Origin of the sequence: Pseudomonas sp. Pse79, assembly GCF_024519615.1 — a bacterium.
In the GTDB taxonomy this organism is placed as follows: domain Bacteria; phylum Pseudomonadota; class Gammaproteobacteria; order Pseudomonadales; family Pseudomonadaceae; genus Aquipseudomonas; species Aquipseudomonas veronii.
The window spans coordinates 56,480-114,150 of record NZ_JALJRR010000020.1; the positions used below are offsets into that span (position 1 = coordinate 56,480).

The following is a 57,671-nucleotide window of genomic DNA, read 5'->3' on the forward strand; positions in this document are numbered from 1 at the left end:
GCGAAATCGGCCCCACGTACAGTGGCGTGTTCATGAACGGAATCTGCACCGCGATCCCCACCGCATAGGCCAGCAGCGCCTGGGGGTTGTAGCGCCCGTAGATCCCGCCGTCCACGCGGAAGATCGATGCAATGTCGTACTTGCCTTTATGGATCGCGTAGAAGTCGATCAGGTTGATCGCCGTCCACGGCACCAGTACCACCAGCAGCACCAGGACCATGTCGACGAAGTGGCCGATAAAGTCTTTCGAGGCGAATACCGCGGCCACCGAACAGGTCGCGAGTACGATGATCGAGATCACGGCGCGGCTTTTCGCGGTGGGGATCCAGCGGTAGGCGAAGGTCTGCACCAGGGTGATGATCGACAGCACCGCGCCGTACAGGTTGAGGGCGTTGTGGCTGATCACGCTGAGCAAGAACAGCACCAGCATCAACGGGCCGATGGCGCCGGTGGCGAGTTTGACCGCGTCCATGGTGTCCATGCCCATCGGGGTGGCGAGCACCGCGACGGCGCCGAAGATGAACGACAGGCTCGAACCCAGCGCCGAGCCCAGGTAGGTGGTCCAGAAGGTCGACGCGACGGGTACGTCGGCCGGCAGGTAGCGCGAATAGTCGGAGACGTAGGGCGCGAATGCGATCTGCCACAGCGCCGCCAGGGACACGGTGGCCAGCCAGCCGGAGAGGTTGAAGCTGCCGCGGGTCAGAAAGTCGCTGGTCTGTATATGGCTGAAGATGTAGCCGAAACCCAGCACGATCCCCGCGCCCAGTACCCAGGTGCCGATGCGGTTGAGTACGTGGATGAAGCGGTAGCCGATGATGCCGATGATCCCGGAACCGATGGCGCCGATCACGATGCCCACCGGCACGGGCACGCTGTCGACCACGCCATGCAGGGATTTACCGGCCAGCACGATGTTGGAGGCGAAGAAACCGATGTACATCACCCCGGCGATCACCACCACCAGCAACGCGCCGAGGGAGCCGAATTGTGCGCGGCTCTGGATCATTTGCGGGATGCCCATCTGCGGGCCCTGGGCCGAGTGCAATGCCATCAGCACGCCGCCGACCAGGTGGCCGACGAGGATGGCGACGATGCCCCAGATCAGGTTGAGGTGGAACAGTTGCACGCCCAGCGCACCCGTGACGATCGGCAACGGCGCGATGTTGCCGCCGAACCACAGGGTGAACAGGTCTCTTACCTTTCCGTGGCGATCTTCCGGGGGCACGTATCCAATCGTGTGTTTTTCGATAAGCGGGGCGCTGGATGTTGCAGTGGTAACCATGACGAGCTCCAAGGCAAGGTGAGTACGTTGACGTACTTCGCTGTGCGCCGCTCAGCGGCGCTTTGTTGTTGGAGCGATCATCTGCAATGGGGGCGGGGAGGTAAATTAGTAAGTTTGTTGCTATAGACCTTAAAAAAAGTATCTCGCGTGGCCACGCGCTCCGGTATGTTGCCCGCTTGTGTCCTGGGGCGAAGTCCCACATTTGCGGAGGGCCCGATGGCTGCCTATAACCTGCGCCAGCTCAGATATTTCGTCACCACGGCCGAGTGCGGCAGCGTCGCCGAGGCGTCGCGCAAGCTGTATATCGCGCAACCGTCGGTGTCCACCGCGATCAAGCAACTGGAAGACAGCTTTGGCGTGCAGTTGTTTATCCGCCATCACGCCCAGGGCGTGTCGCTCACCCCCAGCGGCGCGCGCTTTTATCGCAAGGCGCTGGAGCTGCTGCGGGTGGCCCACGAGTTCGAGCAGAACGCGCTGGCCGACAATGACGTGGTGGCGGGGCAGATCGATATCGGCTGCTTTGAAACCGTCGCGCCGCTGTACCTGCCGCGTTTGATCGCCGGTTTCAAGGCGCGCTGGCCGGGGGTGGAAATCCGCATGCGCGATGGCGAGCAGCAGGAGTTGGTGCAGGCGCTGACGGCCGGCAGTATCGACGTGGCGATGCTGTTCGAGCATGACCTGGGCGCGACCATCGAGACCACGCCGTTGATGCCGCCGCAGCAGCCGTATGCGCTGTTGCCGGCCGATCACCGCTTTGCGCAGCAGGCCAAGGTGTCGCTCGCGGACCTGGTGCTGGAGCCGATGATCCTGCTGGATGTACTGCCGAGCCGCACGTACTTCGTGAGCATCTTTGAAGAGCGCGGCTTGACGCCGAACATCGTGTTCAGCTCGCCGTCGATCGAGATGGTGCGGGGCATGGTGGGGCGCGGGTTTGGCTTTTCGATCCTGGTGACCAGGCCGTTTACCGAGTACACCTATGACGGCCAGAAAGTCGTGTGCCTGCCGCTGGCGGAAACCGTCACCGGCTCGGGCTTGTCGGCCGTGTGGTTGCGCCGCGCACCGTTGACCAAGCCGGTGCAGTTGTTCGTCGATTACTGCCGCGAGGAGCTGGCGCGTTTGCTCGCCTGATCGGCGCGCTCAAGCCTGGGCCAACAACGCATCGGCCCGGCTGTCCTGGGTCACGCAGGCGTCAACTCGGATCGGCGCTGGGATTACTCCTCGGGCCCGACATTCCGGATGTTCAGTTGCTTCAACCGTGCGTCGAGTTGTGTGCCGAAGTTGTTGACCGCCTTCAAGTGCCCCGGGCTGTAAGTGTCATCCGGACGGTCCGGGCGGAAGTGGACGGACAGCGGCACCACGTTGCCCGGCGGGTTCAAGTTGTTATCGAGGTAGGGCCTGCCGTGGCTCGGGTTCAGATCCTTGATGCCGTTAGCTTCTGCCACGTCAAAAAAGACATCCAGCGTGCGGTATGCATCCTCTTCTCTTACGCCCATGCGTATGCTTTCCCTGTCAGGTACACCCGCTTCGGGGCGCTGACGCAACTCTTCAGGCGGCGCAGCGTTGAGCGGGTTGTTCAACGGCGAGTGCGGTGGAATTCCTATCATGGTCAATACTCAAAGGCTGTTGAAGTGAAAACGGCTATTAGCCGTTTTCCTATGTGGGCCGCCTTCAAGTAAGGTTCCATCAGCTGCGGGTAGCGATTGATGCAGGGTATGTCGCCGGCACAGCCGAGGGCCGTCAACGCAGCGCGTTCAGCATGCTGTGCAACATCTGATCGCACTGTGCCAACTGCGCCACACTCACAAACTCGTCCGGCTTATGCCCCTGGTCCATGCTGCCGGGCCCGCACACCACCGTGGGAATGCCCACCGCGTCGAACAACCCGCCCTCGGTGCCGAACGCTACCGTGCCGAACGCCCGCGAGCCGCAAAATGCCGCGATCAACTCGGCCGCCTCGCTCTGCTGATCGGTCATCAGCCCCGGATACGCCGACAGCTCGGTAAAGCGAATCGCACTCTGCGCGCTCACCGCCTGCATGCGCGGCAATACCTGCTGCTCGGCGTAGGCGCGCAATTCATCCGCCACCGCTTGCGGGGCCTGGCCCGGCAGCGCGCGGACCTCAAAATCAAACCGGCAGTCGGCGGGCACGATGTTCAGCGCCTTGCCCCCGCCAATCACCCCGGTTTGCAGCGTACTGAACGGCGGATCAAAGCGCGCATCCTGCTTATCGCGCAGCCGTTGGCCGATGCGTCCCAGTTCGCCGATCAATTCGGCGGCATGCTCGATCGCATTCACGCCATGGGGCGCATACGCCGAATGACAGGCCGCGCCATGCACATCGCAGCGCATCGCCAGCTTGCCTTTATGGCCGAGCACCGGCTTGAGTTCGGTCGGTTCGCCGATGATGCACAGCATCGGCTTCACCGGCCGTTGCGCCAGCACGCTGAGCAACGAGCGCACGCCCAGGCAACCGACTTCCTCGTCGTAGGAGAGGGCGATATGCACCGGCCGGCGCAGCGTCGCCGCGACCAGCGCCGGCACCAGGGCCAGCACACAGGCGATGTAGCCCTTCATGTCCGCAGTGCCCCGGCCGAACAGCCGGCCGTCGCGTTCGGTCAGTTCAAACGGCGGCATGCTCCACGGCTGCCCATCCACCGGCACGACATCGGTATGCCCGGACAGCACAATCCCGGGCACCTCCACCGGGCCGATGCTGGCAAACAGGTTGGCCTTGGTGCGGGCTTCGTTGTAGATCAGTTCGCTGGCCACGCCGTGACTCGCCAGGTAATCGCGCACAAAGGCGATCAACTGCAGGTTGGACTCGCGGCTGGTGGTATCGAACCCCACCAGCGTCTGCAGCAACGCGCGGCTGCGGCTCATCGCTCGTCCCCGGCGACGCCATAGCCGGGCGCGTGGTCGGGGGCCAGGGCGCGGTCGATGTAGGCCTGCACTTGTGGGCGATAGGCATCCCACAGCGTGTGCAGTTGGCCGATCGGGTTGGCGTCGGCCCAATCCACCCGCAGGTCGATGATCGGCCAGGTCAGCTCGCCCACCACCTGCAACGCGGCCGAATGCACCGGGCCGGCTTCGCCACCGGCGGCGATGGCGGCATGCATCGCGGCCAAGAGTCGCTCGGCCAGTTGGCCTTCGCCTTGCTCGAAGGCCTGGACCATCGCCTCGATCACTGCGCGGTCGGCGAGCATATTGCCGGCCGCGACGCACTGTTCGCCCGACACCGCGTGGTGCTTGCCGAGGGTTTGGCTGCCGCTGAAATGCACGCTGCGGCCCAGGTGATCGATCGCGGTCAGTTGGCGGTATTGGCTGTAGCCGTTGCGGGTCAGCGCCTCATCGATGGCGGCGGCGGGGGCCAGGCCTTGTTGCAGCAGGTCGAGCACGTCCGGGCCGAGGGCCGGCAGCGTGATGTTCTGGGTCGCGACCGCACCGACACCCGGCCGCAGCCAGGGGCAGCGTGCGCCGACGGCGATGCTCGAAGAGCTGATGGCGATGCCCAGTTGGCCGGTGTCGGCGCAACGGCCGACGATTGAAAAGGTCATGTACGGCTCCTTACTCGGGAATCACGGCGATCACATCGATTTCCATCAGCCACTGCGGCTGGCCCAGGGCCGATACCACCAGCCCGGTGGAAATCGGGAACACGCCCTTGAGCCATTTGCCGACTTCCTGGTACACCGGCTCGCGGTAGCGCGGGTCGATCAGGTAGGTGGTGGTCTTGACGATATGGCTGAGGTCGCTGCCGGCTTCTTCCAGCAGTTGCTTGACGTTGCGCATGGCCTGCTCGGCCTGGGCACGCGGGTCGCCGAGGCCGACCAGGTTGCCGTCGAAATCGCTGCCGACCTGGCCGCGCACATACACGGTGTTGCCGGCGCGCACGGCCTGGCACAGGTCGTTGTCCAGGCTCTGGTTGGGGTAGGTTTGTTTAGTGTTGAACATGCGGATGCGCGTGTGGGTAGGCATCAAAAAACTCCGGGAAAAATGATCAGGCGCTGACAGGAGACGGGCGCACGAGCGGGGCCGCGACGCGATATTCGAGGTACTGACGCTGGGTGGCGATATGGTCGGCGAGGTATTTGGCGTCGTGCCACACGCCCCAGATAAACGACGAGCCACGGCGCGACTGCCAGGGCAAACCGAGGAAGTAGATGCCGGCTTCGCTGGACACGCCGCGCTGGTGCTGCGGCTTGCCGGCGGCGTCGAACGCATCGACCTTCAGCCAGCGGTAATCCACGGCAAAGCCGGTGGCCCAGATGATCGAGGTGATGCCGGCGCGGGCCAGGTCCAGTTGCAGGATCGGCTGTTTCACGCACTCGGCATCGGCGAAGATGCGCCGGGCTTCGGGCTCCACGGGCAGGTCGAGGCCGTTGCGTTCGATATACGCATCCGCCGCGTCCAGCAGGGCCAGGTAGTTTTCGTCGCCGCGTGCGAGGTTCTCCAGCAGGGTGGGTTGGAAGGTGGCCACGCCGCCATGGAAAGACTCGGTGGGCCCGACCAGGGTCATGCCGCGCAGGGCCAACTCACGGAAGTCGATGGTCTTGCCGCCGTGGGCGCCGCTCACGGCAATGGTCACGTGTTCGCGGCCGGGCTTGATCGCGGCCTGGTCCCATTCGCCCAGCACACCGAGCCACCAGCAGAAATCACGCTGGCGATAGGCACGCGGCGGGCGGTCGTGGGCGCCGACCGACAGGTACACCTGGCGGCCGCTGCGCTGCAGTTCATCGGCGATCTGCACCCCCGACGAGCCGGCGCCCACCACCAGCACCGCGCCTTGGGGCAGTTGGCCGGGGTTGCGATAGTCGGCGGAATGGATCTGATGCAGCGCCGTGTCTGTCGGCGCGATCGCCGGGATCACCGGCGTCTGGAACGGCCCGGTCGCCGCCACCACGCGGTTGGCTTCGATCACGCCGTCGCTGGTGTGTACGGTAAAACCGGGGCGGCCGACATTGCGCAGCACCGAGGTGACTTCCACGCCGGTGCGGATCGGCGCATTGAACTGGCGTGCATAGGCTTCGAAGTAATCCGCCACGCGCTCTTTCGGCGCGAAGGCATCCGGGGCGAGCCCTTCGAAGGCCAGGCCGGGAAAACGGTCGTGCCAGGCCGGCCCGTTGGCCACCAACGAATCCCAGCGGCCGCTGCGCCAGCGCTCGGCGATCCGGCTGCGTTCCAGCACCAGGTGCGGCACGCCGTGCTTGCTCAAATGCTCGCTCATGGCCACGCCGGCCTGGCCGGCGCCTACCACCAGGGTGTCTGTTTGGGTGATTGCTTGCGTCATGTGTCTGTCCTTGCGTAATGCAGTTGGATTCAGCTTGGGCATGACTTCAAGGTAGGGGCCGGGCGGTTTTTAATAAAATATTATTAAGCTGGGAAGTGAGCATAAATATCGGATGCAAAGGGCCTCGGCAGGCGATGGCAAGGCGATGCTGGATCACCTCGAAGCGCTGGCGAGGACGCTCAGGATCGAGGAGTTGGTGCTGGATGCGAGGTTGAATGCGGCCACCCGTTACCGGCGGTGCGGGTAGGTGGGGCACGATGAGGCGATTCACCACTCGCCGTCGGGGTTGCAGTGGGCGTGTATCCCAAAAAAGCCGGCGATCTGTGTCTGTCGCGCAGCACTCCAGGTGGTTAGGGTCGGTTCACGTTAACTGACGACCGAGCCCACCATGGAACTCACTGCTGTCCCGTTTGGCATCACCGACTGGTCCACCCTCGAACCCGAGCTTCATCCAGGCATCACCGGCAGTGCCTGGTGGCGCACTGGCCACTTCGGCACCACCCGTGTACGCATGGTCGAATACACCCCCGGCTACCTGGCCGATCACTGGTGCTGGCGTGGGCATGTGCTGCTGTGCCTCGAAGGCGAGCTGCACACGGAACTGGAAGATGGCCGCCAATTCACGCTGACGGCCGGAATGAGTTATCAGGTGGGAAACAACATGGAAGGGCATCGCTCCTCGACGCAGGTTGGCGCCAAGCTGTTCATCGTGGATTGAACCGGCGCCAGCCCATCAATGCATCTTGCCATGGGCCATGCCATCCAACCCGCGGGCAGCGGCCTTGACCTCGACGGTCTGCCGCTCGCCCTTGGCGTTTTCCACGGTCAAGGTCAGCGGCACCTGGTCGCCTTCCTTGATCTGCCCGGTCAGGCCCATCAGCATCACATGATAACCGTCCGGGTCGAGCTTGACCGGGGTGCCTGCGGGCAGGGTGATCGAGTCCACCGGGCCCATTCGCATCACGTCGTCCTTCATGCTCATTTCATGGATCTGCACGTCCTTGGCCACCGGCGAGGCGACGCGCAGCAGTTTGCTGTCGCTGTCGGCCGTCACGGTCATGAACGCGCCACTGGATGGCTGGCCCGGCACCGTGGCGCGCACCCACGCGTCGCTGACCTGGACCTGGGCGCTGGCGTGCGCGGCGAGGCCCAGCAGGGACAGGCCGATCAGGGTGCGCTTGAGGTGTTGAACGGCAGTCATTAGCAGACCTCCATGACGGTGAGCAGGTCTTCTGCACACTCTTTAGCGTTAAGGGATGCCGACAGGCCCAGGCGCAGGTTGCCGCGGGTGTCGAACACGAAACTGGTGGCGGTGTGGGACAGGGTGTAGGTGTCGCCGGCGGGGACCTTTTCATAAAAGATCCCGAATTCCTTGGCGGCCACGGCGATCTCTTCCGGGGTGCCGTACAGCGCTTCGAAGCTGGGGTCGAAGGCCTTGACGTAGCGGTCGAGGATCTCTGGCGTGTCGCGCTCGGGGTCGAGGGTGATAAAGATCACCTGCATGATCTCGCCGTCGCGGCCCATCAGTTTCTTGGCCTGGGCGGCGCGGGCGAGGGTGGTCGGGCACACGGCCGGGCACTGGGTGAAGCCGAAAAACACCACCGGCATCAGGCCACGGTACGAACTCAAGGTGACGGTTTCACCCTGGGTATTCTTGAGCTTGAAGGTGCGGCCCATGATCTTGTCGCTCAAGTCCTTGCCGTACTTGAAATTCAACTTGGGGCTGTTGTCACAACCGGCCAGCAGGCCCAGACCCAACAGGCCCATGCCGGTCAGGACCTTGCGGCGGGTGAATAACGTACTCATCAACTGTGCATCCTGTGAAGCGCCTGCCTTGCTCTGGATCTATACGCCAGGCGTTGAAAAGGAGTAAACGCGGAGGGCGTCAAGTCTACCAACCCTGGCCGATGCGCGTAATCTGCGACGTTCTGCCACAGGGGCGCGCCGCGCTTCATCCCTGTGGGGCTTCGATGGTAGAGTCGCCGCCATGAAACTGCGCCGCTCGGACCGTTCGCTGATCGCCTGGACCCTGTACTTCTGTGTCCTGCTGAACCTGTTCGTGTGCGGTTTGGGTCATGGCCAGATGCTCGGCCAGCAGCTCAACGGTGTCGGTGGCGCGTTCTGTTCGGTGGACAGCAACCAGGCGCCACTTTCCGACAAAGGGTTGGGTAGCCCGGCTTCCAGCGATATCTCGAACTACTTTGCCTGCCCGCTGTGCGCTGCCGCGAGCGTGGCCATCGTGTTCCTGATCGGCCTGGCCTGGCTGCTGGGCCTCGGCCAGACCCCGCGGCCGGCCCATGAACGGCGCAACAAGGCGCCGCCGCGTTATTCCTGGCCCTCGGCCAACCCCCGCGCATCCCCCGCATTCTGACGTGTGCCTTGGGCTTCCTGTGATCAGGAGGCGTTTTATCGTCACGACTGTGAGTGCGTTTTATGAAGCCTCTATTGCCTGCCGGCGCCAGCCGCCTGGTCAGCAAGGCGGCGCGCCGCCTGCACACGGAGCCGGCGCGGCCGGAATACCCGAGCAATTCGCGTAGCTTCGTGCATCTGGATGCACGCCTGTTGCCCTATTGGCACACCTTGTTCGACATCTGCCCGGCGCTGCTCAAGCTCGACCCGCCCGAAGGCTTGAACCTGTTTCGCAGCTTCATGACCTGGGCCTACCACAACCAGTTGGCGCAGGACTGGACCTGGCACCTGAACATCGGCCGTTGGCTGCTGGTCTCGCCGTACCGCGCGCAGATCGACGATGAACCGATCGACGCGTTCATGGCCGCGGCGGCGGCGCGGTGGGTCGATACCGATGACAGCCAGGCCCAGGGTGTGGTCCTGGCCTGGCAGGGTTCGGAAGTCTTCGATTGGAAGGGCAGCGCGTTTGCGCTTGATGAACAGCCGCCGTTGCCGCCTCCCGCCTGGGACTTCGCCTGGTGCCCGCTGACCCGGCGTGGCGGTTTCAGCGCTTGGTTGCCGGTGCCGTGAAGTGCCCGCCGCCGGCGCCCCGTGGAGGCTTGCACGCCCCGGCGAGGCTCGCGGGCTCCGGCGATTGTTACAAAAAGTGAAAAACTGAATGACGGTTTTAGCGACTATTTCCCGGCCGCCCAACGCTATACCGTGCGCGCACCCGTTAGATGCAGCACCACCCGACTGACAAAGAACAGGGTTGGGCTGTGACGGGTCGCCTCAATTACTTTCAGGAGCCTTCATGAACCACAAGACTTGCATGGCGCTCGCCGTCTCCCTGGGCGCCGCGCAGCAGGTGGCTGCGTCGGGTTTTATCGACGACAGCAAAGCCAGCCTCGACCTGCGCAATTTCTACTACAACCAGGACACCCGAAACGCCAAAGCCCCTACGGATAAGGAGTGGGGCCAGGCGTTCATGTTCAACTACCAGTCCGGTTTCACCGAGGGACTGGTCGGTTTTGGTCTGGACCTGCAAGCCATGTATGGCCTGCGCCTGGACGCCTCGGGGCGCGCGGGCAAGGCTGGTGAAGACAACACCCCCGGCAGTGTTTTCCCGTTGTCCGATGGCAAGGCCGCCAACGACTTCAGCAAGACCGGCGCCACCGGCAAGATGCGTATCTCCCAGACTCAGTTCAAAGCCGGCACGCTGATGCCCAAGCTGCCCGTGCTGACGACTGAAGACGGCCGGCTGTTGCCGCAGACGTTCCGTGGCTATCAAGTGGACTCCAAGGACCTGCAGGGCTTCAACCTGATCGCCGGTAAAATCGAGCAGGTACTGGACCGTAACTCCAGTAACGGCCAGGGCATGTCCATTGTCGGTGCGAATGATCCGGTCAAGGGCAAGTCCAGCAACCAGTTCTACTACGGTGGGGTGGATTACGCCGTCAGCAAGCAACTGCAACTGCAGTACTACTACGCCAACCTGGAGAACTTTTACCAGCAGCACTTCTTGGGCCTGATCCACAACTGGCAGTTGCCGGTGGGCCAGTTCAAGACTGACCTGCGCTATTTCTACAGCACCGCCGACGGCAAGAACGCCAGCGCCGCCGGGCGTGGCGAAGGCTATGTCAGCTCGGGGTATTACGGTGCGGGCGTCAACGCCGGCAAGGTCGACAACCGCCTGTGGAGTGCGCTGTTCACTTACGGGCTGTACGGGCATTCGCTGAGTCTCGGTTATCAGAAGACCACCGGTGAAAGTGACTTTCCGCATATCAACCAGGGGCAGGGCCGTTCGCTGTACCTGATCACCAACTCCCAGTCGCTGAAGTTCGTCAATGCCGGGGAACAGGCCACGGTAGGCAGCTACGCCTACGACTTCAGCAGCCTTGGCCTTCCGGGCCTGCGCTCGAGCGTGACCTACATCCGCGGCAGCCACATCCAGACGGCAGGTCGCGACAACAGCGAGTGGGAGCGCGACCTGCGTGTCGATTACGTGATCCCCTCGGGCACGTTCAAGGGCCTGGGCCTGACCTGGCGCGGTGCGGTGTGGCGCGGTAACGACTCGGCCGACAAGGACGAGACGCGACTGATCGTCAGCTACAGCATCCCACTGTTGTAAGCCGCACTCTCGCAACGCTTGATCGGTATCAAGGCCACGCGTTGCGCCAGGCCGCACACTGAAGTCCCAACGGCCGGTCCCCTTGAGAGGCCACCATGCTTTACCCCGTGTTTTTAGTGGCTCACCTGTTCGCCGCGCTGATCTTCATCGGCACGGTGTTTTTCGAGGTGCTGATCCTGGGGCACCTGCACCGGCAATTGCCGGCGCGGGTGATGGTGTTGGTGGAGCAGGGCGTCGGCCAGCGTGCCCGGGTATTGATGCCGTGGGTGTTGCTGGTGCTGTTCGGCGCGGGCCTGGGCATGGTCTGGCTGCGTTACCTGCCGGTGCTGGCTGCGCCGTCGGCGTCGGCTTTCGGCACCTTGCTGACCCTCAAGCTGATCCTGGCGGCCAGCGTGCTCCTGCATTTTCTGCTGACCATGGCGCGCATGCGCTGGGGCTCGGTGAGTGCGCGTTATGTCCGCTGGGTGCATCTGAGCCTGTTCGCGCACATGGTCGCCATTGTGCTGCTGGCCAAGGGCATGTTTTACCTGAACTGGTAGACGGGCGGGGCTGCGACCTTGATGCACATCAAGGCGTGTGGCCCAAGCGCACCGGACAATGCACCACCGCCGCCCGAACCGGAGTCCGTCATGCGTACCCTTCTTCATCCCGCTCGCTTTCGTCACGATCAAGGCGTGTTGGACTTGGCTTGCCAAACGGACACCCGTCGCTTCCATGCCGGTGTCGGCTCCCTTGACCTGTTGCGCGCCTTGCGCAACAGCCGCCAGTGCCAGCGGCCCCTGGCATTGAACCTGCACTGGCCGGCGGGCGACGTTGGCGCTGAGTATTTGCACAGCCTCACCCAGGAAATCCAACTGATCGGCTGCCAACTCGGCGGCCGCCAGCCGGTCGATCACTTTCACCTGCGCGGCACCACACCGGCGTTCGCCCAGGTGCAGCAGTTGATGGCGCAGTTGCACGAGCGCTTCAATTTTCTCGACCACGACCGGGGTGACTACTGCGTCGACCTCGACCCCGGGCACACGGACTGGGCCACCATGGGCCTGCTGCGCGAACAAGGCTTCAACCATGCAAGCATCGGCGTGCCGGACGCCAACCGCGAGGGGCCGCTGTGCCAGGCGCGGTATCAGGACCCGGCGCCGATCGAATCGCTGGTGGATGCGGCCCGCACCTTCGGGTTTCGCTCGGTGAACATCGACCTCGGCTACGGCCATGCCTGGCAGACCCCGGCCAGTATCGAGCTGAAACTGGCCAGCCTGATCGCCCTGGAGCCGGATCGCTTGCAGGTATTCGATTACGCCCATGCGCCTGTGCGCTATCAATCCCAACAACCCCAGGCGTTCAGCAGCGAGGCGGATAAGAGCGCGATGCGCCGTATTTGCTTCCAGCTCCTGGCCGCGGCGGGCTATCACTACATCGGCCTGGGGCAGTTCGCCCGGGCCGACGACGACCTCAAGCAAGCCCAGGAACGCGGGCGCCTGAGCCGTAACTGCGAAGGCTTCACCCTGCACGGTTACTGCGACCACATCGGTTTCGGCGTGGGCGCCATCAGCCAGATCGACACGTTGTGCGCGCAGAACACGGCCGATGCCCGCGAGTACCGTGAGCAACTGGGCAATGGTCAGCTCGCCACATGCCGGGGCTGGTTCCGCGAAACCTCTGACCCGGTGCGCCTGCACGTGGCCGAACGCCTGGCCTGTGACCTGGAGCTGGATGTGCAGGCGGTGGAACGGCGCTACGGCCTGGTGTTCGCACGCTATTTCGCCTACCTCTGGCCGTTGCTGGAAGCGCTGCACCGCGACGGTCTGATCGAGCTGTCCCCGACGTTCATCTGGTTGCTGCCCGCCGGCCTGCCGCAGGTGGACGGTATTTGCGCATTGTTTGAACGTGCCGTGCTCGCCACCCCGGTCAGCGCCAACGACGAGGTGATCGACACATGAGTGCTTTTGAATTCGACCGTGCCCTGGTCCACAAATACGACCGACCGGGGCCACGCTATACCTCGTACCCGACCGCGCCGCAGTTCAACAGCGCCTTTGCCCTGGATGACTATCACCAGGCGGTCCGCGCCAGCCATGAGGTGGCCGCGCCCAAGGCGTTGTCGGTGTACATCCACATCCCGTTTTGCCAGAGCCTTTGCTATTACTGCGGTTGCCACAAGATCATCACCCGCAAGACCCATCGGGCCGTGGAGTACCTGGCGTATCTCAAGCGTGAGATCCAGATGCAGGCGGCGCTGTTCGAGCGTTCCCGGCGCCTGACCCAGTTGCACCTGGGCGGCGGTACGCCGACCTATCTGGACGACGCGCAATTGGCCGAGCTGATGGCCTGCCTGGCCGAACACTTCACCCTGGATGACAGCGACGCCCATGAGTTCTCCATCGAGGTCGACCCGCGCACCATCAGCGTTGAGCGGATCAACACGTTGCGCGGCCTGGGCTTCAATCGCCTGAGCTTCGGCGTGCAGGACTTCGACCCCGACGTGCAGGCGGCGGTCAATCGTGTGCAAAGCGAAGCGCAGATCCTGCAACTGGTGGCCGCGGCGCGTGAGGCGCGCTTCAAGTCGGTGAGCGTCGACTTGATCTATGGCCTGCCGCTGCAAACCGTGGACAGCTTCGACGTGACCTTGAGCAAGCTGATCGCCCTGCGCCCTGATCGGGTGGCGGCTTACAGCTACGCACACCTGCCGAGCCAGATCCGCGCCCAGCGCATGATCCGTCCCGAAGACATGCCGCCGCCGGCGCGCAAGCTGGAACTGCTGGAACTGACCATCCGCCGCCTGACCGAGGCCGGTTACGTCTACATCGGCATGGACCACTTCGCCTTGCCCGACGACGAGCTGGCGCTGGCCCGTGCCAACGGTACCTTGCAGCGCAACTTCCAGGGCTATTCGACCCACGCCGACTGCGACCTGATCGGCCTCGGCGTGTCGGCCATCGGCAAAGTCGGTGACAGCTACAGCCAGAGCGTCAAGGAACTGTCCCAGTACTACGCCCGACTCGACGCGGGGATGCTGCCGGTGCAGCGCGGCTATCGGCTCAACCCGGATGACGTACTGCGCCGCGAGGTGATCAATGGCCTGATGTGTGATGGTCGAGTCGACTTCCCACAGATCGAGGCCACCCATGGCGTGCGCTTCAACGACTATTTCGCCGAGGCACTGCTGCAATTGGACGAGCAGGTGGCGGACGGGTTATTGCTGATCCAGGCCGATGCGCTGCAACTGTTGCCCAAGGGCCAACTGATGGTGCGCAGCGTGGCGATGGCCTTTGACGCCTACCTGGGCGGCGCGCACAAAGGCCAGTTTTCCCGCACGGTTTAAGCGAAGAGGCCTGTATCCGCTGTGGGAGCTGTTGATCGCCATGTCCGCCCGCAGCGCGGTCCCACATTTGATCGTGGTTGTTTTTGAATACCGAGCTAGTCGGCAAAACTGCGATCGAAGAAATAAATCTTCCCAGGCTTCAAATTCTCCATCGTCGCCTGGGGCCTGCCGCCTTCGCCTTGTTTCTTGCGCCCCGTTTCCCGCAAATATCCCTGCTCAGTCAGCTTCAGCAAACGCTGGCGAATGCTGGTCTTCAACACCGGCCGCGCGAGCACCAGTGAGAAGATCGCCGTCGCTTCCGGGGCGCTGAATTCCTGGCCCAGGAACATCAGCGGCAAGCTGCTGTACAGCGACTTGGACAGTAACCGCTCCTGCACGGCGGCCACGATGGTGTTGTGATCGAACGGCAACTTGATGCGGCCGTCGGCTACCGCATCCAGCGAAAACCAGCCTTGATGCTCGCCCAGCGTCACCTCATCCGCGATGATCGCCAGGTAGAAAGTGGACGACGACCAGCAACGCGGGTCGCGGAACGCGTCGCCCACCGTACCCACTTGCTCGCTCCACACCAGGTCGAGGCCGACTTTGTCACTCGCGCGCAGGCGCTCCACGGCATCCGTGAGACTCAGGTCCTGCACGTCGCCATTCACCACCATACCCGGCAGGGCCCAATGCCCGGCGAAGGGTTCGGCGTCGCGCTTGTTCAGCAGCAGCTTCAGTTCTCCTGCCGCGCGGCAGTAGAACAGCACGCACAGGTCGACGGTGTGGAGGTAGGCGCTAAGTGGCATGTGCAGTCCTTCTAAACAGCGGGGGGCACAGTCTAACGGATCGAACAAATATGTCATGTACTGACTAAAGCCTAGATAAACAAATCTTTCTTGCAATGAAAGTACATGACGTGTACTTTTGTTTTCAAGCCAAAGGAGACCCGCCATGACCCTCTCGAAACATGCCATCGCTTCATTCGACGTCGACGCCCAGAAGAGCTTTACGCCGCTGTGCCCCAACGAATTGCCAGTGGCCGAAGGGGACCTCATCGGTGCCGAACTCAACTACATGGCCAGCCTCGCGGGCTACCGTGTCGGCAGCAAGGACGCCCACACTCCGCATGCGCCGTGGGTGGTCAAGCAACACAGCGAGATGCTGCAACCCACCGGCCTGGCTCATGCTGACGTCACCTGGGTCAGCCACTGCGTGCCGGGCACCGAGGGCTTCACCCTGCTCGACGAACTGCCCACCCCGTATGACTACGATTACTTCATCTGGAAAGGTGTCGAACCCGACCTGCACCCTTACGGCGCCTGCTACCACGACCTGCACGACAAGCTGTCCACGGGCGTGATCGAGTACCTCAAGGCCCAGGGCGTAAGCCGCGTGATCGTCGGCGGCCTGGCCCTCGACTACTGCGTCAAAACCACCGCGTTGCAACTGCTCAAGGCCGGCCTGGAAGTGGTGCTGCACCTGCCGGCGTGCCGCGGTATTACGCAGGAGGGCGGCGTACAGGCCGTCAACGAGTTGCTCAAGGCCGGTGCCGGCATCAGCCGCACCCGCGAAGAACTGGCCGCGATGGCCACGCGTTAAGGAGATACGCCATGGAAAGTGCCTACGACTACGAAACCCCGGTGATCCAGGGTTTGCTCGACACCGACTACTACACCTTCACCATGATGCAGGCTGTGTTGCACCAGCATCCGAATGTCGACGTCGAGTACAACTTCATCGTCCGTTCCAAGGAAAAACTGGGCCACTTGATCCCGCAACTGCGCGATGAACTGGAAAAACTCGCCGGCCTGCAGATGCGCGAAGGCGAGCTGCGCTTTCTGTTCAACCCACGCTTTCGCGAATACCTCACGCCGGATTACGAGCGCTTCCTCGGCCTGTTCCGCTTCAACCTGCGCTATATCCACGTCAGCGAAGTCGACGGCCAACTGAACATCCGCGTCGTCGGCCCGATGTTGCACTGCATCATGTTCGAACAGCCGGTATTGGCGCTGGTCAGCGAGCTGCGCAACCGTGACAAATACCCCGATGTGAGCCTGGAGGACGTCACCCGCAAGCTCTACCAGAAATTTGACTGGCTGGAGAAAAACCTCAGCCGCGACGAACTTGCCGACCTGCGCGTCTCCGACTTTTCCACGCGCCGGCGCCTGTCGTTCAAGGCCCAGCGCGAAGTGGTGGACATCATGCGCCGCGACTTCCCCGGCCAGTTCGTCGGCACCAGCAACGCGCACCTGGCCTACGCGTTCGACCTGCCGCTGATCGGCACCATGGCCCACCAATGGTTGATGGTGCACCAGCAACTGGGCCGCCTGCGCGAAAGCCAGAACGCCGCCCTGGAAAACTGGGTACGTGAATACCGCGGCCGCCTGGGTATCGCCCTGACCGACTGCATCAGCACGGACTTCTTCCTGAAGGACTTCGACCTGTACTTCGCCAAGCTCTACGACGGCCTGCGCCAGGACTCCGGCGACCCTATCGTCTGGGCCGATAAAGTCCTGGCCCGCTACAAACAACTGGGTATCGACCCGATGACCAAGGACCTGATGTTCTCCGACGGCCTGAACTTCGAGAAATGCCTGCCGATCCTGCGCCATGTGCGCGGCAAGGCCAGGTTCGGCTTCGGCATGGGCACCAGCCTGGCCTGCGATGTGGAAGGCGTCGAGCCGCTGAGCATCGTGATGAAACTGGTGCGGGTACACGGTGAGCCGGTGGTGAAATTCTCGGATGACCCGATCAAGAATGTCTGCGAAGACGCTTCGTTTTTGCGGTACGCAACGCAAGTATTCAACGTCGGCCGCGTGGAGGTGTGACATGCAAACCCAGGACCGTATTGCCCTGGAACTGAATATCAACCGCTCGTTGGTCAAGGGGGGCGCGCCCCGGGAGATCCAACGGCGTATCGACTTCATCAAAACCACCCTGCGCCATTCCGGTTGCAAGGCTCTGGTGCTGGGCATCAGCGGCGGCGTCGATTCGCTGACGGCCGGGCGCCTCTGCCAACTGGCGGTAGAGCAACTGCGCAGCGAAGACTACGCCGCAGGCTTTATCGCCCTGCGCTTGCCCTACAAAACCCAGGCCGACGAAAGCGACGCCCAGGCCTCCCTGGCCTTCATCACCCCCGACCACATCGACACCCTCAACATCGCCGCCAGCGTCGACGGCCTGATGGCCTGCCTCACCGCCACCGAAGCCAGCGCCGCACAGGTCGACTTCATCAAAGGCAACGTCAAGGCCCGCACCCGCATGATCGCGCAGTACGCGATGGCCAACCTGCACAACGGCCTGGTGGTCGGCACCGACCACGGCGCCGAAGCATTGATGGGGTTTTTCACCAAGTTCGGCGACGGCGCGTGCGACCTGGCGCCGTTGTCGGGCCTGACCAAGACCCAGGTGCGCCTGCTGGCTGATGCCCTCGGTGCCCCGGCGAATCTTGTGCACAAACAACCTACCGCCGACCTCGAAGAGCTGGCACCGGGCAAGCTGGATGAGCAGGCATACGGCTGCACTTATGAAGAGATCGACGCCTACCTGATGGGTGAGCCGGTGAGCGAACGGGTGCGAACGATTGTGGAGCAAGCCTATCTGAAGACCGCCCACAAACGCGCGCTACCCATCGCACCTCGGTAGGCGCCGAGCAGGCTGATGAAACGCTACCGCTCAATCGACCGACTCCACCGCGCATTCCACTCCGGCCGCGCCTGGTTCACCTGGTCCCAATCAATCGAAATCGCCGTCTGCAAATAACCCTGCATCGCCTCCACTCGGGCGCGGGTCTTGTCGCTGGTGGGCGTGGTCGGGTTTGACGGGATCTGATCACCTTCCTCCAGCGCCGGCGCCTGGGCTTCGGCGGTCAGCAGGAAGGCCGCGAGTTTCTGCGCCAGTTCCGGTTGGTCGTTGCGTGCGATCACGCATTCGGCCACGTTCAGCACCACGGCGCCTTCCTTGGGTTGCGCGTATTCCATCGGCACGCCGAGCAGTTTCTGGGTGGCGACCTGGGTCGGGGTGAGGGGGAAGATCGCCGCTTCGTCGGTTTGCACCATCTCGGAGATTTTCGCGGAGCTGGCGATGTACTCCAGCACGTTGGGGCCGACGGTTTTGGGCCAGGCCTTGAAGCCCGGTTCCACGTTGGTCTCTGAGCCACCCTGGAGGCGGTTGAACATCAGGAAACCGTGCAGGCCGAAGGTCGATGAGGCCAGGGACTGGAACACCACTTTGTCCTTGAAGCGCGGGTCGGCCAGGTCCATCCACGAGGTCGGTGCAGCCCAGCCTTTCTCTTTGAACAGCCTGGCGTTGTAGCCCAGGCCGGTGACGCCGAGGGTCACGGCCACGGCTTGGTCCTTGATTTTCGCCTTGGCCGGGATCTGCTCCAGGGTCGGGCTCGGCGCCAGTTTGTCGCACAGGCCCATGGAGATGGCGCGGTACATGATGCCGTCGTCGAGGAACATCACATGCATCTGCGGGTTGTCTTTGTTGGCCTGGACCTTGGCGAGGATGTCCGACGACGTGCCGGGCACGATCACCACCTTGACGTTATTGGCCTTTTCGAACGCGGGCAGCACCTTGTCGGCATACACCCGTTCCATGGTGCCGCCGTTCATGCCCAGGTACAGCGTCGGGGCCGCATGAGCGGTGGAGGCGAGCAGAGCGAGGGACAAGCAGGACAGCGCAATACGAGTATTCATGGATGTTTTTCCTCTCAGGCTTGGAAACGACGGATGGAAAACGCTTCGATGGGTTGCCGGCTGGCCCCTGTGCAGACGATCTCTGCCAGGGCTTCACCGACCGCCGGGCCCAGCTGGAACCCGGCGCCGGCAAAGCCGAAACCGTGGAGCAGGCCAGGCTGGGTGCTGCTGGGGCCGATCACCGGTTCATGATCGGGTAGGTAACCTTCGGTGCCGCTCCAGGTGCGAATCGCCTGGGCACCCTTGAGAAACGGGTACAGCTCGCCGGCATGGCGCAGAATCTCCAGCACCGCCGCTTGCCCGGGCCGCGCCTGCCGGGGGCCAAGCGCAAAACCGCGACCGCCGCCGAGGATGCAATTGCCCCGGGCCACCTGGCGCGCATAAATCCCGCCGCCTTCGACACCGGTGCTGACGTTCATCACCACGGCCAGCGGCTCGGTGACCAGCATGGCCGGGTGCGCAGACGTCATGGGGACCGGCTCGCCGAATTGCGCGGCGACGGTCCCTGCCCAGGCGCCGGCGCAATTGAGCAGCCATGGCGCCTGCAGGTGCAGGCCGTTGGCGCAATCCACCTGGAACTGGCGGCTGTCATGTTCGATGCGGATCACCTCGGCCTGCTCGTAGACACACGCGCCAAGGCGCTGCGCGGCACGGGCGAAGGCGGGGGATACCAGGCGCGGGTTGGCATGGCCATCTTCGGGGCATAACGACGCACCCACTGCGATATCCCCGACCCACGGAAAACGTGCGCGCAGTTCGGCGTAATCGAGCAACTGCAAGCCCAGGCCAAAGCCCCGCGTGTGTTCGGCATACGCCTGCAACGCGGCAAAATCTCCATGACTGCGCGCCAGTTTCAAATGCCCGGAGCGCACGTATTCGCCGTCGATACCGATCAAGCCGGGCAGGTCGGCCCACAATTGATGGGCGCGCTGCGACAACGGCAACTGATGCAACGGGCGTCCCTGGCGCCGCACGCCGCCATAGTTCACGCCACTGGAGTGCGAGCCGCAGAAGTCCCGTTCCACCAACGCCACACGCTGACCTTTGTGCGCCAGCATCAAGGCCGCCGACGCACCGACAATCCCGCCGCCGAGGACGATGACGTCGATCATGGCTGCACCTCCACGCCAAACGGCAGCGGCTTGATCGGGGCCTGGCCGCGCAAACGCCCGACGTCTTCTATCCCGCGACCGCTGCGCTCGGCGACGATTTCAGCCGCCGCCAGCCCGCACATGCGCCCCTGGCAGCGGCCCATGCCCACCCGGCAATGGGCCTTGACCCGATTGATTTCCCAATGACCTTCGTCCACCACGGTGCGGATATCGCCAACCCGGACTTCTTCACAGCGACACAGCATCAAGTCGTCCGGCGCCTGCGCGGCCCAGTCTGCCGGGAAGGGAAACGCCGTCTCCAGGCCCTGGCGAAAGCGCTGGATGCGCGCCAATTGCCGCTCAAGCAGGGCCGGGCGCTGATGATCGATCGCGACGCCTGCATCCGCCAGCACCGCCAACGCCGCCCGCTCACCGGCCATCTGCGCGGCATCGGCACCCATGATCCCGGCACCGTCGCCCGCCAGGTACACACCGTCGACGCTGCTGCGCCCGGCACGGTCCCGTTGCGGCAGCCACGCACGGTTCAAGGCATTCCAGGCAAATTCGCAACCGAGCAGGTCCGCCAACTGCGTCTCGCTGCGCAGCGCATGGGCGAAGGCCACGGCGTCGCAGGCCAGGGTGTGCTTGCGCCAACGTATGCCGCTGACCCGTTGTTCACCGTCGATCTGCTGCAGCGTCACGCCCTGATGCACGGGAACGCCGTGGGCCGTGAGCCAGGCGCGGTAATACAAGCCCTTGGCCAGGGTCGCCGGTTGTCCGAGCAGCGCCGGCAAGGCGCGGCATTGGGCGCTGAACGGCGCGCTGTCGAGCACGGCGACTACATTGGCGCCGGCCTTGGCGTATTGATATGCCACCAGATACAGCAACGGCCCGCTGCCACAAAACGCCACGCGTTCGCCGATGGCGCAACCTTGGTACTTCAAGGCGATTTGCGCCGCACCCAGGCTGTAGACACCGGGCAAGGTCCAGCCCGGCACCGGCAGGATACGGTCGGTGGCGCCGGTGGCGACGATGATCCGCGAATACTCGACACTGGCTGCGTGACTGTTGCTCAACAAGTCCAGGCGCCGATCCTCGGCATTCCACACCAGGGTTTCGGGCCGGTAGTCGATCAGCGGCGCCAGTTCATCCAGGGTGCGATGCACGGCCTCGGCCTTACCCGCCTCGAATCCGTATATTTGCCTGGCGGTGCGTTGGAAGCCTGGGGGTTGGCGGCGATAGATCTGCCCGCCGCCGCGCAGGCTTTCGTCCACCAGGCAAGGCGTTACGCCGTGGTCGAACAGGGTGCGCGCGGCACTGATCCCCGCCGGGCCTGCGCCCACGATCACCACCGGCTTCATAGCTGGCGCCCCGGGTCGCGGCTGATCGCCTGGCCTTCCTCCAGCAGGGTCGAACAGGCGCGCACGCGTTGTCCGTCCGCCAGGCGCACCCAGCAGTCCTGGCAGGCGCCCATCAAGCAAAACCCGGCGCGGCGTTCGGCACTGAAATCGCTGCCGCGCAGGTGCTCGGCGCAGGTCAGTACCGCCGTCAGCAGGGTGTCGCCGAGCAAGCCTGTGGCCGGTTGCCCGTCGAGGGTAAACGCCAGGGCAGGGCGTGCGGTTTCGGTCAATCGTTTGAACAAGGCCATCAATGTTTTCCCACCAGCACGCGATCCAGGCCGTAGACCCGGTCGAGCACAATCATGGCCGCCGCCGTGAGGGCAATCACCAGCGCCGACACTGCAGCCATCATCGGGTCGATGGATTCGGTGGCGTACACGTACATACGCACCGGCAAGGTTTGCGTGGCCGGCGAGCTGACGAAGATCGATAAGGTCACTTCGTCGAAACTGTTGATGAAGGCCAGCAACCAGCCGCCGGCCACGCCGGGCAGGATCATCGGCAACGTCACCAGGCGAAACAGCGTGAAGCGTCCGGCACCGAGCGATTCGGCCGCCTGCTCGGCACTGCGATCGATCCCGATCGCTGCCGCCAATACCAGGCGCAGCACATAGGGCGTGATGATCACCACGTGCGCCAGCATCAGCCAGGTGAAGCTGCCGTTGACGCCCATCAAGGCGAACAACCGCAGCATCGCCACCCCCAACACCAGGTGCGGGATGATGATCGGCGACAGGAACAACGCACTGAAGAAGTTACGTCCCGGGAACTGATACCGGCTGATTGCAAGCGCCGCCGGCACTGCAATCAGCGTCGCCAGGGTTGCAGCGGTAAATGCCAGGATCAGGCTGTTGTAGAACGCCTGGATAAAGTCGGCACGCTCGAACACCGCGCGAAACCAGCGCAGGGAGAAGCCCGACGTGGGCAGGCTCAAGGTATTTTCCGGGGTGAAGGCCACCAGGCACACCACCACCAGCGGCGCCATCATGAACATCACCACCAGGCCGTGGAAGCCAAGGGCCAAAGGACCGTTTCTGGACATGCGCTTAAACCCCCAGGGATTTTTTGTAGCGGCCTTCGACCATGCGGTTCCAGCTCAGCATGATCAGCAGATTGACCAACAGCAGGACCACCGCGATGGTCGCGCCCATGGGCCAGTTGAGTTCCGAGAGGTACTGGTCGTACACCACGGTGGCGACCATTTTCAGGCGCCGCCCACCAAGCAGGCCGGGGATCGCAAAGGAGCTGGCGGCCAGGCCGAACACGATCAGGGTGCCGGACAGCACGCCCGGCATTACCTGGGGCAACACGATCTTGCGCATCACCGTGGCCTGGCTCGCGCCCAGCGACAAAGCCGCCTGTTCGGCCGAGGGGTCGAGCTTTTGCAGGGAGGTCCACACTGGAATGATCATGAACGGCAGCATCACGTGTACCAGCGCAATGATCACCGCGAACGGCGTGTACAACAGCTTCACCGGGCGCCCGCCCAATGCCTGGATCACCTGGTTGACCAGCCCGTCGGCGCCGAGCAGCAGGCTCCAGCCGAACGCTCGCACCACCACCGAAATCAACAACGGCGTGAGGATCAGGATCAGGAAGATCGAGCGCCACGGCGTACCCATGCGGCTGAGGATGTAGGCTTCGGGCACGCCAATCACCACGCAGAGCAGCGTCACTAGCGCGCTGATCCAGAAGGTGCGCCAGAAGATTTCGTAGAAGTACGCGTCGCTGAACAACGCCAGGTAATGAGCCAAGGTCCACTCATCAGCCTTCACCCCCACTTGGTAGTCGAACACGTTGAACGACAGCACCAGGGTCAGGCCCAGCGGCAGAATCAGCAGCCCGGCGAACAGCAGCAACGCCGGCAGCGAGAGTAGATAGCCGCGACTCATGGGTGCACCTCATCCGCCGTCAGCACCCGCAGCAACTCGGCTTGCCAGTCCAGGCCGACTGCCGCGCCGCAACCCAGCGGCGCGCTGCCGTCGTTGCTGCGCACCACGGTGATTTCGCCCAGCGCGGTATGGATTCGGTACAGCCACTGGCTGCCGAAGAAATAGCGGTCGAGCACCTGGCCTTGCAGGCGACCTTCGCTTGCGCCCACCAGCTGGATTTTTTCCGGGCGCAGGCTCAAGACCAGTTCGCCGTCACCCGCGGCGTGGCGCACCTGCGGGATGCCGCGTGCGTCGTAATCGCCGGCCAGCAGGTTAGCCTTGCCGACGAAGTCCGAGATAAAGCGCGTCCGCGGGTGTTCATACAGCTTGTAGGGCACGTCGATCTGCGTCACGCGCCCGGCCTGCATCACCACCACACGGTCGCTGATGGACAGCGCCTCGGCCTGGTCATGAGTGACCATCAGGGTGGTGATGCCCACCGCGTGCTGGATGCGGCGGATTTCAAACTGCATCTCTTCGCGCAGGTTCGCGTCGAGGTTGGACAGCGGCTCATCCAGCAACAATACCGGCGGCTCAATCACCAGCGCGCGCGCCAGGGCCACGCGTTGGCGCTGGCCGCCGGACAATTCCCGGGGGTAACGGTCGGCGTGGGGGGCCAGGCGCACCAGCTCCAGCACGGTCTTGACCTTGGCGGCGATCTCGGCGGCCGGCACTTTGCGCATCTTCAGGCCGAAGGCGATGTTGTCGCGCACGGTCATGTGCGGGAACAGCGCATAGCTTTGGAACACCACGCCCAGGCCACGGCTGGCGGGCTTGGCGCGGGTGATGTCGCGACCGTCGAGCAGGATCTGCCCAGCGCTCACGTCGACGAAGCCGGCGATCATTTGCAGGGTGGTGGTCTTGCCGCAGCCCGAGGGGCCGAGCAGGGAAACGAACTCGCCTTTTTCCACCGCAAGGTCAGTGGCGACCACCGCGTCGACGGCGCCGTAGCGTTTGCTCAAGGCGTTGAGTTGGAGAAATGCCATGTCTGCGTTCCACCTTTTTTTGAGTCGCGTCGAAACGCGCTTTTTTGTTTTGGGCAGATGCGAAAAGGGTGTTGCGGGTGCGTTGGCGCTCGATCTTGAGTCGGCTTCCGGTTGTTGTTCATTTCGCCCCTGTGGACGCAGATTAGGACGAAGACTAGGATGGGCGAAAGATAGAATTTCACTGAATGGAGTGTTTTTTTCAGTTTTATTCACTGACAAGAATTATTGATGAGATAACACGTTATGAATTCTACTGAGCGGAATGAAAATACCAAGGAAGTGGGTGCGGGCGGCGTGTCTCGCTTGTTCGCATTGCTGCGTACCTTGGGCGGCGTGCCCGACGGCGGCGAACGCGTGACCCAGCTCGCACAACAGGTCGGCCTGTCCCAACCCACCACCCACCGCCTGCTGCGCAGCCTGATGGATGAAGGTATGGTCGAGCAGGACGCGCGCAGCAAACGCTACCGCCTGAGCCTGGAGTTCTTCGCTCTGGCGGCGAACGCGGGCAAGACCGGCAACCTGCGCGACCTGGTAAGGCCGAGCATGCTGCGCCTCAGTGCGTCCCTGGGGGATTCATTGTTTTTGCTGGCGCGCAGCGGCTTTGATGCGATCTGCCTGGACCGCAGCGAAGGCCCGTACCCGATTCGAACTTTCACGGGTGATATCGGCGGGCGCGTGGCATTGGGTGTGGGGCAGGGTAGCCTGGCGATCCTGGCCTTTTTACCGGAGGAAGAGCGCGAGACGGTGATCCGCTACAACTTGCCAAGGCTCAAGGATTTTCACCTGTATGACGAGGTGCTGTTGCGTTCGGAAGTGGAGAACGTGCGCAATCTGGGTTATGCGGCGCGCAATACCGGCGTGCTGGAAGGCATGGCGGGATTGGCGGTGCCGATCCTGAACCGGGACGGCCATGCGGTGGCAGCATTGAGCGTGGCGACCATCAGTGACCGGTTGGGGCCGAGTCGCCTGCCGATGGTGGTGGAGTTGCTCAAGCGCGAAGCGGCGGCGATCGGGCCCCGGATCAATCCGTTTGATCCGACGCTGCGCCGGCCCTCACAGACCTTTGGTGGGTAGGTCATCCAGATACCGAGACCTGCAGCGCGCCAGCTCCAGAGCGTAGCGTCCAAGCCCCTTGACGCACATCCGTTTTCGGCAGCAAGAATCGGAGTGCGGGTACATTTCGAACACCCTTACGGTGAGACTCCAAACTTAGAGGCGTTCACCATGGCTTCCGTATAGTTGGCCTTTTCCCCTTAACTACTGCAACAACTTTTTTACGGCGGCGGGCTTATTTGTTTAGCGGTGTGGTTCGTTCTCAGCAAGAGCAAACCGAAGCAAGAACCCGCACCTGCCTCGGATTGATCCAACCACTCAACTGCCCTCAACGATTTCTCATCTGATGGGCGGGTGACCACGTAAGTGAATACCATGTCTTGGTTTCGCGCCGTCCGCTGGATGACTTGGCCGGGCGGACGCACTTCTTGAGTTTGACTTATGTACCGGGCTCTTTATTGTCTAAAAAACGATGCCTTTTCATCCGGTACATTTCATTATCCGAGTAGGTGAGCAGTGTGTCGGCATCCTTGCCGTCCTCGGGATAATAGGCAACGCCGATACTGCACGACGGCATCTTGAGTGCGCCGAATTCAGGCGGTAGTGGCGCAGCCATGACGTCGTGAATCTGTTCTAACTTTTTGGAAATGGCGTCTCTCGACTGGATATCGGTCAACAGCACCGTAAATTCATCGCCGCCCATCCGGGCCACGGTATCCGTCTCACGTATGCAGCTTTCTAGACGTCGGGCAATCATGCAAAGAATACGATCCCCCGCGGCGTGGCCATGGACGTCATTGATACTCTTGAAGTCATTGATATCCAGAAACAGCAAAGCCAACTGACTATTGTGACGGTGCGCGACGTGCAGGGCAGATTTCAGTCGATCACTGAAAATCGAGCGGTTGGTTAGTTTTGTCAGCGGATCATGATGCGCGAGGAAACGTAACTCCTCCTCGGCCTGAGTCAAAGCCGTCACGTTGCGTGCGACGCCAATCCTTGCACCAACCTCTTCCGACCAGAATGCCGCCCACAGGATGTACACGACGCCTCCATCCTTACGGATGTAACGGTTGCGGAAATCGAAGTGGAATTGACCATTCATGACGCGGGCAATCGAGTCCCGTGTGCTAGCCAGGTCTTCAGGATGCATATAGCGGGTGATAGGAGTGCCGTTCAGCTCGTCAGGACGGTAACCCAGCAGGGCCTCACAGGCATCACTCACAAAAACAATGTGGTCGTCTCTATCAACCACAAACACTGTATCCAACATCAGATGGATCAGTTTGGGGTAGAGCGCTTGTAGGTCAACGGCCATAAGTCATGGGGCATATCCGATTCATAGAGCGCGATCATAGCCTGATCGATAAGGCCTGCGGCGAGTAATCTTACCGGCAAGTATGGGAGCACGTATGCCAGGCGAATACGACCTCACGCCACTCTTGCTTGGTGCGATGGTGTCTGCCTAAACGCGGAAGCTGTTTGCCCTGGATTTATCCGCCTTGATGCGAGCCAAGCTCAGTCAGCAGACGATTGACCGCCGCGCTTGATTCTTCCATTTCGCTTGCGGCGCGCAGTACAGCGCTCCAGTCATTTTCAATGATTGCCCTCATAAAAAGTATGGAAACGCTTCGCCGGATGAGCTATCGTTTTTTTGACATCGTATTGCCACTATACAAATAACAGGCTGATGCCATTTGCAGGAGTGCTGGTAGTGAATGAAAGCTCTTCTCAAATAGGCTTGCGTCAGTGGATCTGGCGGGCGTTCATGCAGAGTGCATTAATCCCGTTGGTCCTGGTGGAGACGATTCTGATTGCTTGTTACCTGCTGACCAATCAGGCGATCCGTGTATCGCAACTCGATTATTTGGAACGCAGTGCAATTGAAAGCCTTGGCGCAACTGCCGACCAGAACACCCGAATCATTCAAGATCAATTAACCCACATCGCCGATGTCACTCAGCTATTTGCGGATATGACGGCCAACTCACTGCGTGCCGCCTCAACACCCTTGAGTGAAACATTAAGCACTTCTGCCGATGGGGCTCTTTACAGTGGAAAAGACCTGGGCGGAGCGGCGTCGTTCTACTCGTCGGTCACACCTGTCGCGCAACAGAACCTGGGTAAAGTGCAGAAGTTGTCCAGCCTCGACCCATTGATGCGTGCGATCAAAGATCATGAACCGATGGTCGCCAGTGTCTATTTCAATACGTGGGACAGTTACAACCGGATTTATCCGTGGATTCGTGCCGATGAACAATATCCGCATGATATGCAGATACCCGGTTATAACTTTTATTATCTGGCCGATGCCGAACATAACCCGCAGCGAGGGGTTCGCTGGACTGACGTCTACCTCGACCCGGCGGGTCATGGCTTGATGATGTCCGCGATCGCGCCTGTTTATGAGCGCAACTTTCTCGAAGGCGTGGTCGGGCTGGATATCACCGTGGGCGATCTGCTGAAAGAAATTTCCACGCTTAAGGTGCCGTGGGGCGGGTACTTGATGCTCGTCGGCGCGGACATGAAGATCATGGTGTTACCGCCCGAAGCCGAACATGACTTTGAAAAAGGCAACTGGAGTGGTTCGGGGGCAAAGGCCACGAATGAAGGCGCGGTCAACCTTGCGGATTCAAATCTGATCGATGCGGTGGACCCTCGGGAGTTGGCGGCCGCTGTCGCGCGCAATAGTCGTGGCAGCGCCGAAATCGTGCTCAACGGGCGCACCCATTTGGTCGCATGGGCCGAAGTGAAGCCGGCGGGCTGGCGATTGCTGGCGGTCGCCGATGAAGAGGACGTCATGGCGGCCACGAACAGCTTGGCGCTCCATTACCGCAACATCGGCTATTTGATGATTGCCGGCCTGGTGATGTTTTACCTCGCGTTCTTCAGTTACATGTGGATTCGTGCGCGTAAATTGAGCCATAGCCTGCGGCGGCCGATCCGCGATATCAGAGACATGCTGCAGCAAATTGGTCACGGCCAGTGGCTCCCGCAGCGCGCGCGTTCGAGCATTCGTGAGCTGGATGAAATGGCGGGCAACGTGCTGTCAATGGGCGCCCAACTGTCATCCAGTGAAGCACGGCGCAACGCGGCGCAGAACCGCCTCAATCTTGTCGTTGAAAGCATCACCGCCGGGCTCTGGGAATACCGCCTGGATACTGATCGCCTGTCGTTGAGCGAAGCGTTCTGCACCCGTTTCGGGGTGCCGGCGTGCCAACTGGAGCGCTTCTGTTTTTACGATCACGTCGACCCCGAAGATGTGCAGGCGCTTGATCGGGCGCTCAACGCGTTGCGCACCGGCGCCGCATCGGTGATCGACCTGGAGTTACGTTTATTGCGGCCCGATGGCTCGCCGATCTGGTTTTTGTGCCGTGGACGCCTGATCGAGTCTCTCGATGCGCGCATGCGTTTATCCGCAGGTACGTTTGTCGATATCGACACGCTTAAACAGGTTGAAGAGGATCTGCGTCGCCGTACCCTTGAAGCGCAAGGGGCGAGCAAGGCGAAGTCGCGTTTTATCTCCAGCATGAGCCACGAATTACGCACACCGCTGAATTCGATTCATGGATTCGCCCAGTTATTGCGCCTGCAAGTGGCCGATGGGCAGGAGGAGGCCAAATCCCTTGATGAGATCCTGGGCGCCAGCCAGCACTTGGCTCACCTGGTCGACGATTTGCTCGACTGGTCGAGCCTGCAGGCGGAGGCGCCGCGCTTGCAGATGCGTGTCCTGGAGGTCGACGGACTGATGCGCGAATGTGCCGAAATGGTCCGTTCCCAGGCCAAGGCTGCGGGTCTTGACCTTGAGTTGCAGTCGACGAGCCCCGCGCTGAGTGTGCTGGCCGATGCCAGGCGCCTGCGCCAGATCCTGCTGAACCTGCTGTCCAACGCCATCAAGTACAACCGCCCTCACGCTCGCTTGTTCATGGGGGCTGAACTCCATGACAAGGGGCGCGTGAGGGTGTTTGTCGAAGATGGCGGCGCAGGTATTTCCGCGGCCCTGCAAGGCGCGCTGTTCGAGCCGTTCCAGCGTTTGGGCCAGGAAAACACCGCAATCCAAGGCACCGGTATCGGCCTTGCGTTGTGCCGAGAACTCGCCACGTTGATGAACGGCAGCATGGGGCTCATCAGCGAAACGGGGGTCGGCAGTCGCTTTTGGGTCGATCTGCCCCAAGGCATCGCGGCACCCAAGGTCCACAAGCGCTTGCTCTCGCTGTGTTTCGTGGGGCAGGACGACAAGACGCTGCGCTGTCTTGAAGACACGTTGACGGGCATGGTGGACCTGCGCCACGGAACGCTTGCGCAGTGTCTGGAGCAGGTACGGCGCGACACGGCGCCGGACGTCATGCTGATTGACTGTGACTTACTGGGAAATGACTTGACCGATGCGCTGTCGCGGTTACGACGTTTGCCAGGTGGCGATCAAATCCTTCTTATTCTGCTGTGTACATCACCACACCTGCTCGCGACGTTGGGGTGTGAGTTTCAAGCAGTGCTTAAACAACCGCTGGAACCCAATGAGCTACGCGAACTCATACGCGCGATGATGCAAGTGGAGAAACCGAATGTTCAGTGATATCCCCGCCGATACCCGAATTGTGATTATCGATGATGTGGCTGCGAACCTGCGCTTGCTGGAGTCCAGCCTGAAAGCCTTCGGTTTGCGCAACGTCTTGAGTTTCGCCGACTCGGCCAGCGGGCTGGTTTGGCTCAAAGAGCAACCGTGGGATCTGCTGCTATTGGATCTGGATATGCCCGCGCCCGATGGGTTTGAGATTCTGCGCCAACTCAGCGATCGCAATCGCTCAAGGTCTCCCGTGATTATCTTGACGGCATTGAGCGAGCCGCAAAGCCGCCGTCTCGGCCTTGAACTGGGGGCCAACGATTATCTGACCAAACCGTTGGATTTGCCTGAGCTGCTATTGCGCATACGCAACGCTCTGCGCTTGTCCCATGCCACCCGCCAACTGCAAGACCTGAACAGCGAGTTGGAGCAAAGGGTGTTTGAGCGCACCGCTCAGTTGCAGGAAAGTTATTGCGCCATGATCCGCGCATTGAGTCGCGCGGCCTGCTATCGCGATGATGAAACGGGCGCCCATGTATTGCGCATTGGCGAAACCGCGGCCTTGATGGCCGAAGCAATCGGTATGCCGCAGAGGTGGTGCGAGCTGATTCGATTGGCGGCGCCGATGCATGACTTGGGGAAAATCGGCATTCCTGATCGGATCTTGCACAAGGAAGGCCCATTAACCGTGCCGGAACGCCAGCAGATGATGGAGCATCCGCGCATCGGCCATGCAATCCTGCAAGATGCACACGCCACGGACCTGACCGATATGGCCGCGGACATTGCCTATGGTCACCATGAAAAATGGGACGGCAGCGGCTATCCGCAAGGGCTTGCCGGAAAGGACATTCCGCTGTCGGCAAGGATTGTCGCGTTGTGTGATGTCTATGACGCGTTGCGTATGGAACGTCCCTATAAGCGGGCCTGGAGCCCTGAGCGGGCGCAGGCCTATATTCTTGAACAATCGGGCGTGCATTTTGATCCGGAGCTGGTGACGGTGATGCGCCGCTGTTTCGGCCCGGTTGAACAACTCATCGAGGATGACGCCGAACTGGCTGGCGTACACAAGCAACGACAAGCCGATGCGGGCACTGGCCAGCCCCCACATTAAAACGTCGCCAACATGGGCGCCCGGCTCGGGCTCATCGCGGCCAAGGCCACCGACGTCGCCGCCGTGCGCGTCTCCACCCCCAACTTCACATACACATGTTCCAGGTGCTTGTTCACCGTCCGCGGGCTCAGCCCCAAGATATCGCCGATGTCCCGATTGGTCTTGCCGCACGCCACCCAGCGCAGCACCTCGACCTCGCGCTCGGTCAGTTGAAAGCGTGCCGACAACAGCTTGTGCGCCGGCTCATCCTCCAGGGTCAACACACTCGGTTGCGTCGCCGCCCGCGCCGACAGCAGGATGCGCGAGGTGCGTAAATGCGCCGCCACCCGCGCCAGCACCTCGTCGGTCTGGATCGGCTTGGTCACGTAGTCGCTGCCGCCCACTTCAAAGCCTTGCACTACATGCTTGCTGTCGGTCAGCCCGGTCATGAACACCACCGGGATGTCCGCGCTGGCAGGTAACGCCTTGAGCCGGCGGCAGGTCTCGAAACCGTCCAGGCCCGGCATCATCGCGTCCAGCAGGATCAGGTCCGGGCGCCGACGTTGCACGCGGTTCAGCGCGCTGAGCCCGTCGAGCGCCACCAGCACCATGTAGCCGGCGTCGTCGAGGGCGTCGGAGAGCATGGCCAGGTTGTCCGGGGTGTCGTCGACGATCAGTACCACGCCGGGTTCAGTGCTACGGGTGAGTACATTCATCTTCGGCCTCCTTGAGGGTTCGGTTGAGTTCATCCAGGCGGAAACCCTTGAGCAACCCGCGCACTTTGCTGATGAACGGTGCGGCGTCCGGGCGGTGTTCGAGGATCGTGTCGAGTTTTTCGTGCAGGCCCCGCACGTAGCCGATCGCGCTGAGTTCGGCGAGCACGGCGAGGTCGTCGGCGCTCGGCAGCACGCTGGGCGGTGGCGGCGCGACGAAGGTTTTGGTGCGTCGCAGCCATTGCAGGCCGAGGTGTTGTTGCAGGCGTCCGAGCAGTTCCGGGGTACGCACCGGCTTGGCCAGGTAGTCGTTGCAGGCGGCGGCGATGCTGCGTTCGCGGTCGTCGGTAAAGGCGTTGGCCGAGATCACGATGATCGGCGCGGTGGACAGCGCATTGCGGCGGATCAGCCGGCTGGTTTCCAGGCCGTCCAGGGTCGGCATCGACAGGTCCATCAGGATCAGGTCGGGCGCCAGCAGCGCGACCTGGCGAATCGCATCCTGGCCGTTGCTCGCCTGGATCACCTCAAAGCCCAGAGGCGTGAGCATGCCGCTGAGTACCTTGCGGTGGTCCACATGGTCGTCCACCACCAGAATGCGCCGGCGTGCGCCCTGGTAGCCGATGATGTCGTGTTCCACATGCACCACCGCCTGCGGCGCGCGCACCTGGGACAGGAACAGGCGCACCTGGAAACAGGTGCCCTTGTCCAGCTCGCTGGTAACGCGTAGCTCGCCGCCCATCAGCGCGGTGAGCATGCGCGTGATGGTCAGCCCCAGGCCTACGCCCTTGTCCTGGCGCATCAGGTCGCCGCGCTCGAACGGTTGGAAGATCCGCTCGATCTGCCCGGGGTCGATGCCGATGCCGGTGTCGATGATTTCAAAGTTGGCGGTCTCGCGCATGTAGCTGACCCGCAGGCACACTTCGCCGCTGTCGGTGAAGTTCACCGCATTGCCGAGCAGGTTGATCAGGATCTGGCGCACGCGTTTTTCATCACCGCGCACCACGGCGGGGATCTTGCCGACGCAGTCCAGGCGAAAGCGCAGGCCCTTGTCCTGGGCTTGGGGGGTGAACATCTGCTCCAGGTCGTGGATCAGTTCGGGGAAGGGGATTTCGGTGAGTTCCAGGCGTAACTTGCCGGCCTCGATCTTGGCCACGTCGAGCAGGCCGTCGATCAATGACAGCAAGTGCGAGCCGCTGCGCAGGATGGTCGCCAGTGCGTCCTGGTGCTGCTCGGGCATGGCGCTGTCGCGCTGCAGGATCTGGGTGAAACCGAGGATGCTGTTCAGCGGTGTGCGCAGCTCGTGGGACAGCCCGGTGACGTAGCGGCTCTTGGCGGCGTTGGCGGCTTCCGAGGCTTCCTTGGCCTGTTGCAGCGCCTGGTCGGTGAGGCTGTGGGCGTCGATTTCCTGCATCAGCAGCAGGGTCTGGCGGTCGGATTCCTGCTGGGCGACGCGGCGGCTTTCGCGGGTCAGCACCACCCACCAGGCGAGCACGGCGGCCAGCACCGACAGGGTCAGGAACGCTTTGAAGAACGCCTGGTACAGGGTTTGCGAATGCGGCAAACCCTGGGCCGCCTGCACGTAGATCAAGGCCAGGGCGCCGGCGAGCAGCAGCACCAGCACCGATAACAGCCCCAGGTAATGGGCCAGCCGCGTATGCAGGCGCGGCATCAGGCTGTTGGGCAGCAACCGGCGCAGCACGCCTTCAAACTGGCTGACCAGCCGCGCATGGGGTTTGCAACGGTCGCCGCAGCGCGCATCCAACGAGCAACACAACGAACAGATGGGCGTGCTGTAGGCCGGGCAGAACGCCATGTCCGCCGTCTCGAACGGGTTGCTGCACAGCCCGCAGACCGCATGGGTGGCGGGTGCCACCGGGTGAATCAATTGGGCGTCGCTGGTGCGTGCGATGTAGTACTTGCCCTGGGTCATCCAGGCCAACAGCGGCGCCATCACCAGCGCCGTGCCGAGGGCGACGAAGGGCGGCGCGGCCTGGGCCAGGGCGCCAAACAGGCCGAAGTGAGCGAGGATCGACAGCAGCGAGGCAATCAGCATCGAGCCGACACCCACCGGATTGATGTCGTAGAGGTGCGCGCGCTTGAACTCGATGTGTTTGGGCGACAGTCCCAGGGGCTTGTTGATCACCAGGTCGGCGACCAATGTACCGATCCAGGCAATCGCAATATTCGCGTACAGCCCCAGCACCTGATCGATCACGTCGAACACGCCCAGCTCCATCAGCATCAACGCAATGGCCACGTTGAACACCAGCCACACCACGCGCCCGGGGTGACTGTGGGTGACGCGGGCGAAGAAGTTCGACCAGGCCAGGGAGCCGGCGTAGGCGTTGGTCAGGTTGATCTTCATCTGCGAGATGAACACGAACAGCACCATGGCGCCGAGGGCCCACTCCGGCGAGCTGAACACATAACGGAAGGCGACCAGGTACATCTGGGTCGGCTCGGCGGCGCGTTCCATGGGGATTTCATGTTGCAGGGCAAGGAACGCCAGGAACGCGCCGCCAAACATCTTCAACGCGCCGGGGATAATCCAGCCGGGGCCGGAGCAGAGCAGGGCGGCCCACCAGCGCTTGCGGTTGGCGGCGGTCTTTTCCGGGAGAAAGCGCAGGTAGTCCACTTGCTCGCCGATCTGCGTCACCAGCGACAGCGCCACGGTACAGGCGGCGCAGAACGCCAGCAGGTTGAAACCGCCGCCGTCGCCGCTGCGCCCGACAAAGCTGGTCCAGTCGCTGAACGCGTCGGGGTTTTTCCACCACACGAAGCCATAGGGCAACACCAGCAAAAACAGCCACAGCGGTTGGGTCCACAGTTGCAGGCGACTGATCAGCGTGACGCCGTAGGCCACCAGCGGAATCACCAGCAGCGAGCAGATCACATAGGCGAAGGCCAGCGGGATATGAAAATACAACTCCAGTGCCAGCGCCATGATCGCCGCTTCCAGGGCGAAGAACAGGAAGGTGAAGCTGGCGTAGATCAGCGAGGTGATGGTTGAACCGATATAGCCGAAGCCGGCGCCACGGGTCAGCAAGTCCATGTCCACGCCATAGCGGGCGGCGTAATAGCTGATGGGCAGTCCGGTGAGGAAGATCACCAGGCTGATGGCCAGGATCGCCCAGAAGGTGTTGGTGAAGCCGTAACTCAGCACCAAGACGCCGCCGATCGCCTCCAGCGCCAGGAACGACACCGCGCCCAGGGCGGTGTTGGCGATGCGCAGCTCCGACCACTTGCGAAAGGATTTGGGGGTGTAGCGCAGGGCGTAGTCTTCCATGGTCTCGTCGGCGACCCAGGAATTGTAGTCGCGGCGGATCTTGACGATGCGCTGGGTGCCGGGAGGGGATTGCACGATGGTGAGGCTCCGCAGAGTGGACGAAGGGAGTGAGCAAGTTCCATGCCCTCGACTGCGCTGGGAGCCAGATGTGGGAGGGAGCTTGCTCCCGATGGCGCTGTGTCAGTCGCTAATCAGTTGACTGACCCACCGCCATCGGGAGCAAGCTCCCTCCCACATTGGTCAGCGGTGGCTGGGCGGACGCGATCCTGCCCTGCATTGGTGCGCAACGGCATACGTCAAATGACGTACTGCGTTACGTCAGGCTGCGTATACCCGCGCTGGCCCGCTGCCGCCATGCTGGAGCCCTCATTGCAGAGGAGTCGCCCCATGGAACCACGATTGATCCGCTCCAAACCGTTGTTGGCCCTGTCGTTGCTGGCGGCCGCGCTGTTCAGCCAGGGCGTGCTGGCCGACAACGAAGGCCTGGCCGTGACGCCGACCGAAGTCACCGTCGGCCAGTTGCACTCGGCCACCGGCACCATGGCTATCTCCGAGACGGGCTCGATCCAGGCCGAACGCCTGGCCATCGAGCAAATCAACGCCTCGGGCGGGATTCTGGGACGCCAGATCAAAGTGATCCAGGAGGACGGCGCCTCCGACTGGCCGACCTTCGCCGAAAAGGCCAAGAAGCTGTTGGTCAACGACAAAGTCGCCGCCGTGTTCGGCTGCTGGACCTCGGCCTCGCGTAAAGCCGTGCTGCCGATCTTCGAGAAAGAAAACGGCCTGCTCTACTACCCGACCTTCTACGAAGGCCTGGAACAGTCGAAAAACGTGATCTACACCGGGCAGGAAGCCACCCAACAGATCCTCGCCAGCCTGGATTGGATCGCCAAGACCAAAGGCGCCAAGACCTTCTACCTGGTTGGCTCCGATTACATCTGGCCGCGCACGTCGATGAAGATCGCGCGCAAGCACATTGAGAACGTACTGCACGGCACCGTGGTCGGCGAAGACTACTACCCGCTGGGCAACACCCAGTTCGGTTCGCTGATCAACAAGGTCAAGCTGAAAAAGCCTGACGTGGTCTTCGCCGCCGTGGTGGGCGGTTCCAACGTGGCGTTCTACAAACAGCTCAACGCGGCGGGCGTGAATGCGTCCAAGCAAACCCTGTTGACCCTGTCGGTGACCGAAGACGAACTGCTCGGCATCGGCGGCGAAAACATGGCCGGCTTCTATGCCTCGATGAAGTACTTCCAGAGCCTGGACAACCCGAACAACAAAGCCTTCGTCGAAGCCTTCAAGGCCAAGTACGGCAAGGATGCGGTGATCGGCGACGTGACCCAGGCGGCTTACCTCGGCCCATGGCTGTGGAAAGCGGCGGTGGAGAAGGCCGGCAGTTTCGACGTGGATAAAGTCGTCGCCGCCTCCCCGGGCATCGAACTGAAAACCGCGCCCGAAGGCTACGTGAAGATTCACGAGAACCACCACCTGTGGAGCAAGTCGCGCATCGGTGAAGTGCAGCCCAACGGCCAGTTCAAGGTGATCTACGAGTCGGATCTGATCGAACCGAATCCGTTTCCAAAGGGTTACCAATAAGCTTCAAGCACACCGATTCAAATGTGGGAGGGGGCTTGCCCCCGATGGCGGAGTGTCAGTCGACATTTCTATAACTGAACCACCGCTATCGGGGGCAAGCCCCCTCCCACATAGAGCAAAAGCACATCGCATTCCAACTATCACCTCCCGCTCTCAGGAGACCATCATCATGGAATGGCTATCGGAATTTGGAGCCATCGCGGCGATGCAGGGGTTCAACGGCTTGTCCGTGTTCTGCGTGCTGTTGCTGATGGCGTTGGGGCTGGCGATCATTTTCGGCCAGATGGGCGTGATCAACATGGCCCACGGAGAATTCCTGACCATCGGCGCCTACACCACCTACGTGTGTTCCAGCCTCACCGCGCACTTTGCGCCGAGTTTTCAACCCTATTACTTCTTCTTCGCCATTGCCCTGTCGTTCCTCGTTGCCGGCGCGGTGGGCTGGTTGGTGGAATGGGCGATGATCAGCCGCTTGTACAAGCGGCCGCTGGATACCTTGCTGGCAACCTGGGGCCTGTCCCTGGTGATGCAGCAAACCTTCCGCTCGGTGTTCGGCGCCCGGGAGGTCAGCGCCGAGCCGCCGGCCTGGCTGATGGGCTCGGTGAACTTCACCGACGCGATTGAAATCCCGCGTAACGGCCTGTTCATGATGGCCCTGACCGTGCTGCTGACGGCGGCGATCTTCCTGATGCTGTACCGCTCGCGTTGGGGCCTGCAGGTGCGTGCGACGGTGCAGAATCGCCTGATGAGCCGCGCGGTGGGCATCAATACGCGCAAGGTCGACCGCATGACCTTCGCCCTCGGCTGCGGCGTGGCCGGGGTGGCCGGTGCGGCGTTCACCACCATCGGTTCCACCGGGCCGACGGCGGGTTCGCAGTACATCGTCGACACCTTTCTGGTGGTGGTGTTCGGCGGTGCGCAAAGCCTGTTCGGCACCATTGCCTCGGCGTTCGTGATCGCCCAGACGCAATCGCTGTCGGAGTTTTTCCTCAGTGGCTCGATGGCCAAGGTGCTGACCTTGTCCTCGGTGATTCTGATCCTGATGCTGCGCCCGCAAGGGTTGTTCTCCATCAAAGTGCGCAAGTAGAGGCGAGCAGATGAAGGCTTTAGACAAGCTGCTGGGCGGCCAGCAAAACCTGATCGGCATCGCGCTGCTGGCGCTGCTGATTCTCGTGGTGTTCCCCCTGACCCTGGATGCGTTCCGGCTGAACATGGTCGGCAAGTACCTGACCTACGCGTTTGTCGCGGTGGGGCTGGTGCTGTGCTGGGGCTATGGCGGCATTCTCAGCCTGGGGCAGGGCGTGTTCTTCGGCGTCGGCGGCTACTGCATGGCGATGTTCCTCAAGCTGGAAGCGTCCGACCCGGAAAGCACCAAGATCCAGTCCACGCCGGGCATCCCGGACTTCATGGATTGGAACCAGATCACCGAGCTGCCCTGGTTGTGGCAACCGTTTCACAGTTTCAGCTTTACCTTGGTGGCGGTGATTGCGGTGCCGGTGCTGCTTGCGTTCGTTATCGGCATGGCCTTGTTCAAGCGGCGCGTGGGCGATGTGTATTTCTCCATCGTGACCCAGGCGATTGCGCTGATCCTCACCGTGCTGATCGTCGGCCAGCAAGGGCTGACCGGCGGCGTCAATGGCATCACCGACCTCAAGACCCTGCTCGGCTGGGACCTGCGCACCGACAGCGCGAAGCTGATCCTGTACTTCATCAATGCCGGGTTGCTGTTCGGCTGCATCTTCATCGGCCGCTTCATCCTCGCGTCCAAGCTTGGCCGGTTGTTGATGGCGATGCGCGACAAGGAAGAGCGCGTGCGCTTTTCCGGGTATGACGTGGCCAGCTTCAAGATCTTCGTGTTCTGCGTGGCCGCGGCGTTCTCGGCGATTGGCGGGGCCATGTTCGCGTTGCAGGTGGGCTTTATGTCGCCGTCGTTCGTGGGCATCGTGCCGTCGATCGAGATGGTGATCTTTGCCGCCGTGGGCGGGCGCATGTCGCTGCTCGGCGCGGTGTACGGCGCGCTGCTGGTGAACTATGGCAAGACCTACTTTTCCGAATCCTTTCCCGAGCTGTGGCTGTACCTGATGGGCGGGCTGTTCATCGCCGTGGTCATGTACTTCCCCAATGGCCTGGCCGGCTTGTGGGACAGCCATGGTCGGCAGGCATTGGCCCGGCTGCTGCGCCGTCAACCACCGGTGCAAGCCTTGGCGCCGGTGGTCAAGCCCAAGACTGAAAGCAAAATCCTGGAGACCCAGCCATGACCGCCGTCGGCTTTGAAATGAACAAACCGGTGCTGGCCATCGAAGGTCTTACCGTGTCATTCGACGGCTTCAAGGCGGTCGACAACCTCAACCTGTATATCGACCGCAACGAAGTGCGCGTGGTCATCGGCCCCAACGGAGCCGGCAAGACCACGGTGCTCGACCTGATCTGCGGCAAGACCCGCGCCACCAGCGGCAGCATCCAGTTCGACGGGCAGGAACTGACCACGATGCGCGAATACAACATCGTGCGCGCCGGGGTCGGGCGCAAGTTCCAGAACCCGTCGATCTACGAAAACCTCACGGTGTTCGAGAACCTCGAGATGTCCTATCCGGCCGGGCGCAAGGTCTGGGGTGCGCTGTTTTTCAAACGCAATGCCCAGGTGATCGCACGGGTGGAAGAGGTAGCGCGGGAGATTTTCCTTGGCGATTTGCTGCAACAACAGGCGGACTTGCTGTCCCACGGGCAAAAGCAGTGGCTGGAGATCGGCATGCTGTTGATGCAGGACCCCGAGCTGCTGATGCTCGACGAACCGGTGGCCGGCATGAGCGTCAATGAACGCGCGCAAACCGCCGAGCTGCTTAAGCGCATCAGCCAGGGCCGCTCGGTGCTGGTGATCGAGCACGACATGGAGTTTGTCAAAAGCATCGCCCACAAGGTCACGGTGCTGCACCAGGGCAAGGTACTCGCCGAGGGCAGCATGGAGTCGGTGCAAAGTAATCCGAAAGTCATCGAAGTGTATTTGGGCCACTGAGGAGTCCGGCATGTTCAAGATCGACCAGTTGTCCTGCGGCTACGGGCAGAGCCAGATCCTCCACGACCTGGACCTGAACGTGGCCAAGCGCGAGATCGTCGCGGTGATGGGCCGTAACGGCATGGGCAAGACCACGTTGTTCAAGAGCTTGATGGGCATCCTGCCGCAGTGGAAAGGCCAGGTCAGCGTGGACGGGCATGATGTGTCGGCGCTGGAAACCCATGAACGGGTTGAACGCGGGATTGCCTACGTCCCCCAGGGCCGCATGATCTTTCCGAGCATGACGGTGCTGGAAAACATCCAGACCGGCCTGCCGGCCTCGGCGCGGGGCAAGGTGCCGGAGGATTTGTACGCGCTGTTCCCGGTGCTCTACGACATGCAGTCGCGCAAGGGCGGCAACCTGTCCGGCGGGCAACAGCAACAGTTGGCGATTGCGCGGGCGCTGGCAACCAACCCCAAGGTGCTGCTGCTGGATGAACCGACGGAGGGCATCCAGCCGTCGATCATCAAGGACATCGCCCGCACGCTGAAGGAGATTCGCAACTTAAGGGACCTGACCATCGTGGTCTCGGAGCAGGTGCTGTCGTTCACCCTGGAAATCGCCGACCGCTTTTTGGTGATCGAAAAGGGCCGATTCGTGATCGAAGAAACCCGGGACCGGGTGGACGAGGCAACCATCAGCCGCTACCTGTCCGTCTAGCCGCTACCGATTGTAGGAGCCGGCTTGCCGGCGAAAAACGCCCAGGCGCCGGGTTCATCCTGGCGACGCGCGTCATCGTTAACGACCTTCGCTGGCAAGCCGGCTCCTACAGAAAAGCGCACCTGCGAACCTGCCGGCGAAAAACGCCCAGGCGCCGGGTTCATCCTGGCGACGCGCGTCATCGTTAACGACCTTCGCTGGCAAGCCAGCTCCTACAGAAAAGCGCACCTGCGAACCTGCCGGCGAAAAACGCCCAGGCACTGCGTTCATCCTGGCGACGTGCGTCATCGTTAACGACCTTCGCTGGCAAGCCGGCTCCTACAGAAAAGCGCACCTGCGAACCTGCCGGCGAAAAACGCCCAGGCGCCGGGTTCATCCTGGCGACGCGCGTCATCGTTAACGACCTTCGCTGGCAAGCCAGCTCCTACAGAAAAGCGCACCTGCGAACCTGCCGGCGAAAAACGCCCAGGCGCTGCGTTCATCCTGGCGACGTGCGTCATCGTTAACGACCTTCGCTGGCAAGCCAGCTCCTACAGAAAAGCGCACCTGCGAACCTGCCGGCGAAAAACGCCCAGGCACCGCGTTCATCCTGGCGACGCGCGTCATCGTTAACGACCTTCGCTGGCAAGCCAGCTCCTACAGAAACGCAGGGCTGCGAATCCACCTGTAGGAGCCGGCTTGCCGGCGAAAAACGCCCAGGCGCTGCGTTCATCCTGGCGATGCGCGTCATCGTTAACGACCTTCGCTGGCAAGCCAGCTCCTACATTTTTGTTTGGGTTTCACTCTCTGGCAGAGCCATACGTCATCCAACGTATTTCCCGTTTTACCTCGCTCCACGAGACTGGTTTCAACGCCACAAGCCATCCGTCCAGGAGCCAGTCCATGACCGAAACGCTGATCAAAGTCGACCTCAACCAACCCGTCACCGAAAACGAGCAGATCCACAACCGTTGGCACCCGGATATCCCGATGGCCTGCTGGGTCAAGCCGGGCGATGACTTCATCCTCGAAACCTACGACTGGACCGCCGGCGCGATCAAGAACAACGATGACGCCAGCGACGTGCGCGATGTGGACCTGTCCACCGTGCATTACCTGTCCGGCCCGGTGGGTGTACACGGCGCCGAGCCGGGCGATTTGCTGGTGGTGGACCTGCTCGACATCGGCGCCAAGGCCGATTCGCAGTGGGGCTTCAACGGCTTTTTCTCGCGGCAGAACGGCGGTGGCTTTCTCACCGATCACTTCCCCAGTGCGCAAAAGGCGATCTGGGATTTCAAGGGCATGTTCACCAGTTCACGGCACATTCCAGGGGTGAACTTCGCCGGCCTGATCCACCCTGGCCTGATCGGCTGCCTGCCGGACCCGGTGATGCTCGCCGACTGGAACCGTCGCGAACAGGAACTGATCGACACCAATCCCACCCGTGTCCCGCCGCTGGCCAACGCGCCGCTGGCCGCCACCGCGCACATGGGCAAGCTCAAGGGCCAGGCCCGCGACGATGCCGCCGCCACCGGCGCGCGCACCGTGCCGCCGCGTGAGCATGGCGGTAACTGCGATATCAAGGATTTGTCCCGCGGCTCGAAGATCTTCTTCCCGGTCTATGTCAAGGGCGCCGGGCTGTCGGTGGGCGACTTGCACTTCAGCCAGGGCGACGGCGAAATCACCTTTTGCGGCGCCATCGAAATGGCCGGCTGGGTGCATATGAAGGTCGAGCTGATCAAGGGCGGCATGGCCAAGTACGGGATCAAGAACCCGGTGTTCAAGCCGAGCCCGATCACGCCGAACTACAAGAATTACCTGATCTTCGAAGGCATCTCGGTGGACGAGCAGGGCCAGCAGCACTACCTGGACGTCAACATCGCCTACCGCCAGGCGTGCCTGAATGCGATCAACTACCTGACCAAGTTCGGCTACTCACCGGCCCAGGGCTATGCGCTGCTTGGCTCGGCACCGGTACAAGGGCATATCAGCGGTGTGGTGGATATTCCGAATGCGTGCGCGACCTTGTGGCTGCCTACGGAAATCTTCGAGTTCGACATCAACCCCAACGCCAACGGCCCCACCAAGTTCCTCGACGGCAGCGTCGACCTGCCCATCGCACCGGACCTGTAGCCATGCCGACCTACGAATACGCCTGCGAGGCGTGCGGCACGTTCACGATGTTGCGGCCGATCGCCCAGCGCAACGAACCCAGCCAGTGCCCGTACTGCGCCGGGCCGGGAGGGCCGTTGCAGGTGTCGGCCCCGGCCTTGCAGTTGCTGTCGACCAACCAGCGCAAGGCCATCGCCGGCAACGAGCGCAGCGCCAACGCGCCGCAAACGGTCGACGAGTACCAGGAAAACCGTCGCCATCCGGCCGGTTGCAGTTGCTGCGGCACCAGCAAAAAGGTGCTGCCGAGCAAGGCCAACCCGCTGGGCCTCAAGACCAAGACCGGTCCACGGCCGTGGATGATCAGTCACTAGACCAGGAGCATTGCAATGCGTCATGGCGATATTTCCAGCAGCCCGGACACCGTCGGTGTCGCGGTGGTGAACTACAAGATGCCGCGCCTGCACAGCAAGGCCGAGGTCATCGAGAATGCGAAGAAGATTGCCGAGATGATCCTCGGCATGAAGCAGGGCCTGCCGGGCATGGACCTGGTGGTGTTCCCGGAATACAGCACCATGGGCATCATGTACGACCACGACGAGATGATGGCCACCGCCGCAAGCATCCCCGGCGAAGAAACCGCGATCTTCTCCACCGCCTGTCGCCAGGCCAACACCTGGGGCGTGTTTTCCCTGACCGGCGAACGCCACGAAGAGCATCCGCACAAGGCGCCCTATAACACCCTGGTGCTGATCAATAACCTCGGCGAGATCGTGCAGCGTTATCGCAAGTGCATTCCCTGGTGCCCCATCGAAGGCTGGTACCCGGGCGACCGCACCTACGTCTGCGATGGGCCCAAAGGCATGCAGATCAGCCTGATCATCTGCGATGACGGCAACTATCCGGAGATCTGGCGCGATTGCGCGATGAAGGGCGCCGAGTTGATCGTGCGCTGCCAGGGCTATATGTACCCGGCCAAGGAGCAGCAGGTGCTGATGTCCAAGAGCATGGCCTGGGCCAATAACTGCTACGTGGCGGTGGCCAACGCCGCCGGGTTCGATGGCGTGTATTCGTACTTCGGTCACTCGGCGATCATCGGTTTTGACGGGCGCACGCTAGGCGAATGCGGCGAAGAGGAGATGGGCATCCAGTACGCCCAGCTATCGGTATCGCAGATCCGCGATGCGCGCGCCAATGACCAGTCGCAGAACCACCTGTTCAAGCTGCTGCACCGCGGCTACACCGGTATGCATGCTTCGGGCGATGGCGACAAAGGCGTGGCCGATTGCCCGTTCGAGTTCTACCGCACCTGGGTGCTCGATGCGCAAAAAGCCCAGGAGAACGTGGAGAAAATCACCCGCGGCACCGTGGGCGTCGCCGCCTGCCCGGTCGGGCAATTGCCCCATGACGGCCACGGAAAAACCGCGAGGTAACGCATACGCTGGGTAGTTCTGCGCAATAAGACTTGCAGTCTGAAAATTCCCCTCTAATATAACCCGGGTAAAACAAATACTACCCGGGTATAAATCATGGATTCTCAACATCCCACTCGTTGCACCGCTTTCGTTCACCACCGACGTGTGGCGGACGGTCCCTATGCCCACGTTGCCCAGGCGTTGGCAGACCTTGATCTGCCGGCCGGCAGCTTCCTGGTATTCGACGATGCCACCGGCACCCAGGTCGATTACCCTTGGCCCCCGGGTTATGCACCCGAGCTGCCCGCGCCCGCAGAGGCACCAGATGAGCCGCCGACGTCCCCTGCGGTCGGGCGCCCCAAGCTGGGCGTGGTCGCCCGCGAAGTGACTTTGCTACCGCGCCATTGGGAGTGGTTGAGCCAGCAGCGTGGCGGTGCGTCGGCCGCGTTGCGGCGCTTGGTGGATGAAGCGCGCAATGCCCATGCCAGTCGTGATCAAATGCGCCAGGCCAAAGAGGCCAGCTATCGCTTCATGAGCGCCATCGGCGGTGACCTGCCGGGTTTCGAAGAGGCCTCGCGGGCGCTGTTTGCCCACAACGCTGCAGACTTTTCCAACAAGATCGCGCTCTGGCCGGTGGACGTGCAGACGTACCTGGCCTGGCTGTCGCGCAACGCTTTCACTGCCTGATCATCATCCAGGGACTCGAACTACCATGGAAGTGACCCAACAACGCCCGCTGTGGCAGATCTACCTGGTCTTCCTCGCACCGATGGTGCTGTCCAACTTTCTGCAGAGCTTCACCGGCACGCTCAATGGCATCTATGTCGGGCAAATGCTCGGTACCCAGGCGTTGGCGGCGGTGTCGGGGATGTTCCCCATCGTGTTTTTCTTTATCGCCCTGGTGATCGGCCTGGGGGCGGGGGCCTCGGTGTTGATCGGCCAGGCCTGGGGAGCCCGGGAAACCTCGATGGTCAAGGCGATCACCGGCGCCACCCTGACCCTTGGCGCGCTGGTGGGTTTGGTGGCAGCGGTGCTTGGCAGCCTGTTTGCGCGTCCGGCGTTACTGGCGCTGGGCACGCCGCTGGATGTGCTGGATGACGCGGTAGGTTATGCCCAGGTGATGATGCTGATCATGCCGCTGTTGTTGGTGTTTATCCTCTATACCCAGCTGCTGCGCGGCGTCAGCGACACGATTTCGCCGCTGCTGGCGCTGATGGTCTCGACATTCGTCGGTCTGCTGCTGACGCCGGCGCTGATCCGCGGCTGGATCGGCCTGCCGCCCATGGGCATTCAGAGTGCGGTGTATGCCGGCCTGGTGGGCAACGCCGCGGCGATGCTGTTTCTGGTGCTGCGCCTGCGGCATAAAAACCACGTGATGGCGCCGGACCGCGCATTGCTCGCGGCCTTGCGGCTGGACCGGGTGATTCTCGGCAAAGTCCTGCGCATCGGGCTGCCCACCGGGCTACAGATGGTGGTGCTGTCATTATCCGAATTGGTCATCCTGGCCTTGGTCAACAACCACGGTTCCCAGGCAACGGCGGCCTATGGCGCGGTGACGCAGATCGTCAACTACGTGCAGTTTCCGGCACTGTCGATTGCCATCACCGCCTCGATCCTCGGCGCCCAGGCCATCGGTGCCGGGCGCCTGGAACGGATCGGGCCGATCCTGCGCACCGGGTTGCTGATCAATACCTGCCTGACCGGCGGCCTGATCCTGCTCGGCTACCTGTTGTCGCCCTGGTTGCTCGGCCTGTTCATCACCGACGACGCCGCGCGGATCAAGGCCGAACACCTGCTGCATATCATGCTGTGGAGCATCCTGGTGTTCGGCTTCCAGGCCGTGATAGGCGGGATCATGCGCGCCAGCGGCGTGGTGCTGATCCCGGTGGCGATTTCGATCTTCTGTGTGCTCGGCGTGGAATTGCCGGTGGCCTACCTGCTCAATGCGCGGTACGGCCTGGAAGGGGTGTGGATGGCATTTCCGGTGACATACCTGGCGATGCTCGGCTTGCAGACTGCGTATTACCGGTTGGTGTGGCGGCATAAACAGATCACACGGCTGGTGTGATAAAAGGTTGCGCAAATCAAGGAAAGAAGGCGTTTCAATCATGGCAAACCCCTACGCCGAGTTGTTCCAGGCGCCCGGCGCCCGGGCGTTCGTACTGGCCGGCATGCTCGCGCGCATGCCCATCTCCATGACCGGCATCGGCTTGATCACCATGCTCTCGCAGGTGCATGGCGGCTACGGCCTGGCCGGCTCGGTGGCGGCGGTGTTTGCCTTGGCTACGGCATTTTGCGCGCCGCAGGTATCGCGGCTGGTGGATCGCTACAGCCAGGGCAGGGTACTGCCGATCGCCGCGCTGATCGGCGGCGGTGCGTTGTTGTTGCTGTTGCTGTGTACGCGTTTGCAGGCGCCGAACTGGGCGTTGTTCGTGTTCGCCGCGCTGGCCGGTTGCATGCCCAACATGTCAGCCATGGTCCGGGCGCGCTGGACCGAGCTGTACCGCGGCCAGCCCAAGCTCCAGACCGCGTTTGCCCTGGAGTCGGTGCTCGATGAGGTGTGCTTTATCATCGGCCCGCCGATCTCGGTGGGGTTGTGCGTGGTGCTGTTTCCCGAGGCCGGGCCTTTGCTGGCGGCGTTGCTGTTGGCGGTCGGTGTCACGGTGTTCGTGATGCAACGCCAGACCGAGCCGCCCGTGCATGAGCGCCATGATCATCACGGGCGCTGGCTGATCGCTTCGCCCTCGGTGTTGATCCTGATGATCCTGCTGCTGGCCATGGGCGTGATTGTCGGGGTGGTGGATGTGGTCAGCGTCGCTTTCGCCCAGCACCAGGGCCAACCGGCGGCGGCGAGCATTGTGTTGTCGGTGTATGCCATCGGTTCGTGCCTGGCGGGGTTGGCGTTCGGTACGTTGAAACTCAAGGCGCCGTTGCCCCGGCAGTTCCTGTGCTGTGGTGTCGCCACGGCGCTGACCACCTTGCCGTTGCTGCTGGTCACCAACATCCCCGGCCTGGCCGTGGCGATCTTCATTTCCGGGCTGTTCTTCGCCCCGACCCTGATCGTGTCCATGGCCCTGGTGGAGCGGATCGTGCCACCGAGCCGCTTGACCGAAGGCATGACCTGGCTGATCACCGGCCTGAGCATCGGCGTGGCCATCGGCGCCGCCAGCTCCGGCTGGATGATCGACCACTTCGGCGCGGCCAGCGGGTTCTGGGTGGCGCTGGCGGCGGGGGCGGTGGTGTTGGGTTCGGCGGTGTTGGGGTATCGGCGGTTAGGGTGACGGATGAGCGATGCACTCACCGCTGAGGAGGTCATCCACCGCCTGGCGAAAGGCGGCCTCCAGTTCCGCTTCGGTTTGCCCTTCATAACTGACCAGTGAGTCGATGTTCAAAAGCCTCCCAAACAGGCAGTTGTCTTCGACGCTGGTTTCTATTGAGCCGGTATGACCTTTGTATTTAAGTCGGCGATTCATTGAGCCGCTGCTCCTGTGCGTAATGGTTCTTAGGATCTGGCGCCGTTTAACCTAGGCCCGAAGCGCTTCAAGAAGTATCAGTTGCATACGGGTTTCGTGTAGGGCATTTCCCGGCAGCCCGCATTCCTCGCAGTCAACAGCCTCTCATCCCCCCGCTAATTTTTCCCTCTCCGGTTCGTTTTATAGGGACGACGTGCCTTTGTGCTTCCCGCCTATTGTTCCGGACTCCAAGAAATGAATGCTGAAGACTCCTTGAAACTTGCTCGCCGGTTTATCGGGTTGCCCCTGGAAAAACGCCAGCTGTTCCTCCAGGCGTTGCAGAAGGAAGGGGTGGATTTTTCGCGGTTTCCGATTCCTGCCGGGGTGGATGTGGAGGACCGCGATGCGCTGTCCTACGCACAGCAACGCATGTGGTTTCTCTGGCAGTTGGACCCGGCCAGCGGCGCCTACAACCTGCCGGGCGCCGTGCGGCTCAAGGGCGCGCTGAACCTTGGCGCGATGCAGCAGGCGTTCGCCAGCCTGGTCGAGCGTCATGAAACTCTGCGCACGGTGTTCCAGCGCCAGGCCGACGAGCGCCTGGCGCAGGTGGCGGCACAGCCGGAGCTGGCGATCGAGCAGCACGACCTGAGCGACCTGGCCCCCGCCGAACGCGAGCAGGCCGTCAACGCCGCGGCCACCCGCCAGTCGCTGCTGCCGTTCGATCTGGAGCACGGTCCGCTGCTGCGCGTGCAACTGTTGAAACTCGACGAGCAGGAACACGTGCTGCTGCTGACCCTGCACCACATCGTCTCCGATGGCTGGTCGATGAACGTCTTGATCGACGAGTTCATCCGTTTCTACGACGCGCATGAGCGCAATGAGGCGCCGCAACTGCCGGCGCTGCCGATCCAGTACAGCGACTATGCCCTGTGGCAACGCCGCTGGCTGGAAGCAGGGGAGCAGGCGCGTCAGCTGGAATACTGGCAAGCGCGGCTGGGTGATGAGCATCCGGTTCTGGAGTTGCCCAGCGACCGCCCACGCCCGGCCATGCCCAGCTACAGGGGCACGCGCCACACCTTCGCGATCGATCCGGATCTGGCCGCGCAACTGCGCAGCTGTGCGCAAACACACAACGTCACGCTGTTCATGCTGCTGCTCGGTGCGTTCAATGTGCTGCTGCATCGCTACACCGGCCAGGGCGACATCCGCGTCGGCGTGCCGATCGCCAACCGCAACCGGACCGAAGTCGAAGGGCTGATCGGTTTCTTCGTCAACACCCAAGTGCTGCGCACCGAACTGACCGGGCAAACCCGCGTCAGCGAGCTGCTGCACGCCATCAAGGAGCACGCCCTGGGCGCCCAGGCCCATCAGGACTTGCCCTTCGAACGCCTGGTGGAAGCGCTGAACGTCGAGCGCAGCCTGAGCCATACGCCGTTGTTCCAGGTGATGTACAACCACCAGCCGGTGGTGGCCGACATCGCCTCGATCCGCACGGCCTCCGGCCTGGAGCTGGCCGCGGTGGAGTGGCAGGGCCGCACCACCCAGTTCGACCTGACCCTCGACACCTACGAACAGTCCGGCACCCTGCATGCCGCGCTGACCTACGCCAACGACCTGTTCGACGCGCCATCCATCGCACGCATGGCGCGGCACTGGATCAGCCTGTTGCAGGCCATGGTCGCCGATGGCGAGCAGCGCGTCGGTGAGTTGCCGATGCTCGCCGCCGATGAACAGCAGGTCCTGGTGAGCGCCTGGAACCAGACCGCGCAGGCCTATCCGAGCGAGCGCGGCGTTCATCAGTTGATCGAAGACCAGGTGCGCGCCACGCCGGAGGCGCCGGCGCTGGTGTTCGGTGCGACCACGCTGACCTACGCCCAGCTCGACGCCCGCGCCAACCAGCTGGCCCATGCCTTGCGCGAGCAGGGGGTTGGCCCCGATGCCTTGGTGGGTCTTTGCATCGAGCGCTCCATCGAAATGGTGGTCGGCCTGCTGGGGATTCTCAAAGCCGGCGCTGCCTATGTCCCGCTCGACCCCGAATATCCCCCGGAACGCCTGGCCTACATGATCGAAGACAGCGGCATCCAGCTGCTGCTCAGCCAGCAAAGCCTGCTGCCGTCGCTGCCGGTCGCGGCTGTCCAGGTGATTGCCCTGGACGCGCCCGCGCTGTGGCTCGACGGCTACAGCTGCGAAGCCCCCGCCATGGCGATTCACGGGCTGAACCTCGCGTATGTGATCTACACCTCCGGCTCCACCGGCCAACCCAAGGGCGCCGGCAACAGCCATCGCGCGCTGGTCAACCGCCTGTGCTGGATGCAACAGGCCTACACGCTGGAGGCCAGCGATGCGGTGCTGCAGAAAACCCCGTTCAGCTTCGACGTGTCGGTGTGGGAGTTCTTCTGGCCGTTGATGACTGGTGCGCGCCTGGTGGTCGCGGCCCCTGGCGAACACCGCGAGCCGGCGCGCCTGATTGCGACCATTGGCCGACACGCGATCACCACCGTGCATTTCGTGCCGTCGATGCTCCAGGCGTTTATCCATGAGCCGGGCGTGCAGGCTTGCACCGGCCTCAAGCGCATCGTCTGCAGCGGCGAAGCCTTGCCGTTGGATGCACAGAGCCAAGTGTTCGCCAAACTGCCACAGGCCGCTCTGTTCAACCTCTATGGCCCGACCGAAGCGGCCATCGACGTAACCCACTGGAGCTGTGTCGATGAAGGCGCCGACAGCGTGCCCATCGGCCGTCCGATCGCCAACCTCTACACCTACGTGCTCGACGCCCAGCTCAACCCGGTGCCGGCCGGCGTGTCCGGCGAGCTCTACCTGGGCGGCAGCGGCCTGGCGCGCAGTTACCACCGGCGTGCGGCCCTGACCGCCGAGCGTTTCGTGCCCAGCCCGTTCGCTGACGGCGCACGTGTGTACCGCACTGGCGACCGCGTGCGCCAGCGGGCCGACGGCGTGATCGAGTACCTCGGCCGTCTCGATCATCAGGTCAAACTGCGCGGTCTGCGCATCGAACTGGGCGAAATCGAGACGCGCCTGCTGCAGCATCCCGGCGTGCGTGAGGCGGTGGTGCTGGTGCAGGGCGGCAAACACCTGGTGGCCTACCTGGTGTTGGAAGGCGAAGCGCCCACCGACCTCAAGGCGTGGCTGCTCGGCAGCCTGCCGGAGTACATGGTGCCGACCCATATGCTGCACCTGGACCAATTGCCGGTGACCGCCAATGGCAAGCTGGATCGCAAAGCGCTGCCAGTGCCGGACGCCGCCGCACAGCAGGCCTATAGCGCCCCGCAAAGCCCCGTGCAGCAGGCGCTGGCCGCAATCTGGGGCGATGTGCTCGGCATCCCGCAGGTCGGCCTGGACGACAATTTTTTCGAGCTGGGCGGCGATTCGATCATCTCCATCCAAGTGGTCAGCCGCGCGCGCCAGGCAGGCATTCGCCTCAGCCCGCGCGACCTGTTCCAGTACCAGAGCGTGCGCAGCCTGGCGTTGGTGGCGACCTTCGAGCAGGCCGCGAGCGTCGACCAGGGCCCGGTCAGCGGTGAGGTGATGCTGACCCCGGTGCAGCAGAGCTTCTTCGCCCAGGCCATCCCGGTGCGCGAACATTGGAACCAGTCGTTGCTGTTGATCCCGCGCGAAGCCCTGGAGCCTGCGCGTCTCGACGCGGCCTTGACCCAGGTGATCAATCATCACGACGCTTTGCGCCTGCGCTTTGTCGAGCAGGCCGAAGGCTGGCAGCAAACCCATGCCGCGCCGATCACCGCGCCCGGATTGTGGCAATCCCACGCCAGCGACGACACAGAACTGGCCGCACTCTGCGAGGCGGCCCAGCGCAGCCTCGATCTTGAACAAGGCCCGCTGCTGCGCGCCGCCCTGGTGAGCATGGCCGACGGCACCCAGCGCCTGTTGCTGGTGGTCCATCACCTGGTGGTGGACGGCGTGTCCTGGCGCATCCTGCTCGAAGACCTGCAACAGGCCTACGGCGCTGCGCCGCTGCCGGCCAAGACCTGCGCCTACCAAGTGTGGGTCCGGCAGTTGCAGGCCCATGCACAGACCCTCGACGCGCAACTGGCGTACTGGCAGGCGCAGACGGCCGACGCCGATTTGCCTTGCGACAACCCGCAAGGCGGCCTGCAAAATCGCCTGGGCGCCAAGCTGGAAATCCGCCTTGACGCCGAACACACCCGTCAACTGCTGCAAGACGCTCCGGCCGCCTATCGCACCCAGGTCAACGACCTGCTGCTGAGCGCATTGGTGCGGGTGATCTGCCGGTGGAGCGGCCAGACGGCTGCGCTGATCCAGCTGGAAGGCCATGGCCGTGAAGACCTGTTCGACAATGTCGACCTGAGCCGTACCGTCGGTTGGTTCACCAGCCTGTTCCCGCTGCGCCTGCAGGCCGAGGGCGGGTTGGCGGATGCGATCAAGTCGGTCAAGGAGCAACTGCGGGGCGTGCCCGATAAAGGCATCGGCTACGGCCTGTTGCGTTACCTCGGCACACCGGACGCCCGCGAAGCCCTATCAAGCCTTGCCGCGCCGCGCATTACCTTCAACTACCTGGGACAGTTCGATCGCCAGTTCAACGAATCGGCACTGTTCGTACCCGCCACTGGCGGCAGCGGTCAGTCCCAGGACCCCGAAGCGCCGCTGGCCAACTGGTTGACGCTGGAAGGGCAGGTGTACGGTGGGGAATTGACCCTGCAGTGGGGCTTCAGCCGTGAGATGTTCGAGGCTGCGACAATCCAGCGCCTGGCGGATGACTATGCGGCGGAACTCAAGGCCCTGATCGTGCATTGTAGTGCCACGCCGGCAGGGCAGGTCACCCCGTCGGACTTCCCGCTGGCGCGTCTGACCCAGCGCCAGTTGGATGGGCTGCCCGTCGCGGGACCGGCCATTGCCGATCTCTACCCGCTGTCGCCGATGCAGCAGGGCATGCTGTTCCACAGCCTGTACGAGCCCGAGGCCCAGGCCTATATCAACCAGTTGCGCCTGGACATCGGCGGCCTCGATCTTTTGGCGTTCGGTCGCGCCTGGCAGGCCGCGCTGGAGCGGCATGACATCCTGCGCAGCAGCTTCCACTGGCTGGGCCTGGACAGTGCCCATCAGTTGATCCAGCGGCAGGTCGACTTGCCGTTGCAAGTCATCGAAGACCCCGATGCCGACGTCGAGGCCCTCGCCGCAGCCGAGCGCGACAAGGGCTTCGCGCTCGACGCGGCGCCGCTGTTTCGCCTGTTGCTGGTACGCGGTGCCGGCGCGACCTGGCAGTTGATTTTCACCAGCCACCACATCCTGATGGATGGCTGGAGCAACGCCCAGTTGCTGGGCGAAGTCATCGCCCACTATGCCGGCCATACCGTGCCGGCACCGCTGGGACAGTTCCGCGACTACCTGGGTTGGCTGCAACACCAAGGGTCGGGCGAAGCCTTCTGGAAAGCCACGCTGGCGCCGTTGCAAGCGCCCACCTTGCTGGCGGAGGCGCTGCGCGTGCCGGCCCACGCCACAGGGATGGCCGACCATCAGGTGGTGCTCGACAGCGACTTCACCCAAGCGCTCGGCGAGTTTGCCCGCCGCCAGAAAATCACCCTCAACACCTTGCTGCAAGGGGCGTGGAGCCTGTTGCTGCAGCGCTACACCGGCCAGGATTGCGTGGCGTTCGGTGCCACCGTCGCCGGGCGTTCGGCGCCGCTGCCGGGGATCGAGCAGCAACTGGGCCTGTTTATCAACACCTTGCCGCTCGTCAGCCTGGCCGCGCCGGCCCAATCGGCCGCGTGCTGGCTCAGCGAGCTGCAAGCGCTGAACCTGAGCCTGCGCGATCACGAACATGTGCCGCTCTACGACATCCAGGGCTGGGCGGGCCAGCAGGGCGCGTTGTTCGACACCTTGCTGGTGTTCGAAAACTTCCCGGTGGCCGAAGCCCTGAAACAGGGCGCGCCCGCAGGCCTGACCTTTGGCCGCCTGCACAACCATGAACGCACCCACTACCCGCTGACCCTGGGGATTGAGCTGGGGGCGAACCTGCGCCTGGAATGGAGCTACGACCGCGCGCGTTTCAGTGCCGATCAGGTCGCGCGATTGAGCGCCAACCTGCAGCACCTGCTGGTGCAACTGCTCGTCGATGCGCAGGCGCCGCTCGGCAACTTGCGCCTGCTCGACCCCACCACGCAGCGCGACATGCTCGCCCTGGGCCGGGCACCCGGCGCGGCCCTACGTGAGCTGCACGTGCATCAACGCATTGCCGCCCAGGCCGCCGCCACCCCGGATGCGCTGGCGGTGCAGGCCGGCGAAGCGCGCTTGAGCTATGCCCAGCTCAACGACCACGCCAACCGCCTGGCCCATCGCCTGCTGGCGCTGGGCGTGGGGCCTGGGCAGCGCGTGGGCCTAGCCTGCCGACGTGGCCCGCAGTTGATCGTCAGTCTGCTGGCGGTACTTAAAAGCGGCGCCGCCTATGTGCCGCTGGACCCGAAATACCCCAACGAACGCCTGGCCTACATGCTGGCGGACAGTCGTGTGGACCTGCTGCTCAGCGAAACCGGGCTGCTCGCCGACCTGCCGCTGCCGCAAGGTCTGATCCGTGTGGACTTCAGCGCATCCGGCGCTGAGTTGGCCGCTTACCCGCGCGCCAATCCGCCCAGCCACGTGGGCGCCGCCGACCTGGCCTACGTGATCTACACCTCCGGCTCCACCGGCCAACCCAAGGGCGTGGCCATCGATCACGCCGCCCTCGGCCAGTTCTGCGACAGCGCCGCGGTCTACAGCCGGCTGTGTGCGGCGGACCGTGTGCTGCAGTTCGCCACGTTCAGCTTCGACGGCTTTGTCGAGCAGTGCTACCCGCCGCTGTGTATAGGCGCTGCGTTGATCATGCGTGGCGATGAACTGTGGGACGCCGGGCAACTGGCGCGGGAAATCGTCGAGCAGGGCGTGACCCTCGCTGACTTGCCGGCGGCGTACTGGTACCTGCTGGCCAAGGAATGTGCGGTCGAACACCGCGCCCTGGGCAATCTGCGCCAGGTGCATGTGGGCGGCGAAGCCATGTCGGTGGAAGGCCTGCGCGCCTGGCACGCCGCCGGCCTGGGCCACGTGCGGCTGGTCAACACCTATGGGCCGACCGAGGCCACGGTGGTGTCCAGCGTGCATGACTGCCAGTTGCTGGATGCCAGTGACGCGTTCGGCGTGCCCATCGGCCAGGCCATCGAAGGCCGTTCGCTGTATGTGCTCGACAGTGCGTTCGAGCTGTTGGCCACCGAGGGCCTCGGCGAGCTGTGCATCGGTGCCGAGTACGGCCTGGCCCAGGGCTATTTCGACCGCCCGGCGCTGACGGCCGAGCGCTTCCTGCCGGACCCGTTTTCCGCCGTGCCGGGGGCGCGGCTCTACCGCAGTGGCGACCTGGCCCGTTACAACCAGGCCGGTGCGTTGGAGTACGTCGGGCGCATCGATCATCAGGTGAAGATTCGCGGTTTCCGTATCGAAATCGGCGAAATCGAGGCCAGCCTGCAAGGCTTGCCGCAGGTGCGTGAGGCGGCAGTCATCGCGCAGCCGGGCGCCGTGGGTGCGCAATTGGTGGCCTACGTGGTGCCGACCCAGGGCCAGCGCCTGGACACCCAGGCGCTGGCGGCGACCTTGCACCGTGTGTTGCCCGACTACATGGTGCCGGCGCAGTGGGTGGTGCTCGATGCCTTGCCGTTGAACAACAACGGCAAGCTGGACCGCCGCGCACTGCCGGCACCGGACCTGAACCAGCCCCGACAGGCCCACCGCGCCCCGCACAGCCCGCTGGCGATCCGGTTGGCAGCGATCTGGCAAGCGGTGTTGCAGGTCGAGCGCGTGGGGCTCGATGACCATTTCTTCGAGCGCGGCGGCCATTCGTTGCTGGCCACCCAGGTGATCTCCCGCGTGCGCCATGACCTCAAGCTGGAAGTGCCGTTGCGCGCGCTGTTCGAGCAGCCGACGCTGGAGGCCTTCGCGGCCGCGTGCGCCGGCGTGCAGGGCGACACGGCACCGACGCTGCAGGCGGCCGGGCGTGACCGGCCGTTGGCGTTGTCGTTCGCCCAGGAGCGCCAATGGTTCCTCTGGCAACTGGACCCGACCAGCGCCGCCTATCACGTCCCCGCCGCACTGCACCTGCGCGGCCCGTTGGATATCGCTGCGCTGGAACACGCTTTCCACGCCCTGGTGCAGCGCCATGAACCGCTGCGCACCACCTTCGTGGAGGAGGGCGAGCAGACTTGGCAGGTGATCCACCCCCATCTGGCGATTGCACTGGCGCATCAGCACATCGCCGCAGCCGCGATCGAAGCGACGGTGGCGCAGGAGATCCAGCGCCCGTTCGACCTGGTCAACGGCCCGCTGATGCGCGTCACGTTGCTGCACGTCGAAGCGGAGCACCATGTGCTGGTAATCACCCAGCACCACATCATCTCCGATGGTGGGTCGATGCAGGTGATGGTCGACGAACTGCTGGCCCTGTATCAGGGCCAGGCGCCGTTGCCGGCGTTGCCGCTGCACTATGCCGACTATGCCCTGTGGCAACGCGAGTGGATGGCCGCCGGGGAGAAACAGCGCCAACTCGATTATTGGTGCGCCCGCCTGGGCAGCGAACATCCGCTGCTGGAGCTGCCCCTGGACCACCCGCGTCCGGCGCTGCAAAGCCATCGCGGCGCGCGCCGACAACTGCATCTGGACGCCGCGCTGGTCGCCGAACTCAAGGCCCTCGCCCAGCGTCAGGACGTGACCCTGTTCATGCTGTTGCTCGCCGCGTTCCAGACCTTGCTGTTTCGCTACAGCGGCCAGTCCGCGATCCGTGTCGGGGTGCCGATCGCCAACCGCAATCGCCTGGAAACCGAGCGGCTGATCGGCTTCTTCGTCAACACCCAGGTACTGCAGGCCGAGCTGCATGGGCGGATGGGCTTCGACCGCTTGCTCGCCCAGGTCAAGCAACGTGCGGTGGAGGCCCAGGCCCATCAGGACTTGCCCTTCGAACAACTGGTGGAAGCGCTGCAACCGGAGCGCAGCCTCAGCCATAACCCGTTGTTCCAAGTGATGTTCAATCATCAGGACAACCTGCGCGCCGGCCCGCTGCAGTTGCCTGGCCTGGACCTGCAAGCGGTGGATTGGACCGGCCACAGCACCCAGTTCGACCTCAACCTGGAAACCGAGGAGTCGGCCGATGGCCTCTGGGCTGCGTTGACCTACGCCACCGACCTGTTCGAACCGGCGACCGTCGAGCGCTTGGCCGAGCATTGGCAGAACCTGCTGCGCGCCGTGGTGCGCGATGCCTCCCAACCCCTGGACGAGCTGGCGCTGCTCAGCGCGGCGCAGTGGCGGCAGATGCTCGAAGCGTGGAACCACACGGCCTTCGATTACCCCCGCGAGCGCTGTGTGCATCAGCTGTTCGAAGCGCAGGCCCTGGCCCAGCCCGACGCCATCGCTGTGCAATTCAACGACGACGCCTTGAGTTATGCCGAACTCAACCGCCGCGCCAATCGCCTGGCCCATCGCCTGATCGCGGCGGGTGTCGGCCCGGACGTGCTGGTGGCGGTGCATGTGGAGCGTTCCCTGGACATGGCGGTCGGCCTGCTGGCGACCCTCAAGGCCGGTGGCGCCTACGTGCCGCTCGACCCGCAGTTCCCGGCGGAGCGCCTGGCGTTCATGCTCGAAGATAGCCGCGCCCGGGTGCTGCTGACCCAGCCAGCGCTGATCGGCCGACTGGCGCAACCGCAAGGCCTGCACGTGCTGCTGGTCGATGACAGCGACGCTGGCGAACACAACCCGCAAGTGGACGTCAGCCCGGAACACCTGGCCTACGTGATCTACACCTCCGGCTCCACCGGCCAGCCCAAGGGCGTGATGGTGCGCCACCGCGGGCTGTGCAGTTTCACCTGCGGCATGGCCGCCAGCCTGGACATCGGCCGGGAGGCGCGGGTGCTGTCGCTGACCACGTTCTCGTTCGACATCTTCGCCCTGGAGCTGTACGTGCCGCTGACGGTTGGCGCCACGGTGCTGCTGAGCGGCCAGGCCCTGGCCCTCGACCCGGAGGCGATTATCGACCTGGCGCACCACCAGCGCGCCAATGTGCTGCAAGCCACGCCGTCAACCTGGCGCATGCTGCTGGACAGCCCGCGTGCCGAGCGGCTGCATGGCATCAAGGCACTGTGCGGCGGCGAAGCGCTGCCGGCCGACCTGGCCCAGCGTCTGCTCGATCTGCAAGGCC

General features: G+C 63.1%; 45 protein-coding genes and 2 pseudogenes (2 of these 47 running past the window's edge). 27 read left to right on the forward strand and 20 right to left on the reverse strand.

Translation table 11 applies throughout. The features are described 5' to 3' along the window. On the reverse strand, nt 1–1,282 hold the 5' portion of the coding sequence (locus NR164_RS22515) for a cytosine permease (RefSeq protein ID WP_256823283.1). It extends 134 nt beyond the left edge of the window; the window shows 1,282 of its 1,416 coding nt (coding positions 1–1,282); it begins with the start codon at nt 1,280–1,282; the stop codon falls past the left edge of the window. A 216-nt stretch (nt 1,283–1,498) separates the two neighbouring features. Between NR164_RS22515 and NR164_RS22520 the strand changes: the two genes are divergently transcribed. Beyond that, nucleotides 1,499–2,410 carry a LysR substrate-binding domain-containing protein gene (locus NR164_RS22520; protein ID WP_046383797.1) on the forward strand — a complete coding sequence of 304 codons (912 nt, stop codon included), beginning with the start codon at nt 1,499–1,501 and terminating at the stop codon, nt 2,408–2,410. An 83-nt stretch (nt 2,411–2,493) separates the two neighbouring features. On the opposite strand, the gene NR164_RS22525 is transcribed toward NR164_RS22520, so the two are convergent. From NR164_RS22525 to NR164_RS22545, 5 genes are all read right to left on the reverse strand, one after another. Then, nucleotides 2,494–2,886 (reverse strand): hypothetical protein, encoded by a 393-nt coding sequence (locus NR164_RS22525; protein WP_141123522.1) that lies wholly within the window; start codon nt 2,884–2,886, stop codon nt 2,494–2,496. 133 nt (nt 2,887–3,019) lie between these two features. After that, complete coding sequence (argE, locus tag NR164_RS22530) at nt 3,020–4,162, reverse strand: acetylornithine deacetylase (protein WP_256823284.1); 1,143 nt, start codon at nt 4,160–4,162, stop codon at nt 3,020–3,022. Further along, nucleotides 4,159–4,836 (reverse strand): DUF1028 domain-containing protein, encoded by a 678-nt coding sequence (locus tag NR164_RS22535; protein WP_256823285.1) that lies wholly within the window; start codon nt 4,834–4,836, stop codon nt 4,159–4,161. The genes argE and NR164_RS22535 overlap by 4 nt, the downstream gene beginning before the upstream one ends. 10 nt (nt 4,837–4,846) lie before the next feature. Next, complete coding sequence (locus tag NR164_RS22540) at nt 4,847–5,257, reverse strand: RidA family protein (protein ID WP_046383793.1); 411 nt, start codon at nt 5,255–5,257, stop codon at nt 4,847–4,849. A 22-nt stretch (nt 5,258–5,279) separates the two neighbouring features. Then, nucleotides 5,280–6,611 carry a flavin-containing monooxygenase gene (locus tag NR164_RS22545; RefSeq protein ID WP_372340297.1) on the reverse strand — a complete coding sequence of 444 codons (1,332 nt, stop codon included), beginning with the start codon at nt 6,609–6,611 and terminating at the stop codon, nt 5,280–5,282. Between the two features lie 88 nt (nt 6,612–6,699). Between NR164_RS22545 and NR164_RS22550 the strand changes: the two are divergent. After that, nucleotides 6,700–6,939, forward strand: a pseudogene (locus tag NR164_RS22550) (GNAT family N-acetyltransferase); the annotation flags it as partial. Nucleotides 6,940–6,957: 18 nt separating this feature from the next. Continuing rightward, the gene (locus NR164_RS22555; RefSeq protein ID WP_177034044.1) at nt 6,958–7,287 is read left to right on the forward strand and encodes a DHCW motif cupin fold protein; all 330 of its coding nucleotides are present in this window, start codon (nt 6,958–6,960) and stop codon (nt 7,285–7,287) included. A gap of 15 nt (nt 7,288–7,302) precedes the next feature. Here NR164_RS22555 and NR164_RS22560 read toward each other — a convergent pair whose 3' ends face one another. Together NR164_RS22560 and NR164_RS22565 are read right to left on the reverse strand one after the other, a co-directional pair. After that, nucleotides 7,303–7,770 carry a copper chaperone PCu(A)C gene (locus NR164_RS22560; RefSeq protein WP_177034042.1) on the reverse strand — a complete coding sequence of 156 codons (468 nt, stop codon included), beginning with the start codon at nt 7,768–7,770 and terminating at the stop codon, nt 7,303–7,305. Further along, on the reverse strand, nt 7,770–8,375 hold the full coding sequence (locus NR164_RS22565) for an SCO family protein (protein ID WP_046383789.1): 606 nt from the start codon (nt 8,373–8,375) through the stop codon (nt 7,770–7,772). The genes NR164_RS22560 and NR164_RS22565 overlap by 1 nt, the downstream gene beginning before the upstream one ends. 181 nt (nt 8,376–8,556) lie before the next feature. Here NR164_RS22565 and NR164_RS22570 point away from each other — a divergent pair, with 181 nt between their 5' ends. The 6 genes from NR164_RS22570 (at nt 8,557) to hemN (ending at nt 14,410) form a co-directional block, all read left to right on the forward strand. Next, on the forward strand, nt 8,557–8,940 hold the full coding sequence (locus NR164_RS22570; protein ID WP_057004801.1) for a DUF2946 domain-containing protein: 384 nt from the start codon (nt 8,557–8,559) through the stop codon (nt 8,938–8,940). Between the two features lie 62 nt (nt 8,941–9,002). Next, on the forward strand, nt 9,003–9,548 hold the full coding sequence (locus NR164_RS22575; RefSeq protein ID WP_079443602.1) for a putative natural product biosynthesis protein: 546 nt from the start codon (nt 9,003–9,005) through the stop codon (nt 9,546–9,548). Nucleotides 9,549–9,771: 223 nt separating this feature from the next. After that, nucleotides 9,772–11,088 carry an OprD family porin gene (locus tag NR164_RS22580; RefSeq protein ID WP_104903393.1) on the forward strand — a complete coding sequence of 439 codons (1,317 nt, stop codon included), beginning with the start codon at nt 9,772–9,774 and terminating at the stop codon, nt 11,086–11,088. 95 nt (nt 11,089–11,183) lie between these two features. Continuing rightward, nucleotides 11,184–11,627, forward strand: coding sequence for a CopD family copper resistance protein (locus tag NR164_RS22585; RefSeq protein WP_046383785.1), 444 nt, complete (start codon nt 11,184–11,186; stop codon nt 11,625–11,627). Between the two features lie 90 nt (nt 11,628–11,717). Beyond that, the gene (locus tag NR164_RS22590) at nt 11,718–13,028 is read left to right on the forward strand and encodes a coproporphyrinogen III oxidase (RefSeq protein ID WP_046488404.1); all 1,311 of its coding nucleotides are present in this window, start codon (nt 11,718–11,720) and stop codon (nt 13,026–13,028) included. After that, nucleotides 13,025–14,410, forward strand: coding sequence for an oxygen-independent coproporphyrinogen III oxidase (gene hemN, locus NR164_RS22595; RefSeq protein ID WP_046383783.1), 1,386 nt, complete (start codon nt 13,025–13,027; stop codon nt 14,408–14,410). The genes NR164_RS22590 and hemN overlap by 4 nt, the downstream gene beginning before the upstream one ends. Nucleotides 14,411–14,505: 95 nt before the next feature. On the opposite strand, the gene NR164_RS22600 is transcribed toward hemN, so the two are convergent. Next, nucleotides 14,506–15,198: an NUDIX hydrolase gene (locus NR164_RS22600; protein ID WP_256823287.1), complete on the reverse strand. Its 693-nt coding sequence runs from the start codon at nt 15,196–15,198 to the stop codon at nt 14,506–14,508. 145 nt (nt 15,199–15,343) lie between these two features. On the opposite strand from NR164_RS22600, the gene NR164_RS22605 reads away from it, so the two are divergent. Genes NR164_RS22605 through nadE form a run of 3 tightly spaced genes read left to right on the forward strand, consistent with a single transcriptional unit; the run spans nt 15,344 to nt 18,037 of the window. After that, a complete protein-coding gene (locus tag NR164_RS22605) occupies nt 15,344–15,991 on the forward strand; it encodes a nicotinamidase (RefSeq protein ID WP_046488398.1) in 648 nt (215 codons plus the stop codon). 11 nt (nt 15,992–16,002) lie between these two features. Beyond that, nucleotides 16,003–17,220, forward strand: coding sequence for a nicotinate phosphoribosyltransferase (gene pncB / locus NR164_RS22610; protein WP_232591635.1), 1,218 nt, complete (start codon nt 16,003–16,005; stop codon nt 17,218–17,220). Between the two features lies 1 nt (nt 17,221). Then, nucleotides 17,222–18,037: an ammonia-dependent NAD(+) synthetase gene (nadE, locus tag NR164_RS22615; protein WP_177034035.1), complete on the forward strand. Its 816-nt coding sequence runs from the start codon at nt 17,222–17,224 to the stop codon at nt 18,035–18,037. Nucleotides 18,038–18,060: 23 nt separating this feature from the next. Here nadE and NR164_RS22620 read toward each other — a convergent pair whose 3' ends face one another. The 7 genes from NR164_RS22620 to NR164_RS22650 are packed head-to-tail and all read right to left on the reverse strand — an operon-like array spanning nt 18,061 to nt 24,500. After that, nucleotides 18,061–19,092, reverse strand: a complete 1,032-nt coding sequence (locus NR164_RS22620; RefSeq protein ID WP_079443607.1) for an ABC transporter substrate-binding protein — start codon at nt 19,090–19,092, stop codon at nt 18,061–18,063. Between the two features lie 14 nt (nt 19,093–19,106). Then, nucleotides 19,107–20,204, reverse strand: a complete 1,098-nt coding sequence (locus tag NR164_RS22625; RefSeq protein ID WP_256823288.1) for an FAD-binding oxidoreductase — start codon at nt 20,202–20,204, stop codon at nt 19,107–19,109. After that, nucleotides 20,201–21,544, reverse strand: a complete 1,344-nt coding sequence (locus tag NR164_RS22630) for an NAD(P)/FAD-dependent oxidoreductase (RefSeq protein WP_256823289.1) — start codon at nt 21,542–21,544, stop codon at nt 20,201–20,203. Before NR164_RS22630 ends, NR164_RS22625 begins: the two co-directional genes overlap by 4 nt. Then, nucleotides 21,541–21,831 carry a (2Fe-2S)-binding protein gene (locus NR164_RS22635; RefSeq protein ID WP_046383765.1) on the reverse strand — a complete coding sequence of 97 codons (291 nt, stop codon included), beginning with the start codon at nt 21,829–21,831 and terminating at the stop codon, nt 21,541–21,543. Before NR164_RS22635 ends, NR164_RS22630 begins: the two co-directional genes overlap by 4 nt. Continuing rightward, nucleotides 21,831–22,625 carry an ABC transporter permease gene (locus NR164_RS22640; RefSeq protein ID WP_057004791.1) on the reverse strand — a complete coding sequence of 265 codons (795 nt, stop codon included), beginning with the start codon at nt 22,623–22,625 and terminating at the stop codon, nt 21,831–21,833. Before NR164_RS22640 ends, NR164_RS22635 begins: the two co-directional genes overlap by 1 nt. A 4-nt stretch (nt 22,626–22,629) precedes the next feature. Continuing rightward, entirely contained in the window at nt 22,630–23,475 is an 846-nt protein-coding gene (locus NR164_RS22645; RefSeq protein ID WP_046383763.1) for an ABC transporter permease, read from the reverse strand. Next, nucleotides 23,472–24,500, reverse strand: a complete 1,029-nt coding sequence (locus NR164_RS22650) for an ABC transporter ATP-binding protein (RefSeq protein ID WP_046488378.1) — start codon at nt 24,498–24,500, stop codon at nt 23,472–23,474. The genes NR164_RS22645 and NR164_RS22650 overlap by 4 nt, the downstream gene beginning before the upstream one ends. A 243-nt stretch (nt 24,501–24,743) precedes the next feature. Here NR164_RS22650 and NR164_RS22655 point away from each other — a divergent pair, with 243 nt between their 5' ends. Continuing rightward, entirely contained in the window at nt 24,744–25,574 is an 831-nt protein-coding gene (locus tag NR164_RS22655) for an IclR family transcriptional regulator (RefSeq protein WP_046383761.1), read from the forward strand. A gap of 418 nt (nt 25,575–25,992) precedes the next feature. Here the strand turns inward: NR164_RS22655 and NR164_RS22660 are convergent, their stop codons facing one another. After that, nucleotides 25,993–26,871: a GGDEF domain-containing protein gene (locus tag NR164_RS22660; RefSeq protein ID WP_057004789.1), complete on the reverse strand. Its 879-nt coding sequence runs from the start codon at nt 26,869–26,871 to the stop codon at nt 25,993–25,995. A 396-nt stretch (nt 26,872–27,267) separates the two neighbouring features. Between NR164_RS22660 and NR164_RS22665 the strand changes: the two genes are divergently transcribed. Then, a complete protein-coding gene (locus NR164_RS22665; protein WP_372340298.1) occupies nt 27,268–30,129 on the forward strand; it encodes an ATP-binding protein in 2,862 nt (953 codons plus the stop codon). Further along, on the forward strand, nt 30,119–31,231 hold the full coding sequence (locus NR164_RS22670; protein ID WP_079443613.1) for an HD domain-containing phosphohydrolase: 1,113 nt from the start codon (nt 30,119–30,121) through the stop codon (nt 31,229–31,231). Before NR164_RS22665 ends, NR164_RS22670 begins: the two co-directional genes overlap by 11 nt. Here NR164_RS22670 and NR164_RS22675 read toward each other — a convergent pair. Further along, nucleotides 31,228–31,926, reverse strand: coding sequence for a response regulator (locus tag NR164_RS22675; RefSeq protein WP_079443614.1), 699 nt, complete (start codon nt 31,924–31,926; stop codon nt 31,228–31,230). The genes NR164_RS22670 and NR164_RS22675 overlap by 4 nt on opposite strands. Beyond that, nucleotides 31,907–35,284: an ATP-binding protein gene (locus NR164_RS22680; RefSeq protein WP_177034024.1), complete on the reverse strand. Its 3,378-nt coding sequence runs from the start codon at nt 35,282–35,284 to the stop codon at nt 31,907–31,909. Before NR164_RS22680 ends, NR164_RS22675 begins: the two co-directional genes overlap by 20 nt. Before the next feature lie 312 nt (nt 35,285–35,596). Here NR164_RS22680 and urtA point away from each other — a divergent pair, with 312 nt between their 5' ends. From urtA to NR164_RS22735, 11 genes are all read left to right on the forward strand, one after another. Then, complete coding sequence (urtA, locus tag NR164_RS22685; protein WP_024074866.1) at nt 35,597–36,805, forward strand: urea ABC transporter substrate-binding protein; 1,209 nt, start codon at nt 35,597–35,599, stop codon at nt 36,803–36,805. 169 nt (nt 36,806–36,974) lie between these two features. Continuing rightward, entirely contained in the window at nt 36,975–37,892 is a 918-nt protein-coding gene (gene urtB, locus NR164_RS22690) for an urea ABC transporter permease subunit UrtB (protein ID WP_010564283.1), read from the forward strand. Nucleotides 37,893–37,902: 10 nt separating this feature from the next. Continuing rightward, on the forward strand, nt 37,903–39,063 hold the full coding sequence (gene urtC / locus NR164_RS22695) for an urea ABC transporter permease subunit UrtC (RefSeq protein WP_256823290.1): 1,161 nt from the start codon (nt 37,903–37,905) through the stop codon (nt 39,061–39,063). Next, complete coding sequence (urtD, locus tag NR164_RS22700) at nt 39,060–39,818, forward strand: urea ABC transporter ATP-binding protein UrtD (RefSeq protein ID WP_046383754.1); 759 nt, start codon at nt 39,060–39,062, stop codon at nt 39,816–39,818. The genes urtC and urtD overlap by 4 nt, the downstream gene beginning before the upstream one ends. Nucleotides 39,819–39,828: 10 nt before the next feature. Next, nucleotides 39,829–40,518, forward strand: a complete 690-nt coding sequence (gene urtE / locus NR164_RS22705; RefSeq protein WP_046383753.1) for an urea ABC transporter ATP-binding subunit UrtE — start codon at nt 39,829–39,831, stop codon at nt 40,516–40,518. An 882-nt stretch (nt 40,519–41,400) separates the two neighbouring features. Further along, nucleotides 41,401–42,630: a formamidase gene (fmdA, locus tag NR164_RS22710; protein ID WP_046383752.1), complete on the forward strand. Its 1,230-nt coding sequence runs from the start codon at nt 41,401–41,403 to the stop codon at nt 42,628–42,630. A gap of 2 nt (nt 42,631–42,632) precedes the next feature. Continuing rightward, nucleotides 42,633–42,980 carry a zinc ribbon domain-containing protein gene (locus NR164_RS22715; RefSeq protein WP_256823291.1) on the forward strand — a complete coding sequence of 116 codons (348 nt, stop codon included), beginning with the start codon at nt 42,633–42,635 and terminating at the stop codon, nt 42,978–42,980. A 15-nt stretch (nt 42,981–42,995) separates the two neighbouring features. Further along, nucleotides 42,996–44,039: an aliphatic amidase gene (locus tag NR164_RS22720; protein ID WP_256823292.1), complete on the forward strand. Its 1,044-nt coding sequence runs from the start codon at nt 42,996–42,998 to the stop codon at nt 44,037–44,039. A gap of 96 nt (nt 44,040–44,135) precedes the next feature. After that, entirely contained in the window at nt 44,136–44,708 is a 573-nt protein-coding gene (locus NR164_RS22725) for a DUF2239 family protein (RefSeq protein ID WP_256823293.1), read from the forward strand. A gap of 25 nt (nt 44,709–44,733) precedes the next feature. Further along, the gene (locus NR164_RS22730; protein ID WP_046488356.1) at nt 44,734–46,089 is read left to right on the forward strand and encodes an MATE family efflux transporter; all 1,356 of its coding nucleotides are present in this window, start codon (nt 44,734–44,736) and stop codon (nt 46,087–46,089) included. Nucleotides 46,090–46,129: 40 nt separating this feature from the next. Continuing rightward, complete coding sequence (locus tag NR164_RS22735; protein ID WP_046383747.1) at nt 46,130–47,302, forward strand: MFS transporter; 1,173 nt, start codon at nt 46,130–46,132, stop codon at nt 47,300–47,302. Between the two features lie 24 nt (nt 47,303–47,326). Here the strand turns inward: NR164_RS22735 and NR164_RS22740 are convergent. After that, nucleotides 47,327–47,494 (reverse strand): annotated as a pseudogene (locus NR164_RS22740) (type II toxin-antitoxin system HicB family antitoxin); the annotation flags it as partial. Between the two features lie 234 nt (nt 47,495–47,728). Between NR164_RS22740 and NR164_RS22745 the strand changes: the two are divergent. After that, nucleotides 47,729–57,671 carry part of the coding region annotated (locus NR164_RS22745; RefSeq protein WP_256823294.1) for a non-ribosomal peptide synthase/polyketide synthase on the forward strand (this coding region is incomplete at its 3' end). 2,196 nt of the annotated region lie beyond the right edge of the window, so 9,943 of the 12,139 annotated nt are shown.

Coding starts and splice junctions, on each gene's coding strand:
- NR164_RS22520 (WP_046383797.1), top strand. CDS start 1,499: ATGGCTGCCTATAACCTGCGCCAGCTCAGATATTTCGTCACCACGGCC.
- NR164_RS22525 (WP_141123522.1), bottom strand. CDS start 2,886: ATGATAGGAATTCCACCGCACTCGCCGTTGAACAACCCGCTCAACGCT.
- argE (WP_256823284.1), bottom strand. CDS start 4,162: ATGAGCCGCAGCCGCGCGTTGCTGCAGACGCTGGTGGGGTTCGATACC.
- NR164_RS22535 (WP_256823285.1), bottom strand. CDS start 4,836: ATGACCTTTTCAATCGTCGGCCGTTGCGCCGACACCGGCCAACTGGGC.
- NR164_RS22540 (WP_046383793.1), bottom strand. CDS start 5,257: ATGCCTACCCACACGCGCATCCGCATGTTCAACACTAAACAAACCTAC.
- NR164_RS22545 (WP_372340297.1), bottom strand. CDS start 6,611: ATGCCCAAGCTGAATCCAACTGCATTACGCAAGGACAGACACATGACG.
- NR164_RS22555 (WP_177034044.1), top strand. CDS start 6,958: ATGGAACTCACTGCTGTCCCGTTTGGCATCACCGACTGGTCCACCCTC.
- NR164_RS22560 (WP_177034042.1), bottom strand. CDS start 7,770: ATGACTGCCGTTCAACACCTCAAGCGCACCCTGATCGGCCTGTCCCTG.
- NR164_RS22565 (WP_046383789.1), bottom strand. CDS start 8,375: ATGAGTACGTTATTCACCCGCCGCAAGGTCCTGACCGGCATGGGCCTG.
- NR164_RS22570 (WP_057004801.1), top strand. CDS start 8,557: ATGAAACTGCGCCGCTCGGACCGTTCGCTGATCGCCTGGACCCTGTAC.
- NR164_RS22575 (WP_079443602.1), top strand. CDS start 9,003: ATGAAGCCTCTATTGCCTGCCGGCGCCAGCCGCCTGGTCAGCAAGGCG.
- NR164_RS22580 (WP_104903393.1), top strand. CDS start 9,772: ATGAACCACAAGACTTGCATGGCGCTCGCCGTCTCCCTGGGCGCCGCG.
- NR164_RS22585 (WP_046383785.1), top strand. CDS start 11,184: ATGCTTTACCCCGTGTTTTTAGTGGCTCACCTGTTCGCCGCGCTGATC.
- NR164_RS22590 (WP_046488404.1), top strand. CDS start 11,718: ATGCGTACCCTTCTTCATCCCGCTCGCTTTCGTCACGATCAAGGCGTG.
- hemN (WP_046383783.1), top strand. CDS start 13,025: ATGAGTGCTTTTGAATTCGACCGTGCCCTGGTCCACAAATACGACCGA.
- NR164_RS22600 (WP_256823287.1), bottom strand. CDS start 15,198: ATGCCACTTAGCGCCTACCTCCACACCGTCGACCTGTGCGTGCTGTTC.
- NR164_RS22605 (WP_046488398.1), top strand. CDS start 15,344: ATGACCCTCTCGAAACATGCCATCGCTTCATTCGACGTCGACGCCCAG.
- pncB (WP_232591635.1), top strand. CDS start 16,003: ATGGAAAGTGCCTACGACTACGAAACCCCGGTGATCCAGGGTTTGCTC.
- nadE (WP_177034035.1), top strand. CDS start 17,222: ATGCAAACCCAGGACCGTATTGCCCTGGAACTGAATATCAACCGCTCG.
- NR164_RS22620 (WP_079443607.1), bottom strand. CDS start 19,092: ATGAATACTCGTATTGCGCTGTCCTGCTTGTCCCTCGCTCTGCTCGCC.
- NR164_RS22625 (WP_256823288.1), bottom strand. CDS start 20,204: ATGATCGACGTCATCGTCCTCGGCGGCGGGATTGTCGGTGCGTCGGCG.
- NR164_RS22630 (WP_256823289.1), bottom strand. CDS start 21,544: ATGAAGCCGGTGGTGATCGTGGGCGCAGGCCCGGCGGGGATCAGTGCC.
- NR164_RS22635 (WP_046383765.1), bottom strand. CDS start 21,831: ATGGCCTTGTTCAAACGATTGACCGAAACCGCACGCCCTGCCCTGGCG.
- NR164_RS22640 (WP_057004791.1), bottom strand. CDS start 22,625: ATGTCCAGAAACGGTCCTTTGGCCCTTGGCTTCCACGGCCTGGTGGTG.
- NR164_RS22645 (WP_046383763.1), bottom strand. CDS start 23,475: ATGAGTCGCGGCTATCTACTCTCGCTGCCGGCGTTGCTGCTGTTCGCC.
- NR164_RS22650 (WP_046488378.1), bottom strand. CDS start 24,500: ATGGCATTTCTCCAACTCAACGCCTTGAGCAAACGCTACGGCGCCGTC.
- NR164_RS22655 (WP_046383761.1), top strand. CDS start 24,744: ATGAATTCTACTGAGCGGAATGAAAATACCAAGGAAGTGGGTGCGGGC.
- NR164_RS22660 (WP_057004789.1), bottom strand. CDS start 26,871: ATGGCCGTTGACCTACAAGCGCTCTACCCCAAACTGATCCATCTGATG.
- NR164_RS22670 (WP_079443613.1), top strand. CDS start 30,119: ATGTTCAGTGATATCCCCGCCGATACCCGAATTGTGATTATCGATGAT.
- NR164_RS22675 (WP_079443614.1), bottom strand. CDS start 31,926: ATGAATGTACTCACCCGTAGCACTGAACCCGGCGTGGTACTGATCGTC.
- urtA (WP_024074866.1), top strand. CDS start 35,597: ATGGAACCACGATTGATCCGCTCCAAACCGTTGTTGGCCCTGTCGTTG.
- urtB (WP_010564283.1), top strand. CDS start 36,975: ATGGAATGGCTATCGGAATTTGGAGCCATCGCGGCGATGCAGGGGTTC.
- urtC (WP_256823290.1), top strand. CDS start 37,903: ATGAAGGCTTTAGACAAGCTGCTGGGCGGCCAGCAAAACCTGATCGGC.
- urtD (WP_046383754.1), top strand. CDS start 39,060: ATGACCGCCGTCGGCTTTGAAATGAACAAACCGGTGCTGGCCATCGAA.
- urtE (WP_046383753.1), top strand. CDS start 39,829: ATGTTCAAGATCGACCAGTTGTCCTGCGGCTACGGGCAGAGCCAGATC.
- fmdA (WP_046383752.1), top strand. CDS start 41,401: ATGACCGAAACGCTGATCAAAGTCGACCTCAACCAACCCGTCACCGAA.
- NR164_RS22715 (WP_256823291.1), top strand. CDS start 42,633: ATGCCGACCTACGAATACGCCTGCGAGGCGTGCGGCACGTTCACGATG.
- NR164_RS22720 (WP_256823292.1), top strand. CDS start 42,996: ATGCGTCATGGCGATATTTCCAGCAGCCCGGACACCGTCGGTGTCGCG.
- NR164_RS22725 (WP_256823293.1), top strand. CDS start 44,136: ATGGATTCTCAACATCCCACTCGTTGCACCGCTTTCGTTCACCACCGA.
- NR164_RS22730 (WP_046488356.1), top strand. CDS start 44,734: ATGGAAGTGACCCAACAACGCCCGCTGTGGCAGATCTACCTGGTCTTC.
- NR164_RS22735 (WP_046383747.1), top strand. CDS start 46,130: ATGGCAAACCCCTACGCCGAGTTGTTCCAGGCGCCCGGCGCCCGGGCG.